57 protein-coding genes (2 of these 57 only partly in view) are annotated in these 56340 nt (G+C 59.3%); 37 read left to right on the top strand and 20 right to left on the bottom strand.

Translation table 11 applies throughout. The annotated features are described in order from the left end of the window. The 4 genes from GAO09_RS18175 to GAO09_RS18160 all read left to right on the top strand — a co-directional run. Window positions 1–1137, top strand: the 3' portion of a protein-coding gene (locus GAO09_RS18175) for an ammonium transporter (protein ID WP_153355586.1). 225 nt of this gene lie to the left of the window's left edge; the window shows 1137 of its 1362 coding nt (coding positions 226–1362); its start codon lies beyond the left edge, outside the window; its stop codon occupies window positions 1135–1137. 231 nt (window positions 1138–1368) lie between these two features. Further along, the gene (locus GAO09_RS18170; protein WP_153355584.1) at window positions 1369–4011 is read left to right on the top strand and encodes an FtsK/SpoIIIE family DNA translocase; all 2643 of its coding nucleotides are present in this window, start codon (window positions 1369–1371) and stop codon (window positions 4009–4011) included. 73 nt (window positions 4012–4084) lie between these two features. Continuing rightward, the gene (locus GAO09_RS18165; RefSeq protein WP_153355582.1) at window positions 4085–4729 is read left to right on the top strand and encodes an outer membrane lipoprotein carrier protein LolA; all 645 of its coding nucleotides are present in this window, start codon (window positions 4085–4087) and stop codon (window positions 4727–4729) included. 111 nt (window positions 4730–4840) lie between these two features. Further along, window positions 4841–5641, top strand: coding sequence for an exodeoxyribonuclease III (locus GAO09_RS18160; RefSeq protein ID WP_153355580.1), 801 nt, complete (start codon window positions 4841–4843; stop codon window positions 5639–5641). 187 nt (window positions 5642–5828) lie between these two features. On the opposite strand, the gene GAO09_RS18155 is transcribed toward GAO09_RS18160, so the two are convergent. Further along, window positions 5829–6284 (bottom strand): cyclic nucleotide-binding domain-containing protein, encoded by a 456-nt coding sequence (locus GAO09_RS18155; RefSeq protein ID WP_153355578.1) that lies wholly within the window; start codon window positions 6282–6284, stop codon window positions 5829–5831. A gap of 12 nt (window positions 6285–6296) precedes the next feature. Beyond that, window positions 6297–6980 carry a response regulator transcription factor gene (locus GAO09_RS18150; protein ID WP_153355576.1) on the bottom strand — a complete coding sequence of 228 codons (684 nt, stop codon included), beginning with the start codon at window positions 6978–6980 and terminating at the stop codon, window positions 6297–6299. 133 nt (window positions 6981–7113) lie between these two features. Between GAO09_RS18150 and GAO09_RS18145 the strand changes: the two genes are divergently transcribed. Then, on the top strand, window positions 7114–7662 hold the full coding sequence (locus GAO09_RS18145; RefSeq protein ID WP_153355574.1) for a L,D-transpeptidase family protein: 549 nt from the start codon (window positions 7114–7116) through the stop codon (window positions 7660–7662). A gap of 5 nt (window positions 7663–7667) precedes the next feature. Here the strand turns inward: GAO09_RS18145 and GAO09_RS18140 are convergent, their stop codons facing one another. Beyond that, complete coding sequence (locus GAO09_RS18140) at window positions 7668–8255, bottom strand: biliverdin-producing heme oxygenase (protein WP_153355572.1); 588 nt, start codon at window positions 8253–8255, stop codon at window positions 7668–7670. Between the two features lie 52 nt (window positions 8256–8307). Continuing rightward, a complete protein-coding gene (locus GAO09_RS18135) occupies window positions 8308–9324 on the bottom strand; it encodes an MBL fold metallo-hydrolase (RefSeq protein ID WP_235938256.1) in 1017 nt (338 codons plus the stop codon). 368 nt (window positions 9325–9692) lie between these two features. Here GAO09_RS18135 and ffh point away from each other — a divergent pair, with 368 nt between their 5' ends. The 14 genes from ffh (at window position 9693) to GAO09_RS18060 (ending at window position 24303) form a co-directional block, all read left to right on the top strand. Further along, entirely contained in the window at window positions 9693–11237 is a 1545-nt protein-coding gene (ffh, locus tag GAO09_RS18130; RefSeq protein ID WP_153355568.1) for a signal recognition particle protein, read from the top strand. Window positions 11238–11252: 15 nt separating this feature from the next. After that, window positions 11253–11570 (top strand): chorismate mutase, encoded by a 318-nt coding sequence (locus GAO09_RS18125; RefSeq protein WP_153355566.1) that lies wholly within the window; start codon window positions 11253–11255, stop codon window positions 11568–11570. Between the two features lie 54 nt (window positions 11571–11624). Further along, the gene (gene rpsP, locus GAO09_RS18120; RefSeq protein ID WP_153355564.1) at window positions 11625–12005 is read left to right on the top strand and encodes a 30S ribosomal protein S16; all 381 of its coding nucleotides are present in this window, start codon (window positions 11625–11627) and stop codon (window positions 12003–12005) included. 151 nt (window positions 12006–12156) lie between these two features. Beyond that, window positions 12157–12720: a ribosome maturation factor RimM gene (rimM, locus tag GAO09_RS18115; RefSeq protein WP_112728912.1), complete on the top strand. Its 564-nt coding sequence runs from the start codon at window positions 12157–12159 to the stop codon at window positions 12718–12720. A gap of 4 nt (window positions 12721–12724) precedes the next feature. Then, entirely contained in the window at window positions 12725–13411 is a 687-nt protein-coding gene (gene trmD / locus GAO09_RS18110) for a tRNA (guanosine(37)-N1)-methyltransferase TrmD (protein ID WP_153355562.1), read from the top strand. Window positions 13412–13670: 259 nt separating this feature from the next. Beyond that, entirely contained in the window at window positions 13671–14213 is a 543-nt protein-coding gene (rplS, locus tag GAO09_RS18105; protein WP_153355560.1) for a 50S ribosomal protein L19, read from the top strand. 158 nt (window positions 14214–14371) lie between these two features. Beyond that, the gene (locus GAO09_RS30370) at window positions 14372–15127 is read left to right on the top strand and encodes a BA14K family protein (RefSeq protein WP_153355557.1); all 756 of its coding nucleotides are present in this window, start codon (window positions 14372–14374) and stop codon (window positions 15125–15127) included. Window positions 15128–15414: 287 nt separating this feature from the next. Further along, window positions 15415–16821 carry a 3-isopropylmalate dehydratase large subunit gene (gene leuC / locus GAO09_RS18090; RefSeq protein ID WP_153355555.1) on the top strand — a complete coding sequence of 469 codons (1407 nt, stop codon included), beginning with the start codon at window positions 15415–15417 and terminating at the stop codon, window positions 16819–16821. Between the two features lie 988 nt (window positions 16822–17809). Beyond that, entirely contained in the window at window positions 17810–18712 is a 903-nt protein-coding gene (gene dapF / locus GAO09_RS18085; RefSeq protein ID WP_153355553.1) for a diaminopimelate epimerase, read from the top strand. Continuing rightward, window positions 18709–19995, top strand: a complete 1287-nt coding sequence (mtaB, locus tag GAO09_RS18080; RefSeq protein WP_153355551.1) for a tRNA (N(6)-L-threonylcarbamoyladenosine(37)-C(2))-methylthiotransferase MtaB — start codon at window positions 18709–18711, stop codon at window positions 19993–19995. Before dapF ends, mtaB begins: the two co-directional genes overlap by 4 nt. An 18-nt stretch (window positions 19996–20013) precedes the next feature. Continuing rightward, window positions 20014–21708: a signal recognition particle-docking protein FtsY gene (gene ftsY / locus GAO09_RS18075; protein ID WP_153355549.1), complete on the top strand. Its 1695-nt coding sequence runs from the start codon at window positions 20014–20016 to the stop codon at window positions 21706–21708. 72 nt (window positions 21709–21780) lie between these two features. Further along, the gene (locus GAO09_RS18070; protein WP_153355546.1) at window positions 21781–22428 is read left to right on the top strand and encodes a septation protein A; all 648 of its coding nucleotides are present in this window, start codon (window positions 21781–21783) and stop codon (window positions 22426–22428) included. Then, window positions 22425–23012, top strand: coding sequence for a DUF2585 domain-containing protein (locus GAO09_RS18065; RefSeq protein ID WP_324185494.1), 588 nt, complete (start codon window positions 22425–22427; stop codon window positions 23010–23012). The genes GAO09_RS18070 and GAO09_RS18065 overlap by 4 nt, the downstream gene beginning before the upstream one ends. 112 nt (window positions 23013–23124) lie before the next feature. Further along, window positions 23125–24303, top strand: coding sequence for a GGDEF domain-containing protein (locus tag GAO09_RS18060; RefSeq protein ID WP_153355544.1), 1179 nt, complete (start codon window positions 23125–23127; stop codon window positions 24301–24303). A gap of 21 nt (window positions 24304–24324) precedes the next feature. On the opposite strand, the gene GAO09_RS18055 is transcribed toward GAO09_RS18060, so the two are convergent. From GAO09_RS18055 to ccmA, 5 genes are read right to left on the bottom strand one after another with little or no spacing between them, the layout of a single operon-like run. Continuing rightward, window positions 24325–24939, bottom strand: coding sequence for a DsbE family thiol:disulfide interchange protein (locus GAO09_RS18055; protein WP_153355542.1), 615 nt, complete (start codon window positions 24937–24939; stop codon window positions 24325–24327). After that, window positions 24936–25109 (bottom strand): heme exporter protein CcmD, encoded by a 174-nt coding sequence (gene ccmD, locus GAO09_RS18050; RefSeq protein ID WP_153355540.1) that lies wholly within the window; start codon window positions 25107–25109, stop codon window positions 24936–24938. The genes GAO09_RS18055 and ccmD overlap by 4 nt, the downstream gene beginning before the upstream one ends. 1 nt (window position 25110) lies before the next feature. Beyond that, on the bottom strand, window positions 25111–25893 hold the full coding sequence (locus GAO09_RS18045; protein WP_153355538.1) for a heme ABC transporter permease: 783 nt from the start codon (window positions 25891–25893) through the stop codon (window positions 25111–25113). A 43-nt stretch (window positions 25894–25936) separates the two neighbouring features. Further along, a complete protein-coding gene (ccmB, locus tag GAO09_RS18040) occupies window positions 25937–26596 on the bottom strand; it encodes a heme exporter protein CcmB (protein WP_306834136.1) in 660 nt (219 codons plus the stop codon). After that, complete coding sequence (gene ccmA, locus GAO09_RS18035) at window positions 26593–27237, bottom strand: heme ABC exporter ATP-binding protein CcmA (RefSeq protein WP_153355536.1); 645 nt, start codon at window positions 27235–27237, stop codon at window positions 26593–26595. Before ccmA ends, ccmB begins: the two co-directional genes overlap by 4 nt. A gap of 269 nt (window positions 27238–27506) precedes the next feature. On the opposite strand from ccmA, the gene acnA reads away from it, so the two are divergent. The 4 genes from acnA to GAO09_RS18015 all read left to right on the top strand — a co-directional run bounded on the left by acnA (window position 27507) and on the right by GAO09_RS18015 (window position 32541). Continuing rightward, window positions 27507–30080, top strand: coding sequence for an aconitate hydratase AcnA (gene acnA, locus GAO09_RS18030; RefSeq protein WP_338015085.1), 2574 nt, complete (start codon window positions 27507–27509; stop codon window positions 30078–30080). Between the two features lie 85 nt (window positions 30081–30165). After that, window positions 30166–30903: a sulfite exporter TauE/SafE family protein gene (locus GAO09_RS18025; RefSeq protein ID WP_209018753.1), complete on the top strand. Its 738-nt coding sequence runs from the start codon at window positions 30166–30168 to the stop codon at window positions 30901–30903. A 187-nt stretch (window positions 30904–31090) separates the two neighbouring features. After that, entirely contained in the window at window positions 31091–31840 is a 750-nt protein-coding gene (locus GAO09_RS18020) for a DUF1223 domain-containing protein (protein ID WP_153355532.1), read from the top strand. 311 nt (window positions 31841–32151) lie between these two features. After that, complete coding sequence (locus tag GAO09_RS18015) at window positions 32152–32541, top strand: DUF2794 domain-containing protein (RefSeq protein ID WP_153355530.1); 390 nt, start codon at window positions 32152–32154, stop codon at window positions 32539–32541. A 15-nt stretch (window positions 32542–32556) separates the two neighbouring features. On the opposite strand, the gene GAO09_RS18010 is transcribed toward GAO09_RS18015, so the two are convergent. The 4 genes from GAO09_RS18010 to GAO09_RS17995 form a co-directional block, all read right to left on the bottom strand. After that, the gene (locus tag GAO09_RS18010) at window positions 32557–33114 is read right to left on the bottom strand and encodes a GNAT family N-acetyltransferase (protein ID WP_153355528.1); all 558 of its coding nucleotides are present in this window, start codon (window positions 33112–33114) and stop codon (window positions 32557–32559) included. Between the two features lie 109 nt (window positions 33115–33223). Beyond that, window positions 33224–33958 carry a Bax inhibitor-1/YccA family protein gene (locus GAO09_RS18005; protein WP_153355526.1) on the bottom strand — a complete coding sequence of 245 codons (735 nt, stop codon included), beginning with the start codon at window positions 33956–33958 and terminating at the stop codon, window positions 33224–33226. Window positions 33959–34155: 197 nt separating this feature from the next. Further along, entirely contained in the window at window positions 34156–36702 is a 2547-nt protein-coding gene (locus tag GAO09_RS18000; protein ID WP_153355523.1) for an ABC transporter permease, read from the bottom strand. Beyond that, the gene (locus GAO09_RS17995) at window positions 36699–37412 is read right to left on the bottom strand and encodes an ABC transporter ATP-binding protein (RefSeq protein WP_324185496.1); all 714 of its coding nucleotides are present in this window, start codon (window positions 37410–37412) and stop codon (window positions 36699–36701) included. The genes GAO09_RS18000 and GAO09_RS17995 overlap by 4 nt, the downstream gene beginning before the upstream one ends. Window positions 37413–37501: 89 nt before the next feature. Between GAO09_RS17995 and GAO09_RS17990 the strand changes: the two genes are divergently transcribed. The 4 genes from GAO09_RS17990 (at window position 37502) to GAO09_RS17975 (ending at window position 39621) form a co-directional block, all read left to right on the top strand. Next, entirely contained in the window at window positions 37502–38164 is a 663-nt protein-coding gene (locus tag GAO09_RS17990) for an arylesterase (protein WP_153355521.1), read from the top strand. A 66-nt stretch (window positions 38165–38230) separates the two neighbouring features. Continuing rightward, entirely contained in the window at window positions 38231–38818 is a 588-nt protein-coding gene (gene thpR, locus GAO09_RS17985; RefSeq protein ID WP_153355519.1) for an RNA 2',3'-cyclic phosphodiesterase, read from the top strand. A 27-nt stretch (window positions 38819–38845) separates the two neighbouring features. Continuing rightward, window positions 38846–39139 (top strand): 4a-hydroxytetrahydrobiopterin dehydratase, encoded by a 294-nt coding sequence (locus GAO09_RS17980; RefSeq protein ID WP_153355517.1) that lies wholly within the window; start codon window positions 38846–38848, stop codon window positions 39137–39139. 83 nt (window positions 39140–39222) lie between these two features. Then, a complete protein-coding gene (locus tag GAO09_RS17975) occupies window positions 39223–39621 on the top strand; it encodes a YkvA family protein (protein WP_153355515.1) in 399 nt (132 codons plus the stop codon). Window positions 39622–39629: 8 nt separating this feature from the next. Here the strand turns inward: GAO09_RS17975 and GAO09_RS17970 are convergent, their stop codons facing one another. Continuing rightward, window positions 39630–40217, bottom strand: coding sequence for a sigma-70 family RNA polymerase sigma factor (locus tag GAO09_RS17970; RefSeq protein ID WP_235938254.1), 588 nt, complete (start codon window positions 40215–40217; stop codon window positions 39630–39632). Window positions 40218–40540: 323 nt separating this feature from the next. On the opposite strand from GAO09_RS17970, the gene GAO09_RS17965 reads away from it, so the two are divergent. The 5 genes from GAO09_RS17965 (at window position 40541) to GAO09_RS17945 (ending at window position 45323) form a co-directional block, all read left to right on the top strand. Further along, window positions 40541–41044: an invasion associated locus B family protein gene (locus GAO09_RS17965; protein WP_153355513.1), complete on the top strand. Its 504-nt coding sequence runs from the start codon at window positions 40541–40543 to the stop codon at window positions 41042–41044. A 221-nt stretch (window positions 41045–41265) separates the two neighbouring features. Then, a complete protein-coding gene (rlmN, locus tag GAO09_RS17960; protein ID WP_153355511.1) occupies window positions 41266–42507 on the top strand; it encodes a dual-specificity RNA methyltransferase RlmN in 1242 nt (413 codons plus the stop codon). Between the two features lie 93 nt (window positions 42508–42600). Further along, on the top strand, window positions 42601–43554 hold the full coding sequence (locus GAO09_RS17955; RefSeq protein WP_153355503.1) for an ABC transporter substrate-binding protein: 954 nt from the start codon (window positions 42601–42603) through the stop codon (window positions 43552–43554). A 78-nt stretch (window positions 43555–43632) separates the two neighbouring features. Beyond that, window positions 43633–44532 (top strand): ABC transporter permease, encoded by a 900-nt coding sequence (locus GAO09_RS17950; RefSeq protein ID WP_153355501.1) that lies wholly within the window; start codon window positions 43633–43635, stop codon window positions 44530–44532. Next, complete coding sequence (locus tag GAO09_RS17945; protein WP_324185501.1) at window positions 44529–45323, top strand: ABC transporter ATP-binding protein; 795 nt, start codon at window positions 44529–44531, stop codon at window positions 45321–45323. The genes GAO09_RS17950 and GAO09_RS17945 overlap by 4 nt, the downstream gene beginning before the upstream one ends. A 66-nt stretch (window positions 45324–45389) precedes the next feature. Here GAO09_RS17945 and GAO09_RS17940 read toward each other — a convergent pair whose 3' ends face one another. Beyond that, complete coding sequence (locus tag GAO09_RS17940; protein ID WP_153355499.1) at window positions 45390–46031, bottom strand: LysE family translocator; 642 nt, start codon at window positions 46029–46031, stop codon at window positions 45390–45392. 66 nt (window positions 46032–46097) lie between these two features. After that, complete coding sequence (locus GAO09_RS17935) at window positions 46098–46955, bottom strand: SDR family NAD(P)-dependent oxidoreductase (protein WP_153355496.1); 858 nt, start codon at window positions 46953–46955, stop codon at window positions 46098–46100. Window positions 46956–47187: 232 nt separating this feature from the next. Between GAO09_RS17935 and GAO09_RS17930 the strand changes: the two genes are divergently transcribed. Continuing rightward, the gene (locus tag GAO09_RS17930) at window positions 47188–48405 is read left to right on the top strand and encodes an argininosuccinate synthase (protein WP_153355494.1); all 1218 of its coding nucleotides are present in this window, start codon (window positions 47188–47190) and stop codon (window positions 48403–48405) included. An 82-nt stretch (window positions 48406–48487) separates the two neighbouring features. On the opposite strand, the gene GAO09_RS17925 is transcribed toward GAO09_RS17930, so the two are convergent. After that, window positions 48488–49663, bottom strand: a complete 1176-nt coding sequence (locus tag GAO09_RS17925) for a multidrug effflux MFS transporter (RefSeq protein WP_153355492.1) — start codon at window positions 49661–49663, stop codon at window positions 48488–48490. A 66-nt stretch (window positions 49664–49729) separates the two neighbouring features. Next, complete coding sequence (locus GAO09_RS17920; protein WP_153355490.1) at window positions 49730–50173, bottom strand: MarR family winged helix-turn-helix transcriptional regulator; 444 nt, start codon at window positions 50171–50173, stop codon at window positions 49730–49732. Window positions 50174–50378: 205 nt separating this feature from the next. Between GAO09_RS17920 and GAO09_RS17915 the strand changes: the two genes are divergently transcribed. The 4 genes from GAO09_RS17915 to ppa all read left to right on the top strand — a co-directional run bounded on the left by GAO09_RS17915 (window position 50379) and on the right by ppa (window position 55806). Then, entirely contained in the window at window positions 50379–52469 is a 2091-nt protein-coding gene (locus GAO09_RS17915) for a M3 family metallopeptidase (RefSeq protein WP_153355488.1), read from the top strand. A 160-nt stretch (window positions 52470–52629) separates the two neighbouring features. Then, window positions 52630–54450, top strand: coding sequence for a translational GTPase TypA (gene typA, locus GAO09_RS17910; protein ID WP_153355486.1), 1821 nt, complete (start codon window positions 52630–52632; stop codon window positions 54448–54450). A 201-nt stretch (window positions 54451–54651) separates the two neighbouring features. Further along, on the top strand, window positions 54652–55158 hold the full coding sequence (locus tag GAO09_RS17905; protein WP_153355484.1) for a GNAT family N-acetyltransferase: 507 nt from the start codon (window positions 54652–54654) through the stop codon (window positions 55156–55158). A 114-nt stretch (window positions 55159–55272) separates the two neighbouring features. Continuing rightward, window positions 55273–55806, top strand: a complete 534-nt coding sequence (gene ppa, locus GAO09_RS17900; RefSeq protein ID WP_153355482.1) for an inorganic diphosphatase — start codon at window positions 55273–55275, stop codon at window positions 55804–55806. Here ppa and GAO09_RS17895 read toward each other — a convergent pair whose 3' ends face one another. Continuing rightward, window positions 55807–56118, bottom strand: a complete 312-nt coding sequence (locus GAO09_RS17895) for a DUF167 domain-containing protein (protein ID WP_153355480.1) — start codon at window positions 56116–56118, stop codon at window positions 55807–55809. 11 nt (window positions 56119–56129) lie between these two features. Then, a protein-coding gene (locus GAO09_RS17890) for a YggT family protein (protein WP_153355478.1) crosses the window boundary here: on the bottom strand, window positions 56130–56340 show its 3' portion. Its footprint extends 134 nt past the window's final position; the window shows 211 of its 345 coding nt (coding positions 135–345); its start codon lies beyond the right edge, outside the window — the gene reads right to left on this strand; it ends in the stop codon at window positions 56130–56132.

Raw genomic sequence — 56340 nt, 5'->3', positions numbered from 1 at the left:
CGCACCAAGAACATGCTGTCGGTGCTGATGCAGTGCACGGTCGTCGCGGCCGCTGTCATGCTGATCTGGGTGACCTACGGTTACTCCTTCGCCTTTGGTGGCAGTACCTCTGCTTTCTGGGGCGGCACGGCAAAGATGTTCCTCTCGGGCGTCACGGTCGATTCGACCGCTGCCACCTTCTCCGATGGCGTCGTCATTCCGGAATTCATCTTCGTGATGTTCCAGATGACCTTTGCAGCCCTCACGCCAGCCCTGATCGTCGGCGCCTTTGCCGAGCGCATCAAGTTCTCGGCCGCAGTTCTGTTCTGCATTCTGTGGGTCACCTTCGTCTATTTCCCGATCGCCCACATGGTCTGGGATGCAAACGGCCTGATCTTCGGCTGGGGCGCGCTTGATTTCGCAGGCGGCACGGTCGTTCACATCAATGCCGGTCTTGCAGGCCTCATCGGTGCGATCATGGTCGGCAAGCGTACCGGCTTCGGCAAGGACATGATGGCTCCGCACTCGATGACGCTGACGCTCGTCGGTGCCGCCATGCTGTGGTTCGGCTGGTTCGGCTTTAACGCCGGTTCCAACCTCGAGGCTTCCGGCGGCGCGATGCTCGCAACCGTCAACACCTTCGTTGCCACCGCCGCTGCCATCCTGTCGTGGTGCATCGTCGAAACGTTTACCCGCGGCAAGGCTTCGCTGCTCGGTGCCGTTTCGGGCATGATCGCCGGTCTCGTTGCCATTACACCGGCTGCCGGCATTGCCGGCCCGATGGGCGCCATCATCATGGGCCTCATCGTTTCGCCGCTGTGCTACTTCTTCGTGGCGGTCGTGAAGAACAAGTTTGGTTACGATGACACGGCTGACGTCTTTGGCGTCCACGGTATCGGCGGTCTTTTCGGTGCGCTTGCCACCGGCATCTTTGCCTCCTCGTCGCTCGGCGGCATCGGTTATGCCGATGGCGTCACCATGGGCGGCCAGTTCATGACCCAGCTCTACGCCGTCCTCGTCACCATCGCATGGTGCGGTATCGGCTCCTTCGTCCTTTACAAGATCGTCGATCTGATCGTCGGTCTGCGCGTCACGGTCGAAGCAGAACGCGAAGGTCTCGACCTCGCCTCGCATGGCGAAGCCGCCTACCACAATTAATCGGTTTTCGCGCGGCGGCCGCTACTGTCGCGCGAACCTGACATCTCGAAATCCTTCTGAAAGGCCCGAAACAGCCCGTTTCGGGCCTTTTTGTTGGGTAAATTTTGCCCTTACAGGCGTGGTTAAAGTTGCGTTAACCTGCTTTCGGTAGCCTCTGTCTCAACTGGGCGCATTGCGTGTCGGGCCGCCGGACCGACCGCCATGCCCAAAACTGGTTACAGGCTGGTGATAATGAGCAGAAGCAATTCGGCAGCCATGGCGCATCGTTCGACGCGCCTTGTGCTTACCGCTTTCGTCATGCGTCAGGTTCTGGCGCTTCTTGGTTTCGGGATCTTTCTCGGGCTCGCGCTTGGCATTGCCGCGCTGGCAACGTGGAACGTTGCCGATCCGAGCTTCTCCTACGCCACTGATAATCAGCCGACGAACCTTCTCGGGTCGGCCGGTGCGGCCTTTGCCGACCTGATGATGCAGTTTCTGGGCCTTGCCAGCGTGCTTGCGCTTCTGCCGGTGCTTGCCTGGGCGATGGCACTGATCACCGGTCGTCATATCGACCGCATGCCGGCCCGTATCGCGGCCTGGGCGGGTGCAGCCCTTGCCGGTGCCGCCACTCTCGGCTGTTTTCCGGCACCACTCACCTGGCCCATTCCCAATGGTATCGGCGGTGTCCTGGGCGATATGATCCTACGTTTCCCAGCTCTTTTTGTCGGCGCTTATCCCACCGGCATGCTTGCCACCGTTCTCGGTTGCATTTTTGCCGTGCCGACCGCGTGGCTGATGTTCTTTTCTTCCGGTCTGATCGGTCACCGCGAAGCAGTCGAAGTCGACGAGGATGACGTTCCGGCACCCCCACGCCGCAATGCCGCGCAGGATGACGACGACGAGGACGAAGGCGGCTTTGGCGGTTTCCTCGCCTTCGGTGCGCTCGCCCACTATTGGTATATGGGCCATGCTCAGGTCCGCCGTCTGTTCGGAATCAAGTCCCGCAGCCGTATGGGCGGTCACCACGAACAGCCTTATGATTTCAACGATGACGAATTCGGCGGCCTCAACGAACCGGTGCGTGCCAAGGCGATGAACCGTGGCGACCGTCGCGAACCGTCCATGGATGGCGGAGAGTTTGCCAACCGCACCATGGCCCGCCGTGCCGTTGCCGCGCCGTCCATGTCGCAGGATGATGGCGACGAATATGATGACGATGTCGGCATGCGCCGTCCGGCCGGTATCCTGCCGGATGACGATGAGTTCGTCTCCAGCCCGCGTGCCCGTGGCAGTTCGCGTGTCACGCCGGCAGCAGCGGCGCCAAAACCGAGTGCGCGTGTCGGTCGCGAAGCTCAGTCCTCGTTCATCGATGCTGAAGGTTTCCAGCTACCCTCCGTGCATCTGTTGACGGAGCCGAAAGCCGTTGCCCGCGATGCGTCTCTATCTGCTGACGCGCTGGAACAGAATGCCCGCATGCTCGAAGGCGTGCTGGAAGACTTTGGCGTCAAGGGCGAGATCATCCATGTCCGTCCGGGCCCCGTCGTCACGCTTTACGAACTGGAGCCGGCCCCCGGCATCAAGTCGTCGCGCGTCATCGGTCTCGCCGACGATATCGCCCGCTCGATGAGCGCGATCGCCGCTCGCGTCGCCGTCGTTCCCGGCCGCAATGCCATCGGTATCGAACTGCCCAATTCCACCCGCGAAACCGTCTACCTGCGCGAAATGATCGGCAGCCGCGATTTCGAGGGCAGCAAGGCAAAACTTGCCATGGCGCTCGGCAAGACGATCGGCGGTGAACCCGTCATCGTCGATATTGCCAAGATGCCGCATCTTCTCGTTGCTGGTACCACCGGTTCTGGTAAATCCGTTGCCATCAACACCATGATCCTGTCGCTGCTTTACCGTCACAGCCCGGAAAAATGCCGCCTGATCATGATCGATCCAAAAATGCTGGAACTGTCGATCTATGACGGCATTCCGCATCTGCTCTCACCTGTCGTCACGGATCCGAAAAAGGCGGTCGTTGCGCTCAAGTGGACCGTCCGCGAGATGGAAGAGCGTTACAAGAAGATGTCGAAGATCGGCGTCCGTAACATTGACGGCTTCAACACCCGTGTCGAACAGGCGATCGCCAAGGGTGAAGTGTTGACCCGCACCGTGCAGACAGGGTTCGATCGCCAGACCGGCGAAGCGATGTACGAGACGGAAGAATTCGATCTCAAGCCGCTGCCCTATATCGTCGTCGTCATCGACGAAATGGCCGACCTGATGATGGTGGCCGGCAAGGATATCGAAGGCGCGGTCCAGCGTCTGGCGCAGATGGCGCGTGCCGCCGGCATCCATGTCATCATGGCGACCCAGCGTCCGTCGGTCGACGTCATCACCGGCACGATCAAGGCAAACTTCCCGACGCGTATCTCCTTCCAGGTTACGTCCAAGATCGACAGCCGCACCATCCTTGGTGAGCAGGGTGCCGAACAGCTGCTGGGCATGGGCGACATGCTTTACATGGCCGGTGGTGGCCGCATCCAGCGTGTCCATGGGCCGTTCGTCTCGGATAACGAAGTCGAGGAAATCGTCTCCTACTTGAAAAGCCAGGGTGCGCCCCAATATCTCGAAGCAATTACGGCAGACGACGAGGATGACGACGAAGGCGGCCCGGCGGGCACATCCAATCTCTCGGATTCGGATGATCCTTACGATCAGGCAGTGGCAATCGTGCTGCGTGACGGCAAGGCGTCTACGTCCTACATCCAGCGTCGGCTGGGCATCGGTTACAACCGCGCTGCATCGCTGATCGAGCGAATGGAGCAGGAGGGACTGATCGGCCCGGCCAACCATGCCGGAAAACGCGAGATACTGGTGCCGACAGAGAACGATATTCTCGATCGGTAACCGCGCTGTGATAAGGCGCGGCCATCAAGCCGCCGCCTTTTATGGTGAGGAAGAGACTGAAGGAGAATACTGAATGACACTGAAGACCATGCCGCAGATCCTGACGCCCTCCCTCAGCCGCCGCGCTTTTGTCACCGGCGTCACGGCCACGGCGGTTGGAAGTCTCATCGGCCTGCCCGCACTCGCGCAAGGCACCGCCTCGGCGCAGAAGATCGCCGACCATTTTTCCTCCGTCAAAACCATGATGGGCGAATTTGTGCAGTTCGGCCCGCGCGGTGAACAGACAGGCGGAAAGTTCTTCATCGAACGTCCCGGTAAGCTGCGCTTCAATTTCGAGGATCCGTCGCCGATCCGCGTCATCGCCGACGGCAAGAACGTCGTCATTGGTAACCTGAAGCTGAAGACCTGGGATATCTATCCGCTGTCCAAGACACCGCTCAGCCTGCTTCTGTCGGACAAGATCGACCTGCAGAACCAGACGGTGCGCGACGTCAAGGAAGAGTCGGATCTGATCACCATCGTGCTCGGTAACAAGAGCATTTTTGGTGATTCCACCATCACCATGATGTTCGATCCGAAAACATACGACCTGCGTCAGTGGACCATTACCGATCTCCAGAACAAGGAAACCTCGGTAATGATCTACAATGTCCAGAACGGTACGCAGTTCGACGACAAGGTTTTCCAGATCGACTACCAGGCGGTTCACCGCCGATAAGCTGTTTACAGCCGGACAAGAATTCGAAGGGTCGCCGAAATGGCGGCCTTTCTGCTTTTCAGGGCATGTTAAATTTCATAGACCCTTGCGCAACAGCAGGGGATTTTTCGAATGTCATTTTCCGTCACCACCTGGAACATCAATTCGGTGCGGCTGCGCATGCCGATCGTCGAGCAGTTTATTGCCCGACATCAGCCGGATATTCTCTGCCTGCAGGAGATCAAGTGCCAGGAGCCGGAATTTCCGCTCGCTCCGCTGAAAGCGCTCGGTTACGAGCACATCATCATTCACGGCCAGAAGGGTTATCACGGGGTGGCGATCGCCTCGCGGGTGCCGCTCTCCGAAGATCATCGCCAGAATTACTGCAATGTCGGTGATGCCCGCCACATCTCGGCGATCTTCGAGCGCGGCTCGCGCCGCATCCGCCTGCATAATTTTTATGTCCCCGCCGGTGGCGACGAGCCGGACCGCACGATCAATCCGAAATTTGGTCACAAACTAGATTTTCTCGAAGAGATGAAGGTGCTGAAGGCGGATATGCCGGGTGTGTCCTCCATCCTCGTCGGCGATCTCAACATCGCGCCGCTGGAGCACGATGTCTGGTCGCACAAGCAGCTTCTAAAGATCGTCAGCCATACGCCGGTCGAAACCGATGGCATGAAGGAAGTCATCGCCAAGGGCGGCTGGCTCGACCTGATGCGCCAGCACACACCGGAGCCGGAAAAGATCTACACGTGGTGGAGCTACCGCGCCAAGGATTGGGAAGCCGCCAACAAGGGACGCCGCCTCGACCATATCTGGTCGTCGCCGGAGCTTGGTCCTTTCCTCGACAAGATCGAGGTTCTGAAGGAAGCGCGCGGCTGGAACCAGCCGTCAGACCACGTGCCGGTGACGGCGACGTTCAAGTTCTGATGCGTGGTATTATGCTGCTTGGGTTTGGATCCTCGGCTCGAGGCCGGGGATGACGACGGTGGGAGGGATTTTCCGCCAATGAGCCTTCTGCTGGATCCCCACTTGAGGCACCTCGCAAATTCTCTCTTTGGTCATCCTCGGGCTTGACCGGAGGATCCATTAACAAACGCGCCGAGGCCAGCGTTCCCTATTGGAACCGGCTTTCCATCGCGGCTGCCGCCTGCGCCATGCGCACCAGATTATCACGGATGCGCGCCTGCAAAATCTGTGCGGCGCGCGGATATTCTTCCAGCAGGCGGTGGAACAGGGTGCGGGTTACCTTCAGCACATCGCTGTCTTGTAGCGCCACGGCCGTGTATTTGCGCTCCACCATCGTGATCAGCGCGAGTTCGGACAAAAGTGCGCCGGAGCCCACCTCTTTCTCCACCTGCATATGGCCATCACGCCCAAGCGTCGATAGCTGGAAGCGCCCGCTTGCCACCACGAAGGCGCATTCGGCTGGCGAATGTTCGCGAAACAGCGCCTGGCCGTGAGCGACCGTTCGCCGTTCTGCACCAAAAGCGATCAGCCGCAACTGGTCGCCATCCATGTCGGAAAACAATGGCACCTGCGAGAGCAGGCGAATGTCGTCGGCAAGTGCCATTGTTAAAAGTCCTTACGGTACGATCTTGTAACCACCGTTTTCCGTCACGAGGATTTCCGCGTTGGACGGGTCGCGCTCGATCTTCTGGCGCAGGCGGTACACATGGGTTTCCAGCGTGTGGGTTGTGACGCCCGAATTATAACCCCAGACCTCTTCCAGCAACACATCGCGCGTAACAACCTTCTGGCCGGCGCGATAGAGATAACGGATGATCGCCGCTTCCTTTTCCGTCAAACGGATCTTTTTGCCGTCGTCGGTGGTCAAGAGCTTCTGGCTCGGCTTGAACACGTAAGGCCCGACGGTAAACGTCGCGTCTTCGCTCTGCTCGTACTGACGCAACTGGCCGCGGATACGCGCCAAGAGAACCGCGAAACGGAACGGCTTGGTCACATAATCGTTGGCGCCGGCTTCGAGGCCGAGAATGGTGTCGCTGTCGGTATCATGGCCGGTCAGCATGATGATCGGCGCCTTGAAGCCGCTCTTGCGCAGCAGTTTCACCGCCTCTCGTCCATCCATGTCCGGCAGGCCGACATCCATGATCAACAGGTCGATCTGGCCCGCCTTGGCAGCCTGCATCGCCTTGGTGGCGTTGCTCTCCTGCAGAATGTTGAATTCTTCATAAAAGGAAAGCTGCTCGACCAGCGTTTCGCGCAGGTCGTTATCGTCGTCGACCAGAAGGATGGTGCGTGCTGCCATGTAGAACTTGCCTCTTTGTTGTCGCGGGCCATCACGGATGGTGCGCGGCCGACTGTTTCGGGCACTTGATGTAAGTGCTAGCTTGCTATGAATTCAAATAAAATCATGAGCAAAGCAAAAACTTGTGAGGAAAATGCGAGCAAAGGCCGAAAAGAAAAGGGGTCCACCAACAATTGTGGTGCGGCAGGCGCCTGGAAAGCGTTCGCGAGCGCTTGTCCAATGCGGTCCAATCACCATTCCCGCTGCCATCGGTCGCTCCGGGCGAACCGCGCGCAAGCGGGAAGGGGACGGCGCAACGCCGATCGCCGCCATGTCCGTACTTTCCGGTTTTGTCCGTGGCGACCGCGTGCGCGCACTGCCGACGGCACTGCCCATGCGCCGCATCCGCTCTGACATGTTGTGGTGCGATGAGCCCGGCCATCCGAGCTATAACCGCCTGGTCAAGGCGCCGTTCAAGCCCAGCCACGAGGAGATGAAACGGGCAGACGGACTTTACGATGTCTGCCTCGTTCTCGACTGGAATATCTCGTCACGCCGGCGAAACCGCGGATCGGCGATCTTCTTTCACCTCATCCGGCCGGGATTTGAGCCGACTGCCGGCTGCGTCGCCGTCGAGCTGCGAGATATGCGGCGGCTGATGAAAGTCATCCAGAAAGGAACCGTGGTGAAGGTGATCGGCTAGGAGACTTACCCGAAAATCTTCTCCACCAGCCCATGCACACGCCGGAACGCGGCCTTGGCGCCCTCGGCAGCGTCGATCTCTTCTGCTTCCGAAAGCGGCAGGTCGTTATAGGCGGCCACGAAATTGCGCCAGTGAAGGCCACGGCCTTCCGGATGACCGGCAAGGTGACGCGCGCCAAAATCGTCGGACAGGTCAAGTTTCATCGCTTCCTTGCGCAGAAAGGCGGCGCCGAGGTTGGAGCCTTCGGCGACGTAAACCCAACCGAGTGCTGCAGCCGGGCTCAAAGGCCCGGTCGTGGAGGCAAGCGTTTCTGCTGTCCCGCCGAGATCGACGATATCCTGACGCAGCGCTTCCAGACGGCAACGATCGGCGAGGCCCGGGAGTTTTGCATTGAGGTCTGCCGATGCATAAAGCGGCGCGACATCGCCGTGAAAATGATGCTGGACCGCGAGAAACAGGGCGTAACGCTCGCGGCTGGCAAACGGTTCTGCCCGCATGATGCGCTTATCCAGCGTGTCGTGGGTCCCCGTGGTCAGTGCCTTCAGTCGCTGGATACGGGTGGATTCGGCCGGGCGTTCGAGTTCGATCAGCATTTCTTGTCCTTAACACTCATGTTTCGCATCAAGCAAATCGCCATGGGTGTCGTCAAGTGGGAGTGTTTGCGGAAGCGGACGCCGGCACATCGAAAACTTCGCCCGGTCGCATCGGACGGAAACGATGGCGGGAAATTTTGCGGCTGTCGAGCGCGGCATGCAGTGCTTCCACCGGCTGTTCGATGCCTTCATTGGTAAGTTTCACGGTGCCCCAATGATGGCCGGCAACGAAGGCGGCGCCGCAAAGCGCCATACCCTCCACCGCCTCTTCCGGGTTTTGATGCTGGGCTTTCATGAACCAGCGCGGCTCATAGGCGCCGAACGGCAGGTTGGCGAGGCGAAAACCGCCATGTTTTTCCTTCGCCGCGCGATAATTGATGCCGCTGTGAAAGCCGGTATCGCCGATATGATAGATCTTGCCGGCCGGCGTTTCGAACGCGAAAGCGGCCCAGAGCGCCTGCCGGCGGTCGTTCAAGCCACGTGCCGACCAGTGGTGGCAGGGCTCGCAATGGAAGATAACGCCGGGCGCAACACTTTCATTTCCGCCCCAATCCATCACCGTGATTTTCGCATCCGGCACGCGTGTGCGAATGATCGCGTCATTGCCAAGAGGGGTGATGAAATGCGGCTGGTCGCGCCCCTGCAACACCCACAGGGTTTCGAGATCGAGATGGTCGTAGTGATTGTGGGTGACGAGCACGATATCGATGGGCGGCAGATCGCCGATGCGGATGCCGGGCGGGTTGACGCGTTTCGGGCCGGTCCAGTTGAATGGGCTGGTGCGCTCCGACCAGACGGGATCGGTGAGGATGTTGAGACCGGCGACCTGGATGAGCATCGAGGCATGCCCGACCATGGTGACGACGATGCGATCGCCGCTGACGCGGGTTTCCGGCATGGCCTGCGGAAACGGGCTGGCAAATGTGTCAGGCCAGGGAATATTGCCGTTGCCGAGCTTCCAGCGCAGGAGATCAAGCGTGCCTGCCGGTTCCTCGCCATTCGGATTGAAAAAGTGGGTGCCGTCGAAATGATCCGAGACGGGACCCGTATAATACTTGTTGCCAGCCATGGCGCTCCTAGCCGTGAACCCGCCGGCAAGCGCGGCGATGGCAGCAAGACCGGTCATTTGAAAAAATTGCGACGGTTCATTCGTCATCTATAAGAAGCCGCAGCACAGGCTTCAAGCGTCGCCGAACATGGCGGACACCCGCCACACCTTGACTCTGCGCTCCATTTCCTGTTTAAGCCCCAAAATCTGCTGACAAGTCACGACTTGGAGCCGCCGACCGGGGCCGACATATTGAGCCCGGAGGTCAACATCCGACAGCGCGTTGCGCCCTCGGGTGCTTTTTGGCTTTGCGCGCGCCTTGGCGTCTTGTTTTCAGCGGTCAAAGACCCGACGTTTCCGGGCACCCGGAAACGAAGAAGGAAGTTGTGATGTTTGAGAACCTGCAGGACCGTCTTGGCTCCATTCTGAATGGGCTGACCGGCCGTGGCGCGTTGAGCGAGGCGGATGTAACCGCTGCGCTCCGCGAGGTTCGCCGTGCGCTTCTGGAAGCCGACGTAGCGCTCGAAGTGGTCCGCGCCTTCACCGACAAGGTGCGTGAAAAGGCCGTCGGCGCCGAAGTCCTGAAGTCGATCAAGCCCGGCCAGATGGTCGTCAAGATCGTTCATGACGAACTGGTCGAGATGCTCGGTTCGGAAGGCGTGGGCATCAGCCTTCATGCAGCTGCCCCCGTCGTCATCATGATGGTCGGTCTGCAGGGTTCTGGTAAAACGACCACGACCGGCAAGATCGCCAAGCGCCTGACCGAGCGCGAAAAGAAAAAAGTGCTGATGGCGTCGCTCGACACGCGTCGTCCGGCAGCCCAGGAACAGTTGCGCCAGTTGGGCGTACAGACCGGCGTCGATACGCTGCCGGTCATCGCCGGCCAGTCGCCGACCGATATCGCCGCGCGCGCCGTGCAGGCAGCAAAGCTCGGCGGCCATGACGTCGTCATCCTCGACACCGCCGGCCGCACGCATATCGACGAGCCGCTGATGGCCGAAATGGCCGAGATCAAGCGCAAGTCCAATCCGCATGAAATCCTGCTGGTGGCCGACAGCCTGACCGGTCAGGACGCCGTCAATCTGGCCCGCAATTTCGATGAACGCGTCGGCATTACCGGCCTCGTTCTGACCCGCATGGACGGCGATGGCCGTGGCGGTGCAGCACTTTCGATGCGCGCCGTTACCGGCAAGCCGATCAAGCTGATCGGTGTCGGCGAAAAGATGACGGAGATGGAGGAATTCCATCCCCGCCGTATCGCCGACCGTATTCTCGGCATGGGCGACATCGTTTCGCTGGTCGAAAAGGCTGCCGAAAACATCGATGCGGAAAAAGCCGCGGCGATGGCCAAGAAGATGCAGTCGGGCAAGTTCGACCTCAACGACCTTGCCGACCAGCTGCGCCAGATGAAATCGCTCGGCGGCATGGGTGGCATCATGGGCATGATGCCGGGCATGGCCGGCATGAAGGACAAGCTCGCCGCATCCGGCATGAGCGACAAGACCTTTGATCGCCAGATCGCCATCATCTCCTCGATGACCAAGGCCGAGCGCGCCAACCCTGACATGCTGAAACATTCCCGCAAGAAGCGTATCGCGGCCGGTTCCGGCTCGGATGCGGCGGAAATCAACAAGCTTCTGAAAATGCACCGCCAGATGGCCGACATGATGAAAATGATGGGCGGCAAGGGCAAGGGCGGCGTGATGAAGCAGATGATGGGCGGCCTTGCCTCCAAGATGGGCATGGGCGGCATGGGTGGTATGGGCGGCATGCCCGACCTTTCCAAGCTTGACCCGAAACAGCTCGAAGCCCTGCAGAAGCAGGCCGAAGCTGCCGGCTTGAAGCCGGGCGGCATGCCCGGTCTCGGTGGCGGTAGCCTGCCGGGTCTCGGTGGTTTCCCCGGCCTTCCGGGTCTGCCGGGCAAGAAGAAATAAGAGGGAGCGCGAAGAATGGTTGACCCGCAAGTGAAGGCAAAGCTTCTCAGCTACCGCCAGTCGATCGACAATATCGACGCGGCGCTGGTGCATATGCTGGCCGAACGTTTTCGCTGCACCAAGGAAGTGGGCCACCTCAAGGCTCAATACGATTTGCCGCCGGCCGACCCGGCGCGTGAAGAATTCCAGATCGAACGCCTTCGCCAGCTGGCGAAGGATGCCAATCTGGACCCGGATTTCGCGGAAAAGTTCCTGAACTTCGTCATCAAGGAAGTCATCAGGCACCATGAAGCGATTGCCGCCGAACATGGCGGCACCAAAGAGACTGCATAACCAACTATTGAGACACGGCCCGCCGGATGGCGGCCCAAACCTAGGAGAATAAAAATGTCCCTGAAGATTCGTCTGGCCCGCGGTGGTTCCAAGAAGCGTCCTTACTACACGGTTGTTCTGGCTGACGCCCGTTCGCCGCGCGACGGCCGCTTCCTGGAGAAGCTCGGTTCCTGGAACCCGATGCTGGCCAAGGACAACCCGGCCCGTATCGAACTGAACGCCGAGCGCATCCAGCATTGGATCGAAAACGGTGCACAGCCGACCGACCGCGTTCTGCGCTTCCTGGCCGACGCCAACATCGCTACCCGCGATGCCAAGAACAACCCGGAAAAGGCAAAGCCGGGCAAGAAGGCAACCGAGCGCGCTGCTGAAAAGGCACAGAAGATCGAAGACGCCAAGGCAGCTGCTGCCGAAGCCGCCGCTTCTGCTGAATAATCTTTTCCGACCGTAAGGTCTGAAAGTCACGGGTGGCATGGCAACATGCCACCCGTTTCCCTTTGCAGATCGGCACACGATAACGGCGCTTGCCCGACAATCTCTGCCGCCGTAAAAGACCGGAAACGACACTAAGGATCGGCACGCCCGTATGGCTAAGCTTGAAAACCCAATCCTGATGGCCACGATCGGCGCGGCCCAAGGCCTGCGCGGCGAAGTGCGCGTGCGCACCTTTACCGAAGATCCGATGTCGATCGGCGATTACGGCAACCTGCACAGCGCCGACGGCCGCGTGTTCGAGATCCTCGACCTGCGCGAAGCCAAGACCGTCGTGATCGTCCGTTTTCGCGGTATCAACGACCGCAATGCGGCCGAAGCACTGAACGGTCTGGAACTGTTCATCGACCGCGACAACCTGCCGGACGACGAACTGGAAGAAGACGAATTTTATTATGCCGATCTCGAGGGCCTCGAAGCCGTCGATGCCGAAGGCAAAAGCTACGGCAAGGTGACCTCGGTTCATGATTTCGGCGCCGGCGACCTTTTGGAGCTGAAGGGCCCGGGCCGTCGCCCGGCTTTGATCCCTTTCTCCGAAGCCGCCGTGCTGGAAATCGATCTCGAAAACGGTCGCCTTCTCATCGATCCGATGGCGGCCGGCCTCATCGAGGACCCCAATGAGGGCAAGGGCCAGGATGGCTTTCCCGGCGGCAACTGATTTCATGACCTTTCGCGCCACCATCCTGACGCTTTATCCCGAAATGTTTCCGGGCCATCTCTCCACGTCGCTGGCCGGCAAGGCCGCAGCACGCGGTGAATGGTCGGTTGAGGCCGTGCAGATCCGCGATTTTGCGGAGGATAGACACCGCACCGTCGATGACACGCCGGCCGGCGGTGGCGCCGGCATGGTGCTGAAACCGGATATTCTCGCCAAGGCGATCGACTCGGTCGCGGCCAAAGACAAGGGTGACAATCGCCCCCGCCTGCTGATGAGCCCGCGTGGAAAGCCGCTGACGCAGGCGCGCGTGCGCGAGCTTGCTGCCGGTGAAGGCGTGGTGATCGTCTGCGGCCGTTTCGAAGGTGTGGACCAGCGGGTCATCGATGGCCGCGAACTCGAGGAAGTGTCGATCGGCGACTACATTCTCTCCGGCGGTGAGCCGGCGGCGCTGATCCTTCTCGATGCCGTGGTGCGTATCCTGCCGGGCGTAATGGGCAATGTTCTGTCCGGCACCCATGAAAGTTTCGAGACCGGCATGCTGGAACACCCGCATTATACCCGGCCGCAGGTTTTCGAAGGGCAGGAAATCCCGGCGGTTCTGACCTCCGGCAACCATGCGGCCATCGAAAAATGGCGGCAGGAACAGGCGCGAAAGCTGACGAAGGAACGCCGGCCGGATCTTCTGGACTGACGCTGCGCTCCAGGCGGCGCAGTACGGGCCGAAAACGCGGCCTTTCCGTCATAAAAATGCAACCGACGGGATGACAAGCGGTGCCCTTTGGTGTATTGGCCCGCTCGGATATGGGCAAACGCCCGTAACCGACAAGCAAAGAATGGCGAACCCGCTCTGCCGACAAGGCTGATCCCGAGGCGATGACTTTTGAAAGTCTGGACCAGAGGATGATCATCGAGCGCTCTGGCTGTTTCAGAAAAACGAGAGAGTTACATCGATGAACATCATCCAGCAGCTTGAGGCCGAACAGGCCGCCAAGATCGAAGCAAAGCGTACGCTTCCTGAATTCGCACCGGGCGACACCGTCCGCGTCAACGTTCGCGTGACGGAAGGTACCCGTACCCGTGTACAGGCTTACGAAGGCGTCTGCATCGCTCGTTCGGGCGGCGGCATCAACGAGAGCTTCACGGTTCGCAAGATTTCTTACGGTGAAGGCGTCGAGCGCGTATTCCCGGTTTACTCGCCGCTGGTCGAAGGCGTCGAAATCGTTCGCCGCGGTAAGGTCCGTCGCGCCAAGCTGTATTACCTGCGCGATCGTCGCGGCAAGTCGGCTCGTATCGTTGAAAACACCGGTACGCGCGCTCGCAAGCTGAACGACGCTGAACGCGCCGCAGCTGCCGAGGAAAAGGCACGTCTGGAAGCTGAAAAGGTAGCAGCAGCACAGGCACTGGCCGCCGAAAAGGCAGCTCAGGAAGCCGCTGAAGCCAAGGCTGCCGAAGAAGCAGCAGCTGCAAAGGCAGCAGAAGCTTCTGCTGAATAAGATCTGCCGACAAGGCATGATGAAAAGGCGGTCTTCGGGCCGCCTTTTTTGTTGTCGTGACGACAGTTTCCGGAAAATTGCCTGGTGGATCGCCAGCGGGGGAACTCTCGGGCGCCAGCCGCATTTTATGCTCTGGATTGCAAACCGGAGCATTTCCCGTGAAGCCTATCGTCACCGTGCCCCTGAAACTCGCAACCTGCCTCACCCTGGGTGTCGCCGGCGTGATTGGCGCGGTTTACGCGGCCTCCTTCGTCATGACCGATTACACACCGCATCACTTTGCCCATATGGATGCGCCTTTGTGGACCGACAAGCCGGTTGTCGTTGATCGCAGCGCGCAGGCGCTTGAACGGCTGCCGGCGTTGGTGGCGAGCGCCGATGTGCCTGCCCAGGAAAATTCGCTCGGCGGCGAGATCGACAGTGTTGCCAATGCCGTGCCGCCGAAACGGTCGGCCGATCGGTTTGAGTTGGCCTCATCCCAAAATGACGATCCGATGTTCAATGCTTCGCAAGCGCCTATGGACACCCAGGTCAATGGCGGCATAGTCGAATTGAGCGCCGCGCATATCGACTGGTGTTTTGCCCAGTACCGATCCTACCGTATCGAGGACAACAGCTTTCAGCCATTCGATGCGCCGGAGCGTCGTGAGTGCCAGTCGCCACATGAAGGTGGTATGCCCGTCGCGGATGCATCTAGCATGGATGACGGTGCACTGCCGCTTGAGCCTGTTAATGACACCATGACCGGGCAGACGGTGGTGGCGGAAGAGCCTCAAATGGTTGCCGCCTCCGGTGGCGTGGATAGCTCCTGGTGTTTTGCGCAATACCGCTCGTATCGGGCCGAAGACAATTCGTACCAACCGTTCGATGGTGGGCCCCGTCGTCAATGTCTGCCAAGAGAACGCAGCTACTGACGCCTATCGGCAACAGCGCAAGCTCCGGTCATCACACCGTCACACAGCCGATTGCCGACATTTCATTGAACTGCTATATAAGCCGTCATGGGATCGAAATTCGGATGTCTCGCGAAACAGATTGTCGTGCTGCAGGACCACAAGCGTCTGCCGGCACGCTTCTTCGCGCGCGTCTCCGGGGCGCTTTGCAGCCGACTTAGCTGACCGGGCCGACATGCCCGGCTTGGGCGGTATTTACCGCCCGTATTCCCATCTCCAAAAAATTTACATTGAAATGGATGTCAGCCATGAGCGCACCGCGTACCCTCTATGACAAGATCTGGGACGACCATGTCGTATCGGAAGAAAACGGAACCTGTCTTCTCTATATCGACCGTCACCTTGTTCACGAAGTGACGTCGCCGCAGGCTTTTGAAGGCCTGCGTCTGGCCGGCCGCAAGGTGAGATCGCCGGAGCGTACGCTCGCCGTCGTCGACCACAACGTGCCGACCACCGCCGACCGCCATCTCGGCATCAAGAACGAGGAAAGCCGCATCCAGGTGGAGGCGCTCGCCCAGAATGCCGCCGATTTCGGCGTCGAATATTATTCGGAAAAAGATGTCCGCCAGGGCATCGTGCATATTGTCGGCCCGGAACAGGGCTTTACCCTGCCGGGCATGACCATCGTCTGCGGTGACAGCCACACGTCCACGCACGGCGCTTTCGGTGCGCTGGCACACGGCATCGGCACGTCCGAGGTCGAGCATGTCCTCGCCACCCAGACGCTGGTGCAGAAAAAGGCCAAGAACATGCTGGTGCGTGTCGATGGCAAGCTGCCGGAAGGCGTGACCGCCAAGGACGTGATCCTTGCCATCATCGGCGAAATCGGCACGGCCGGCGGCACCGGCCACGTGGTCGAATTTGCCGGCGAAGCGATCCGTTCGCTCTCCATGGAAGGCCGCATGACGGTCTGCAACATGACGATCGAAGGCGGCGCCCGCGCCGGCCTGATCGCGCCGGACGAAACCACGTTCGAATACATCAAGGGCAAGCCGCGCGCGCCAAAAGGTGCAGCGCTCGACATGGCGATCGACTACTGGAAGACGCTGCACAGCGATGAAGGCGCCCATTACGACAAGGTGATCGTGCTCGACGGCGCCAACCTGCCGCCGATCGTCTCCTGGGGGTCCTCGCCGGAAGACGTCATCTCGGTGGAAGGCATTGTGCCGAACCCGGACGACATTCAGGAAGAAAACAAGCGCACCTCGAAATGGCGTGCACTGGAATATATGGGCCTGAAGCCCGGCCAGAAGATGACCGACATCACCGTCGATCGCGTCTTCATCGGCTCCTGCACCAACGGCCGTATCGAGGATCTGCGCGCTGCAGCTGCGATGGTCGAGGGCAAGACGGTGGCCTCCACCGTCAATGCCATGATCGTGCCGGGCTCCGGTCTCGTCAAGGAACAGGCGGAAGCCGAAGGCCTCGACGTCATCTTCAAGGACGCCGGTTTCGAATGGCGTGAGCCGGGCTGTTCCATGTGCTTGGCCATGAACGACGACCGCCTGAACCCGTATGAACGTTGCGCTTCCACCTCGAACCGCAATTTCGAAGGGCGTCAGGGTTACAAGGGCCGCACGCATCTCGTCTCGCCTGCCATGGCGGCGGCGGCGGCAATTGCCGGGCATTTTGTCGATATCCGCGACTGGAAATGAGTTGCAGGCGAGGGGCGCGTTTTCGTGCCCCTCGCCAAGCGCCGGTTGGCGATTGATTGCTTTTCGTTTTATCTTGGGGCTTCCTTTCCTCCGCCAGTTCGACCCCGCTTGTGTTTGGATCCATGACTCATCCTCAGGCTGAAGCCCGAGGACTAGGATGACTCAAGCAAAGCCTTAGCGAAGGTGCCCCCATCAACGTAAAGGCCGGGCCGGACCAATTGAGCGGAAAGACCTAAAGAACTTCCGTGCAGAAAAAACAGCGCTCGTGGCACCCTTGCGCCATCCTTTCCCGGATGGTCTCCACTGCCTGGTCGCCTCCCCCTCCTTGGTCATCCTCGGGCCTGATCCGAGGATCCACACCCAAGCCCTCCACCGTCAACAGCCCCATCCGCCCAAATTCACAAAAGCCCGTGGACGTTTTGAGGCCTCGATTCAACGATATCAACATGTTGACTCCGAGTTCATCCCCGCTTTTGTAACATGTGCGATACTTCACCTGCTTCCGTTGCCGGAGTGTTTCGCGAGACGTTCGCGGGCAGGCGGGGGCCGGCGCTTGTGTCTGATCCGTAACGTGCGGAAAGGGCGCAAGGGGTGAAACTCATGGGTGAGGTGTCAAAAACCTTGCCTCATCAAGCCTTCCCCCGGCAGCCATGCCGGGTTCGGTTTAGCCGTGCAAGTGGCAAGTCCGCCCGAAAGGCGGACGCGAATGAAGCCACGCAGTGAGGCGAGAGGATCATCCGTAGAGGCCGGAAGCCTCGAAAAGACGCCGAAAGCCACGCACATGCGGAGCCATGTGTTTACATACTAGAGAGGTTCCGCATGTGCGTGCGCTTCTCCGGGTTTGAAATGCTGCAAGCCACGGGCGGATGACGTCGCGTGAACGCTGGCGCGTGTCTTCAAACACCTCGCCCCACCACTGGTAATTGCCGCCACTTTCGGCCATATACGCCACAGAACAGGCGCAAGACGCCCGAACAGGATCAGCATCATGACAGGACAGGTCGAATTCGCGCGGATGAACGGGCTTGGCAACAAGATCCTCGTTGTCGACATGCGCGGCCGTCCCGACATGGTGACGCCCGATGCCGCGATCGCGCTCAATGCCGATCCGGCCACGCAGTTCGACCAGATCATGGCCATCCATGATCCTCGCGCTGATGGCACCGATGCCTGGATCGATATCTTGAACTGCGATGGCACCAAGGCGCAAGCCTGCGGCAACGGCACCCGCTGTGTCGTGCAGGCGCTGAGCGCCGAGACCGGCCGCAAGACGTTCACCTTCCAGACGGTCGCCGGCATTCTCAATGCGCAGGAGCACGCAGACGGCACGATCTCGGTCGACATGGGCAAGCCGGTTTTCGCCTGGGACAAGATCCCGCTGGCGGAAGAGTTTTTCGACACCAGCCGCATCGAGTTGCAGATCGGCCCGATCGACGCGCCCGTCCTGCATTCGCCCTCCGCCATGTCGATCGGTAATCCGCATGCGATTTTCTGGGTCGATCAGGACCCGATGACATTCGATCTCGAACGCTTTGGCCCAATGCTGGAAAACCACCCGATGTTTCCGGAAAAGGCCAACATCACGCTGGCGCAGGTCACGTCGGGCGACGCCCTGCGCACCCGCACCTGGGAACGCGGCGCCGGACTGACGCTTGCCTGCGGTTCTGCCGCTTGTGCCGCCGGCGTATCGGCTGCCCGCACCGGCCGGACCGGCCGCACGGTCACCATCGATGTCGCCACCGCACCGACCCGCCAGCCGCTCGTCATCGAATGGCGCGAGGATGATCACGTCGTCATGACCGGCCCTGCCGAATGGGAATGGTCCGGCAAGGTCGATCCCGTCACCGGCATTTTCGATCGCGATGAAGAGCCCGAGGCGAGGGCGAATTGAGCGGCGTCGAGGTCATAACCTTCGGCTGTCGGCTGAACACCTATGAATCGGAAGTGATGCGCGCCGAAGCCGAAAAGGCTGGGCTCAACAATGCCGTTCTGGTCAATACCTGCGCCGTGACAGGTGAAGCGGTGCGCCAGGCGCGCCAGACCATCCGCCGTGTCCGCCGCGAAAATCCGCATGCCCGCATCATCGTTACCGGCTGCGCCGCCCAGACCGAAAAGCAGACCTTTGCCGATATGGCCGAAGTCGACATGGTGCTCGGCAACGAGGAAAAGCTGAAAAGCACATCCTATCGCGCCCTGCCGGATTTCGGCGTCTCGGCGGAAGAAAAGCTGCGCGTCAACGATATCATGAGCGTCAAGGCGACCGCGCCGCAGATGGTCAAACATATCGATGGCCATGTGCGCGCCTTCATCCAGGTGCAGAACGGTTGCGATCATCGCTGCACCTTCTGCATCATTCCTTATGGGCGCGGCAATTCGCGCTCGGTACCCATGGGTGCCGTGGTCGAGCAGGCGCGAAAACTCACGGAAAGCGGATATCGCGAAATCGTCCTGACCGGCGTCGATGCCACCAGTTACGGCGGCGATCTGCCGGGCAATCCGACGCTCGGTTATCTCGCCAAGACACTTTTGAAACAGGTGCCGGACATCCTGCGCCTGCGCCTGTCGTCGATCGACAGTATCGAGGCCGACAACCACCTGTGGGACCTGATCGCCGACGAACCACGCTTCATGCCGCATCTGCATCTGTCCTTGCAGCATGGCGACGACATGATCCTCAAGCGCATGAAGCGCCGCCATTCCCGCGCCGAAGCATTGGCCTTCACGGAACAGGCACGCCGCCTGCGCCCCGATATCGCCTTTGGTGCGGATATGATCGCCGGCTTCCCGACCGAGACGGAAGAGATGTTCGAAGGGGCGGCAACGCTTGCCGAAGAGGCCGGCATCTCCTTCCTGCACGTCTTTCCCTACAGCCCGCGCCCCGGCACACCGGCCGCGCGCATGCCGCAGGTCGATCGCGCCGTGGTCAAGGAGCGGGCGGCACGGCTGCGCGCGCGCGGCGCGGTGCTGCAACGTGCCCATCTCGATCGCATGGTCGGCACGCAGCAGACCATCATCGTTGAAAACAACGGCATGGCGCATACGGAAAACTTTTCGCTGGTTGCAGCTCCGACACTTATTCCCCGCGACTTCAAGCGCGTTATGATAACGGGGCATAACGGCAAACATCTCGACATGGCCGTCGTGGCCGACGCTCGCCATGAGCAGGCGGCCTGACCGGAACGGATATCTTTTATGGCATTGAGCTTCATCAAACGCGTCTTCACCTTCGGCGACAAGCCGGTCGAGGATCAGGCTACACATCCGGCCCCCGATACGGCGGCGGATGTCGCTGCCGTTCAGGCCGAGCTGGAGCCGAAATCGCGTGATGAAAATCTTCCGGTTGCCGCCGATCCGGTGGCGCAGGTGGAGATCGAGACCGCCGGTGGACCGTCTGGCGATGTGGTGGAGGTGGTTGGGGAAACTGCTGCCGAGCCGACAGAGGATGAACCTGCTGCCATCCTTCCGGGTGTTGACACGTCCGATCTTGGCGTTGTGCCGCTGTCCTTGCTGGAAGCGGAAGCCGAAGCCGTTGCGGGTGATGATCTACCCCCCTCTGCCCTGCCGGGCATCTCCCCCTCAGGGGGGCAGATCACGGATGCAGCTGTCTCGGCCCCATCTGACCAGAGCGTAACAGGCGCTGAAGTTGCCGACGATAACGCGCCTGTCGAAGGTGTGAAGCAGGCTGAGACCGAAACTAGCGCCAAGGATCGCGGTGCCGTTCACGCACTCGCGACGCCCGCCGTAGAGCAGGAGGCGAGCCCCTTGGTGATCTCCCCCCTTGAGGGGGAGATGTCCGGCAGGACAGAGGGGGGTGTTTCCGCACCCGCCGAGGCCAACGATGAACCTCCGGCTGCAGCAAACGCTCCGAGCCAAAGCGAAGGCCCGACAGCCGACGCCCCCGTCCTGCCAAAAGGCTTCTCGACCGCGAAACCCGAAGCCGAACCGGTTGCCGTCGTCGCTCCGGCAAAGCTCACATGGTTCCAGCGCCTGCGTGCCGGCCTTGCCCGCACCTCCTCGCAGCTCACCGGCCAGATTTCTGCCCTGTTCACCAAGCGCAAGCTCGATGAACAGACGCTGGAGGAACTGGAAGACCTGCTGATCCAGGCCGATCTCGGCGTCGAAACCGCGATGCGCATCACCGACACGCTGTCGTCGGAACGGTACGGCAAGGATGTCACCGGTGAAGACGTATCGCGCATCATGTCCGCGGAAATCACCAAGGTCCTGACGCCGGTCGCCAAGCCGCTGCAGCTCGATCTCGATCACAAGCCGCATGTCATCCTCGTCGTCGGCGTCAACGGCACCGGCAAGACCACCACGATCGGCAAGCTGGCAGCAAAACTTTCCGGTTCGGGCCTGAAAGTCATGCTCGCCGCCGGCGACACTTTTCGCGCAGCCGCGATCGAGCAGCTGAAGATCTGGGCGGACCGCACCGGTTCTCAATTCATCGGCACCAAGCTCGGTGCGGATGCCGCCGGTCTCGCCTATGACGCGTTCGAACAGGCGCGCGCCAACAAGTCGGACGTGCTGATCATCGATACCGCCGGCCGCCTGCAGAACCGCACGGAGCTGATGGCGGAACTGGAAAAGATCGTGCGCGTTCTGAACAAGCTCGACCCAGATGCGCCGCACACAGTGCTGCAGACGCTCGACGCCACCACCGGCCAGAACGCCATGAACCAGGTCGAGATTTTCCGCAATGTCGCGGGCGTCAGCGGCCTGATCATGACCAAGCTCGATGGCACGGCGCGTGGCGGTATTCTTGTCGCCATTGCAGCCAAGCACAAGCTGCCGGTCTATTTCATCGGTGTCGGCGAGGGTGTTGACGATCTCGAGCCGTTCGAGGCGCAGGATTTCGCGCATGCCATTGCCGGCCTGACGCATTGATGCCACGAAGAACGTGTTTGGCTTGGCCAGCACAACCCATTTGACGCTTTAAGCCTTAAGAAGTTGGATCCCATGCAGATCGAAAGCGACACCACCCCGACCAAGGAAGAGAAACAGCATCCCGGCCTCAAGCTGGCGCTGGAAATCGGGCCTTTGCTGGTATTCTTTTTCGGCAACCTGCGTGGCGAATGGCTGGCTGAAAAATTTCCGGCACTGACGGCGATCGGCGGTCCGCTGCTGATCGCAACCGCGCTGTTCATGGTCGCCACGGTCATATCGCTGATCGTCTCGAAAATCGTCTTCAAGCACCTGCCGGTTATGCCCTTTGTGTCGGGCGTCGTCGTCATGGTATTCGGCGGGTTGTCCATCTGGCTGCAGGATGAAACCTTCATCAAGATGAAGCCGACCATCGTCAACACGCTGTTCGGCGTCGTGCTCTTGGGTGGCCTTCTGTTCGGCAAGTCGCTGCTCGGCTATGTTTTCAACGCGGCCTTCCGGCTCGATGAAGAAGGCTGGAGAAAGCTGACGCTGCGCTGGGGTATCTTCTTCCTGTTCCTGGCCGTCATCAACGAAATCGTCTGGCGCAATTTCTCCGATCAGTTCTGGATCAATTTCAAGGTCTGGGGCACGATGCCGATCACTATCGCCTTCACGCTCTCGCAGATGCCGCTGATCATGCGTCACACGATCGAAGAACCGGCCACGGATAACGGCAAGTGACGACGTTTGGCGTTTCCGAACCGGGTTCGCAGTCGCCCCGCTGGCTTTTGGGCGCGCTGGTTCTGTTCATCGCGCAGATCGCCATCCTGCATTTCATGGGCCGTATCCCGATCTGCGAATGCGGCTACGTAAAACTGTTCGAACCGGGCGTGAATTCGCCCGGCAATTCGCAGCACATCGCCGACTGGTACACGCCATCCCACATCATCCACGGTTTCCTGTTTTATGGCCTTGGCTGGCTGGTGCTGCGCCGCGCGCCATTGTCGGCCCGGTTGTCGCTGGCGGTGCTGATCGAGGCGGCCTGGGAAATTCTCGAAAACTCGCCCATCATCATCGACCGTTATCGCTCCGCCACCATGGCGCTCGGTTATAACGGCGACAGCATCTTGAACTCGGCCATGGATACCGTGTCCATGGCGATCGGCTTTTTCATCGCCGCTCGTTTGCCGGTATGGATGACAGTGGCGATCGCGATATTCTTCGAGCTTCTTACCGGTTATCTGATCCGCGACAATCTGACGCTCAACGTTCTTATGCTGATTTCCCCTGTGGATGCGGTGCGCGAGTGGCAGTCAGCCCTGTAAAGGGCGTGTATCTGCTGTCTCTCAATCAGGTTTCGTTAACAGTCGGGCCATAGAACCGGAATGTCAGTTCGTGGAGGGGGATGTACCCCTTTTGCCGCGTCGCGAGGACGACATGGAATCCCAGGATAATTTTGCCTATCTGCTGCCCTTCATCTTCCTGACCTTCGGTCTGGTGTTTCTTGCGGTGGCGCGACTGGGCGACCGCAGTGCCCCTGCCTGGGGTTTTGGTTACATTGCCGCCGCACTCGGTTTTGCCACGCCCATGCTGCTTGGCTTTCTGCCGCCGCGCGGGCAGGCCGTCCTGGCGAATGCCTTCTTCTTCACCGCCTTTTATCTATATGGCGAAGCTCTCCTGCTGCGTTTCCATCGTCCCCGTTTGCGCAAGCTGCGCATGGCGCTTTGGGCTCTGGGCATGGTGACGGTCGTTTATTTCATTCTGGCCGCGGGCAGCCTGCGTGGTGAACTTCTGGCCAGCGATTTCTTTTGCGTTTTGCTGCTCGCCGTGCCGCTTGCCGCCGCCGTCCGTTATCCGCGCCGGGCCATCGATCTGCTTCTCTTCGCCATGGTGTTTCTGGTCTTTGTCGAAACGCTCATTCGTTTCGGAGCAACGGCGCTGGCGGCGTCCGATACCGATTTCGACAGGTTTCTGGCTTCGGACTACGCGTTCGCCATGCAGGTCGGTGCCAGTATCCTCGGTTTCCTGATGGCGTTGACGGCGCTTGCGGCCACTGTTCTCGATATCATCGGCGGCCATCAGGATGCCGCTCATCGTGATCCGCTGACAAATGCACTCAATCGCCGAGGTTTCGATCGTGCGATAGCCGAGCTCGGTGAAGGTGCCGAACGCGGTGTGGTCATCTGCAGCGATGTCGATCATTTCAAACGGGTCAACGACGAATACGGCCATGCCGCCGGTGATGTGGTGATCACCATCCTGGTGGAACTGTTTCGGCGCCAGTTGCCGGAAGGTGCACTGATCGCCCGGTTTGGCGGCGAGGAATTTGTTGCCTTCCTGCCCGGCATGTCGCTGACAGAAGGTGGCGTGCATGCGGAGGTCATCTGCCACGCGTTTGCGAACCGTCGGTGGGAAACGACGGGGATCCGCCGTACCGTGACGGCAAGTTTTGGCGTTTCGGTAGTGACGCGCAACGATCGTTCGGTGCATGACGCAATATCGCGCGCCGATTCCTGCCTTTATGCCGCCAAGGACAGCGGGCGAAATCGCGTGGTCATCGAAGGTCGGCAAGGGCCGGGAAAGTCGGCCACCGTTCATAGCATATCGGCGGCTTAACCCGCCTATTGGCCTGTTCGATCAGGATTTCGAGAGCGCTTTTTCCATCGCCGGCAACAGGCCGTTGGTCAGGCTTTGGCTGTCGAAAGGGCCGACCTTCTTGTAAAGGATCGTGCCGTCAGGGCCGACCAGATAACTTTCCGGAATGCCATAGACGCCCCAGTCGATTGCCGCCTTGCCGTTCGGATCGACACCGATCGCCTTATAGGGATTGCCGAGTTCGCCAAGGAAACGCAGCGCGTTGTCGTTACGGTCCTTGTAGTTGATGCCGACAATGTTCAGCTGGCCCTGTTCGGCAAGGCTTTTCAGGATCGGATGTTCCTGCCGGCAGGGCACACACCAGGAGGCAAACACGTTGACCAGCGTCAGCTTGCCCCGGATCGCATCATCAGTCAGCGCCGGCAGGTTGACGCCTTCAAGTGCGGGCATGGCCAGTGACGGGGCCCTCTGACCCAGCAGTGCGGATGGGATGGCAGACACATCTCGACCGTTGACGTCCTGATCGTAGAGCATCTTGCCAGCCACGGCAGCAAAACCGGCAAACACGGCAAGCGGGATAAGCGCCAGCGCATAACGTCCAAAACCGCGACGTTCGCCTTCCGCTCGTTTCTGTTCCGCCGGTTGCGTTTTGGTCATGCCTTTTCACCTTCCGGCTTCGGGGCTGAGCGGCGGCGAATGCCCGACGCTTCGAGCTCCGCCAGCTCCTTGCTCCGAGCCCGGCCATCCAGCCAGACCCAGGTGATAAGACAGAGGCTGATCAGCGCTGCGATGCCATAGGACATGGCGATATAGAAACCGTGGGTCATGTCACGCACCCTTCTCGACGGTATTGTCCGTTTTCTGGCCGGCCATACGAGCCGCCATCCGGCGCTGCGCGCTGACGCGGCGGCGCCAGATTTCGTTGCGCATGGCAGCGATATGCAGCGTGAAGAACAGCATGGTGAAGGCAATGGCCATCATCAGCAGCGGCCAGAGAAACGTGCTGTCGATCGTCGAGCCGCCCATGCGGATGACGCTTGCCGGCTGGTGCAGCGTGTTCCACCATTCGACCGAAAACTTGATGATCGGAATGTTGACGAAACCGACGAGGATCAGCACGGACGACACACGCGCGGCCTTGCCCGGATCGTCCATGGCGCGGTTGAGCGCGATCAGGCCGAGATACATCAGGAACAGCACGAAAACCGAGGTAAGGCGCGCATCCCACACCCACCATGTGCCCCACATTGGTTTTCCCCAAAGCGAGCCGGTGGCAAGCGCGATCAGCGTGAAGGCGGCGCCGAGCGGGGCTGCAGCCTTGTGGGAAACATCGGCCAGCGGATGGCGCCAGACCAGTGTGCCGATGGCGGAAGCCGCCATCACCGAATAGCACATCATCGACAACCATGCGGCTGGCACATGCACATACATGATGCGCACCGTCATGCCCTGCTGGTAATCGCCTTCGCCGGCAAAGCTCAAGTAAAGGCCAATCGCGAACAGGATGGCGGTGATGCCGGCCATCCAGGGAAGAATACGCGATGCCAGGCCCAAAAACCGTGTCGGGTTGGCTAGATCTGTCAACTTGGTCAAAACGGCAATCTGGGGCATGGGGCTTTCTACTTGATGGCGCGGGCCGTAGCTTTGCTTCTAGTCAATCGCCGGCGTTTCTCAATGCCAAGGCTGCACCGAGCGGGCCAAGAACGGCAAAAAACATCGTGATTGCCACCAATATCAGGAATGGCGGCATGAAGGGAGCGGGGTCCTGCACGGCGGCATAGGATGCGCTGACGCCAAAGATCAGCACGGGGATCGCCAGCGGCAGGACAAGAATGGAGACCAGAAGCCCGCCACGGGGGAGGGCGACGGCCACGGCCGCGCCGACTGCGCCGATAAAGGTCAATGCCGGTGTGCCGACCAGCAGCGTCAACATGGTCGCGCCGATCGCCACCTCGTCCATGTTCATGAACAGGCCGAGAAGCGGCGAGGCAATCACCAGCGGCAGGCCGTTGCCCAGCCAATGCGCAAGGCATTTGACCAGCACCGTCAGCGCCAGCGGATGTTCCTGCATGAGAATAAGATCGAGCGAGCCATCCTCGCGATCGGTCTGGAACATGCGGTCGAGGCCGAGCAGAGCCGAAAGCAGTGCGCCGATCCAGACGATGGCGGGGCCGATGCGCGACAAAAGGTTGAGGTCGGGTCCGACGCCAAAGGGAATGACGGCAACGACGGTGGTGAAAAACAGGACGCCGATCAGTGCGCCGCCACCGGCGCGCACGGAAAGTTTGAGGTCGCGAAGAAGGAGGGCGATCACCACATGCTCTCCGTTCCCCCGGCAAATCCTGTCATTTTCAGTTCCCGTGCATTTTCCAGACCGAGCGGCTGATGAGTCGCCGCCAGCACGATACCGCCTTGGCTAAGATGCGTCTTTATCAGCGCCGTAAAAACGCTTTCCGCACTCACATCAAGGGCCGCAGTCGGTTCGTCGAGAATCCAGACGGGTTTCCAGGCCACCAGGAGTTTGGCAAAGGCCATGCGGCGCTGCTGGCCGGCGGAAAGATAACCGAAGGGCAGGTGGGCGATATCGCCTAGACCGACAGCCTCCGCTGCTTCACCGACCGAAACGCCATGTCCGCCCGGAAAATCGCCGATGAAGCTTTTCCAGAAGCCAAGGTTCTCGCTGACCGACAGCTCGGCTTTCATGGCATTGCGGTGGCCAAGGTAATGACAGGCTTCGGCGGCGCGGATATCCGCGTCAGTTCCTTCGGAATGCCAGATCACGCGTCCGCTTTCCGGCCGAAGCAATCCTGACACTGCGCGCAGCAGGGTGGATTTTCCAGACCCGTTGCGGCCGGTCAGAACCATGCTTTGACCACCGTCTAGCGTGAAGGAGATGTCCCTGAAGATCAGGTCTTCTCCGCGTCTCGCGCTCAGGGCCTCTACCATCAGTCGCATTGCGGACCTTTGTTCAATTCCAGAATGATAGCCGCAAAAAATCTGTCCTGACCTGCGACAAAGGGTCTGGAAGCTTCTTAGAAACTATCTATATTTAAGGCAACCACGCCAGCGGTCGGCGTGACTTCCACCTGGCGCCGGACCTGAAGACCACAAATCTTCTCGTGCGGACAGCGGAAATGGCCGCACCCGCATCCTATAGTGCATTTCAAAGTGCATAGGCGTCCGCACGCGCGTGTTGGCTCTTGATATCAGCGGGGTTGTTTTCCGTGACGAAATCTATCGATAGCTTTCAATGTCGTTCCGTCCTTACCGTAGGCGGTAAGGACTACGTTTATTATAGCCTGCCCAAGGCCGAGGCGAACGGTCTTCCGGGCGTTTCCAGGCTGCCCTTCTCGATGAAGGTGCTTTTGGAAAACCTGTTGCGCTTCGAGGACGGCCAGTCCGTCACGAAGGAACAGATCCTTTCGGTCGCCGAATGGCTGAACAACAAGGGTCTCGCTGAGGCCGAAATCGCCTATCGTCCTGCCCGCGTTCTGATGCAGGACTTTACCGGTGTTCCGGCGGTCGTCGATCTTGCCGCCATGCGCGACGGCATCAAGTCGCTCGGCGGCGATCCGGAAAAGATCAATCCGCTCGTTCCCGTCGATCTCGTCATCGACCACTCGGTCATCGTTGACGAATTCGGCACGCCGACAGCCTTTGCCCGCAATGTCGAGCTTGAATACCAGCGCAATGGTGAGCGTTACCGTTTCCTGAAATGGGGCCAGCAGGCGTTCAAGAATTTTCGCGTGGTGCCGCCCGGTACGGGCATCTGCCACCAGGTGAATTTCGAATATCTCGGCCAGACCGTCTGGACCAACGAAGAAGATGGCGAAGTCACCGCTTACCCGGACACCTGCGTCGGCACAGACAGCCACACGACGATGATCAACGGTCTCGGCGTTCTCGGCTGGGGTGTGGGCGGTATCGAAGCGGAAGCTTCCATGCTCGGCCAGCCGGTTTCCATGCTCCTGCCTGAGGTCATCGGCTTCAAGCTGACCGGCAAGCTGAAAGAAGGCGTGACCGCGACCGACCTCGTGCTGACCGTCGTGCAGATGCTGCGCAAGAAGGGCGTTGTCTCCAAATTCGTCGAATTTTTCGGTCCGGGCATGGACAACATGCCGGTCGCCGACCGTGCGACCATCGGCAATATGGGTCCGGAATACGGCGCTACCTGCGGTTTCTTCCCGGTAGACGCAGAAACCGTCAACTACCTCAACATGTCCGGCCGCACCAAGGAGCGCATCGCGCTCGTTGAAGCCTATTCCAAGGCGCAGGGCATGTGGCGCGACAATGACGGTTCCGACCTCGTGTTCACCGACACGCTGGAACTCGATCTCGGCGATGTCGTGCCGTCGATGGCTGGCCCGAAACGCCCGGAAGGCCGCATTCCGCTTGAAAACATCGCGTCCGGTTTCGCCGGTTCGATGGATACCGAATACAAGAAGCCGGGCCAGCTGGAAAACCGCTATGCGGTCGAAGGCACTGATTTCGATCTCGGTCACGGCGACGTGGCGATTGCCGCCATCACGTCCTGCACCAATACCTCCAACCCCTCGGTTCTGATCGCTGCCGGTCTTCTCGCCCGCAATGCCGTTGCCAAGGGTCTGAGGACCGCACCGTGGGTAAAAACCTCACTTGCGCCTGGGTCCCAGGTTGTCGGTGAATATCTCGCCAAGTCGGGCCTGCAGGACTCGCTGGATGCGCTTGGCTTCAATCTCGTCGGTTTCGGCTGCACGACCTGCATCGGTAATTCCGGCCCACTGCCGGCGCCGATTTCGAAGACGATCAACGACAAGGGCCTGATCGTTTCAGGCGTATTGTCGGGCAACCGTAACTTCGAAGGTCGTATTTCTCCCGACGTTCAGGCCAACTACCTCGCCTCACCGCCGCTCGTCGTCGCTTATGCGCTGGCCGGCACGGTGCAGAAGGACCTGACCACGGAACCACTCGGTCTCGACCGGGACGGCAGTCCGGTCTTCCTCAAGGATGTCTGGCCGACCTCTGCCGAAGTGCAGGAATTCATCCAGAAATATGTCACCCGCGAGCTGTTCGAAACCAAATATGCGGACGTCTTCAAGGGCGACGAAAACTGGCAGGCCGTGCAGATACCGGATGGCGAGACTTATGCGTGGGACGACACGTCGACCTATGTGCAGAACCCGCCTTACTTCGTCGGTATGGGCAAGACAGGCTCCGGCCTGAAGAATATCAAGGGTGCCCGCGTTCTCGGTCTCTTCGGCGACAAGATCACCACCGACCACATTTCTCCGGCCGGTTCGATCATACGCATCCGCAATCACATGCTCGGCCCGAACGGCAAGGAAGGTGGCTACACCATCCACTACCCGTCCAAGGAAGAGATGTCGATCTACGATGCGGCCATGAAGTACAAGGATGAGGGTACGCCGCTCGTCATCTTCGCAGGCGTCGAATACGGTAACGGTTCGTCGCGTGACTGGGCCGCAAAAGGCACCAATCTCCTGGGCGTCAAGGCTGTCATCGCCCAGTCGTTCGAACGTATCCATCGCTCGAACCTGGTCGGCATGGGCGTCGTCCCCTTCACTTTCGAAGAGGGCACGACCTGGGCTTCGCTCAACCTGAAGGGTGACGAGACGGTCACCATCGAGGGGCTGGAAGGCGACATCAAGCCGCGTGAGTGGAAGATCGCCAAGATCACCTACGCCGATGGCACCGAGAAGGATGTCAAAATTCTTTGCCGTATCGATACGCTGGATGAGGTCATCTACATGAACAACGGTGGCATCCTGCAGACGGTTCTGCGGGATCTCGTCGCGTAAATCCAAACGATAAAGCGCCCGCCGGTTTATCCGGCGGGCGTTTCTCTTTCCAAAATCTCGCATCGCATTTTCAGGTTTCCCGCTCTTGTCCCTCATCATTTTCATCGGAATGGCAGTCACCGTCTTCCTGACGTCTCTGCTCTCCGGCATTTTTGGCATGGCAGGCGGGCTGATCCTGCTCTGGGTGCTGCTTTTCCTCTATCCAGTCGGCACGGCCATCGCGATCCAAGGCGTCATCCAGATGGTGTCGAACGGTTCGCGCGCATGGTTTTCACGCGCCTATATCGACTGGAAAATTCTTGCCGTGCTGTGCTCCGGGGTGGCGGTCTCGGCTCTCATCCTGTTCATCACCAGCTATACGCCCAATCTGATGGTGGTGCTGATCGGCGTCGGCCTGATGCCAATCCTTGTCTGGTTGCCGGTCAACAAATTGAAGCTCGACGCCTCACGTCCCTCTCATGCGTTTCTCGCCGGGGTACTGTCCGGTGGCATGACGATCAGCGTCGGCGTGGCCGGACCGACGGTCGATATCTTTTTCATCCGCACAGAGATGGATCGCCGCAAGGTCATCGCCACCAAGGCTTCGATCCAGACGCTCTCGCATATGGCGAAAATCGCCTTCTACTGGGACGCCGCGTCCCAGCTGCCGACGGTCGATGCCGTTGCCGTGCTGATTGCTGCTCCGATCGCCATTCTCGGCGCGCGCGCCGGTAACGGTATCCTGCAGAGGATAACCGACGCCAATTTCCGCAGCTGGACGCGTTGGGTGGTGACCGCTGTCGGTGCGGTTTACTTGACCCAGGGCCTGCTAAAACTGATTTGACGTTCTTGGAATCTTCAGCAATTCATGGCAACTCATCAGGAAACATGACAGGGTAACTGATCACGTATGTGGTCCTCACCCTGTTGTGACTTCCGTTTGACCGGATGGATTGAGTATTTTGCAGGGGAAGATGTGCGTGGCCGTTCCGTCGCCGCTGTGATGTCCGGTTCGCCAGAGGGTTTATTCGATGTTTCCGACTGTCCGTAGTGCCGCATTCCTGATCGGCCTGTTTTCTGCCGGTCTGGCAACCGCCGGCGATATTGCGGAGCCCAAAGGCGTCGTGGAACTCTTCACTTCGCAAGGCTGCGCGTCCTGCCCGCCCGCCGATGCCACGTTGAAGAAACTGGTGGAGCAGGGCGATGTCGTCGCGCTGTCCTATCATGTCGATTACTGGAATTATCTCGGCTGGACCGACACACTGAGTTCCAAGGAAAACACCGAGCGTCAGTATGGTTATGCCCATGCCTTCAATCGCAGCGGCGTCTACACGCCGCAGGCCGTCGTCAACGGTCGCGATCACCTGATCGGAACGGACCTTGCCGCTATCAATCAGAAGATGGATGGCATGAAAAGCGCAGGCCAGGGCCTGACCGTGCCGGTAAAGGCCGCCATGAATGGTGAAGAGATCGAGATCAATATCGGCGCCGGAGCCGGCAAGGCCGATATTGTGATCGCCTATTTCACCAAGAAGGAAAAGGTCGAGGTCCAGAAGGGCGAAAACACCGGCAAGCAGATGGAATACTGGCACAGCGTCTATGATGTGCAGACCGTCGGCATGTGGGATGGCAAGGACATGAAGATCACGGTGCCTGCCCGTACCATGGGCAAGGGCAAGAAGGATGGCTGCGCCATTATGCTGCAGTCCTCCAAGCCCGGCGGCGAACCGGCCGAAATCGTCGGCGCAACCGTTATTATGGCTGGTCGCAAGCGCGACTGACGTCCCCAAACAAATCGTGTAGGTGGACCAGGTATTCTCAATGCCGGGGAGGGTGTTGGTTGCCCGATCCGAGGCGTTGGGGGGCTGGGGGTAAGGGTCAGCGCTCCGGACCGGGCTTGTTTGACGCGATGGCGTCAACCAACGACGCCAATCTCGCTTCGGATTCGGGCACTGTTTTGACCGAAATGCGGCGAGAAAAATTTACATCCTTTGATTTTGCAAGGCTTTGCTACCTCAACCGTCTGCGGCTTGCATTTTATCCCTGCTGAGGCACACTGTCATATCTCTGCAATAGACGATCTGGAGCCGTGATGACTGATCAGCCGGATTTTCCGAGGGGATCAAAACCCGAAGACGGTACCGTCGTTGTCGATCTCAACCAGTACAGACAGAAAAGCGATCCGCTGCCCGTGACGTTTCACCGGCGCGAACTCGATGCCATCCTGTGGATTTACGGGCGCATGGTGGGTGAGGGCGAATGGAAGGATTACGCCATCGACCACACCAGGGAAAAAGCAGTGTTCTCTGTCTACAAGCGGTCTGGAGAAATGCCGCTTTTTCGTATCGAGAAAAATCCGAGACTGGCTGCCAAGCAGGGCGCGTTTTCGGTGGTCAACACGCATGGCATGATTTTGAAGCGTGGCCATGACCTGCAGCAGGTGCTGAAAGTGTTCGACAAGGTTTTGAAACTGGTCGACTGACAGCCTGGTCTTCACTTATTCGGTAAACAGCGTGCCAGGATAGTTTTTGGCGTCCGGCACGGTTTCCGTTCCATCTCCCAATGCAATCTGCATGAAGACGGTATCCAGCCATTTGCCGTGCTTGAAGCCGGTTCCCTTCATCGTGCCGGTCATTTCAAAGCCGAGGCTTTTGTGAACGGCGACCGAGGCCGGGCTGGCACCTCCGATGACCGCCGCCATCTGACGAAAACCAAGCGCTTCGCAGCGAATGATGAGTTCTTTCAACAGCGCCTTGCCGACACCTTTTCCGCGGGCCTGAGGTGCGAGATAGATCGAATCCTCTACCAGCCAGCGATAGGCCGGGCGGGTGCGGAAGGCCGAGGCATAGGCATAACCGAACAGTGTGCCGTCTTCCGCTTCGGCGGCAATGTATGGATAGCCCTTTTCCTTGATGCTTCGAAAACGGTCACTCATCTCCGCCTGATCCGGTGGCGTGATCTCGTAACTTGCCGTGCCGTTGAGAACGCTGTCGCGGTAGATTTCGGTAATGTCAGAAAGGTCGGCAGGAATTGCGTCGCGCAGGTGAAAAGACATGAGCAAGGCCGGATGTGAGTTGATTTGATCAAGCGTATGTCGCAGCCAAAAGTCGGGCAACAAAAAAGGCGGCCCGAAAGCCGCCTTTTCGTATCTTGTTGTTCCGCTATCAGTCGCGGTTGCCCATGAAGCGCAGCAGGAACAGGAACAGGTTGATGAAGTCCAGATAAAGGGTCAGCGCGCCCATGATGGCCATGCGGCCGGTCGTGGCGGCGTCATTGCCTTCGTAATACATTTCCTTAATCTTCTGCGTGTCGTAGGCGGTGAGACCTGCGAAGATCAGCACGCCGATCGCAGAGATTGCGAAGCCGAGTGCGGAAGAGGCCAGGAAGATGTTGACGATCGAGGCGATGATCAGGCCGAACAGACCCATGATCAGGAACGAACCCATCGCCGACAGGTCCTTCTTGGTGCTGTAGCCGTAAAGCGACAGCGCGCCAAAGGAAGCAGCCGTGACGAAGAAGGTCTGCACGATGCTCTGGCCGGTATAGACCAGGAAGATCGACGACAGCGACAGGCCCATCAGCGCCGCATAGATCCAGAATGTCGTCTGCGCCGCAGAAACGCTCATCTTGTGGATGCGGAAGCTCAGGAAGAATACAAGCGCGATCGGCGCCAGCATAACCACCCAGCGAAGCGGCGAGCCATACATGGCCTGCGCAAAGGCGGGGCTGTTGAGTGCTGCGGTATAGGTGCCGTAAGCGGCCAGGCCGGTAATCGCAAGACCGAGCGCCATCAGGTTATAAACCTTCAGCATATAGGACCGGAGGCCCTGATCGATCATCGCGCCCGACTGTACGCCGCCGCGTGCCACGCGGTCTTGGTAGTTGTACGGATCAGCCATGGTTTCCTCTCAAAAGCTCCGAGATATCTTCGGTGTGCGGGGAAAAATCCCGGGCGCCGCTGCGGAGCCTCAGCAAGCATGAGGAGAATATGCTGGTAGTTGCGTTATCATTCAAGGCTTTGAGGCCTGAATCTGGAAAGTGAAGAGAATTTAATGCACCAACCCATGTCCGGACCTGACGATCGTCAGGTCGTTCTTTAAAGTTCGCGCAATACGGGTGCCGCTTTCTGCCCCAGAATGCGCCATGTGCCTGCAAGGCCTATGCCGACGGTCAGTACCAGCGCAATGACCAGTGTCAGCACCGCGACATCCGGCATGAAGGTCGATTGCAGGCGCATGATTTTTGCGACCACGTACCAAGCGGCACCGGTGCCGGCAAACAGCGCGAAGATGGCCGTTGCCGTGCCGAGGATCATGTATTCGTAACTGAACGCGCGGATCAGCATCGAGCGTGTGCCGCCCAGCGTTTTCAAGATGACAGCATCATGGGTGCGGGCACGGTTGCCGGCAGCGAGCGCGCCGGCCAGCACCAGCACCGAGGCGATCAGTGCGACGGCAGCAGCCGCCCGGATGGCCGTTGCAAGCTGGCCGACCAGCTGATCGACGATATCGATCGCGTCCTTGACGCGGACACTGGTGATGGTCGGAAAGGCATTGGTCACGGCTTTCAGGATTGCCGCCTCGGCCTGCGGAGATGCGCCGGCATCGGTCAAAGTCGCCAGCCAGGCATGCGGTGCGCCTTTAAACGTGTTGGGCGAAAAGACCATGACAAAATTGATCGACAGCGATTCCCACTCGATCCTACGGAAATTGGCGATTTTTGCCGTGATGTTGCGGCCGAGCACATTCACAGTGACCGTATCGCCGATCTTCAGCCCCAGTTCGCCGGCTTCCTCGGCCGAGAAGGAGACGAGAGGTTCGCCGCTGTAATCTTCCGGCCACCATTCTCCTTCGACCAGTTTTGAACCAGTGGGCAGATCAGCGTCATAAGTGATGCCGCGGTCGCCGCGCAGAACCCAGCGCCCCTGTGGCGGCACGTTCATCTTGGCGACGTCTTCACCGTTGAAGGCGAGAATGCGTCCGCGAAGCATGGGCACTTCGGTGATCGTGCCCTGCGGTGACTGCTGTTTGAGAATATCGACAAAACCCTGACGCTCGCCGCTCTGGATATCGACGAAGAAGAAGTTGGGCGCGTTCTGCGTCATCGTGCCGTTCAATTGGCGACGCAAATTGCCGTCGATCAGAGTCAGGGTGACGAGCAATGCCAGGCCGAGACCGAGGGAAAGTACAACCGACGGGGTGAGTGCGCCGGGGCGATGGATGTTGCCGATGGCCAGCCGCAGAGCCGGCGAGGCGACACGCGGGCAACGGCGTGCCAGTGTGGCGATGCCGCCGGCCACAACGCGCAGCAGGATAAATGCGGCAGCAACCGCGCCCAGAAAGATGGAGGCGATAAAACGGTCTTCCGCAGCGAAAATGGCCAATGCTGCGAGGGCGGCCAATGCCACGCCTCCAGCCGCAAGATAAGGCCATGACGGAAGGCGTGCCTGTTCAAATCCCTGCTCGCGAAAAAGTGCGGTTGCCGGCACTTCGCGGGCATGGCCGAGCGGCAGGATGGCGAAAGCGAAGGTGGTCAGGAGGCCGAAGAGCGCGGCAAGACCGAGGGCTGATGGATAAAGCGTGACCTCGGCTGGAACCGGCAATGCGCCTTCAAGGAAGCTAAGAGCGACAAATGGAGCAATAGCGCCGACCGTAAGGCCGATCAGGATTCCGACGCCGCCGAGAATGAGGATCTGGAACAGATAGGTAATCGTTACGACGAAAGCCGGTGCGCCGAGGCATTTCAGCGTTGCGATCGTGGTGCGTTTCGAATCCAGGAAAGCACGAACCGCGTTTGCAACGCCGACACCACCGACAATCAGTGCCGTCAGGCCAACGAGCGTCAGGAACTGCGAAAAGCGATCCACGTTCTCCGTCAGCGAAGGTGCGGCGCGGTCGCTGCTGCGGACGGACCAGCCGGCGCTCGGAAACTGTTTGTTGGCCGTTGCGACGACCGCTGTGCTGGTGGTCGGGTCTGCCAGCTTGATACGATAGGCATGTTCGACGAGGCTGCCGGTGGTGATCAGGCCGGATGCGGTGAGCGCATCCCGGGCAATCAGCAGGCGCGGGGCGAAACCAAAGCCTTCGGAAACGGCATCCGGTTCTGTAACGATCGTGCCCTTGATCTTGATGCGAGCGTTGCCGAGCAACATCTCATCACCGACAGAAATGCCCAGGCGATCGAGAAGCAATGGAGCGGCGATCGCGCCGAAAATACCATCCTCGTGGGTCAAAAGATTGGTGATCGGCATGTCCGGTTCGGTCTTGAGCTGACCGTAGAGCGGATAGATACCGTCAACCGCCTTCACTTCCGCCAACGTTTGGTCCGAACCGTCCGGCAGGCGTGCCATGGATCGCAGATTTGTAGAGACGGATACCGTGCCCAGGCTGTTGAGGAAGGTCCGTTCTTCTTCGCTCGCCTCACGATTGTTCAACTCAAATCGCACATCGCCCGCAAGCAGGCTCTGGCCCTGTGTCGCAATAGCTCCGGTAATGGCGCGCGATACGGAGTTGACCGACGCGATGGCGCCGGTGCCGAGCGCGATACAGGCCAGAAAGATGTAAAAACCGGAAAGGCCGCCACGCATTTCACGAATGGCAAGGCGAAACGCGATCGACAGGCGGGCGGACGTGCTGTTTCTCATGCGCGGATCGCTTCTCCAACGCTACCGGGTGCCGCACCTTCGGCGACGATTTCGCCGGAACGCACGCGGATCTGGCGTGAGCAGCGGGCGGCAAGCGCATTGTCATGCGTCACCAGCAGCATGGTCATGCCGCGTTCCGCCTGTTTGGAAAACAGCAGGTCTGCAATCTGGCGGCCGGTTTCGGTGTCGAGATTGCCGGTCGGTTCGTCGGCGATCAGAACGGAAGGCGAGGGCGCAAGGGCGCGGGCGATCGCCACGCGCTGCTGCTCACCGCCGGACAACTGGCCGGGATAATGGTTGAGACGCTCGCCGAGACCGACGGCGATCAGTTCCTGACGCGCGATCTCGAACGGGTTCTCGGCATTCGCCAGCTCCAGCGGAACGGCGACGTTTTCGATCGCCGTCATGTTAGCAATCAGGTGAAAAGACTGGAAAACGATGCCGATATTGCGCCCGCGGAAATCGGCAAGCCCATCCTCGGAAAGCTGGTGAAGGGGCGTGTTGAGAATGATGATTTCGCCGCTGTCGAGGCGTTCCAGTCCGGCGAGAACCATCAGAAGGGTCGACTTGCCGGAGCCGGATGGGCCAACAATGCCAACGGCTTCGCCGCGACCGATCTGGACGTCGATGTTTTTCAATACATGCACGGATGCTGCGGCGCTGCCGAGGGTGAGATCAGCCTTCTTCAGCTCGATGATGGTTTTAGTCACGCGCAGGCGTCCTATATTGGCATGTAGCAATGGTCGTGATGGGATGCCGGTGCGACCGACGAACAGGTTGGCAATCTAGGAAGGTCTTCATGGGATTGAAAGCGCTCGCACTTCACTTCACCGTCATAACCGGTTTGTCGTTCGCGGCTTTTTCGGCAGTCGCGCAAAGCCCGGCGCAGACCGAAACGGTGCAGCTCGTCGGTTTCGGCGACAGCCTGATGGCCGGTTATCAACTGCCTCCGAACGAATCCTACACGGCGCAGCTTGAAGCCGCGCTCAAGGCTGACGGACTGAACGTCACGGTCACGAATGCCGGCGTTTCCGGTGATACGACATCGGGCGGGCTGTCGCGCATCGACTGGTCGGTGCCTGATGGAACGCAGGGCGTGATCGTCGAGCTCGGCGCCAACGATGCGCTGCGCGGCATCTCGCCGGAACAGAGTGAAAAGAACCTCGATGCCATGTTGACGCGGCTGAAGGAGCGAAACATTCCGGTCGTTCTGGCCGGCATGCTGGCGCCGCCGAACATGGGCGGCGAATATGCCGAGCGCTTCAATCCGATCTACAAGAAGCTCGCCGAAAAATACGACGTGCCGCTCTACCCGTTCTTTCTCGATGGCGTCGCTGCTCAACAATCGCTGCAATTGGCGGATGGCATGCACCCCAATGCTGAGGGCGTGAAGCTGATGGTCGAGCGCTCGCTGCCGGTTATGCAGGACTTTGTTCGCTCTATTCTAATGGAGAAGAAATAGTAGCTTGCACGGAACCGCCATGCATGTTCCGCTGTTGTCAGATCCGAGAGATTCGAGGAGGTCCCCATGCCGAGACTTTTCACCGCCCTCGAGATACCGCGCAATGTCGCGATGAGTCTGTCCTTGCTGCGGGGTGGAATACCCGGGGCCCGCTGGATCGATGTGGAGAACTACCACATCACCCTTCGCTTCATCGGTGATGTCGATAACCGGACGGCCGATGAAATCGTTGATCGGCTGGACCGCATCGACCGGCAGGAGTTCCAGGTCGGCATCAACGGCATCGGCTCCTTCGGTTCGAAGAAACCACATTCCGTCTGGGCGGGCGTTGCGCCGTCCCCGGAAATGGCGGCGCTGCAGGGCGAGATTGAACGGATTTGCCAGCGCATCGGTCTGCCGGCCGAGCCGCGAAAGTTCATGCCGCATGTCACCTTGGGGCGTTTGAAATCCTGCCGCCTGGACGATGTCGTGCATTATCTCGGCGGTCGCGGTAATTTCCACGCCATGCCGTTTACGGCCAGCCGCTTCGTTCTTCTGTCGTCCAAGGAATCGGTTGGCGGTGGACCTTACGTGACCGAAGAAGTGTTTCCGCTGAGTGAAACCTGGGGCGCTGGTCATGCGGGTGGTGAGGTCTACGAAACGAGCCTGTACTGAGGCTTTTCGCGATTCCGGAGGTGCATGATGCGACCCCAGAAACTCTCTGCTCAATCCATTCAAAGCGAGTTGGCCAAGCTTTCCGGCTGGTCATTGCGTGACGATGGCGAGGCCATCCTGAAAACCTTCAAGTTCAGGAATTTCATCGAGGCTTTTGGTTTCATGACACGATCTGCACTTCATGCGGAAAAGCTCGATCATCATCCCGAATGGTTCAACGTCTATTCGAAGGTCGACGTGACACTTTCGACACATGACGCCGGTGGTTTGACCGAACTGGACTTCAAGCTGGCGCAATTGATGGATAGCGTTGCTGCCTAAGATTGACGGTTTGGCAAGATTGAAGCCGCGACCGGTAATTGCCATATGAGAGGCACAACGGGGTTCGCTTCGGAGACGCTTTGATGGATGATGTAAAGATCGGTGAAATTCTGTTGCCCGGCGACGAGGAAACTCAGAACCGTCGCGAGACGCAGGTCAGGGCGAAATTCTGGCCGACCTTGAGAAAGGCCGCTCGTTACGTGCCGTTCTCGCGCGATCTCGTCGCTGCCTTCTATTGCGCGACCGATCAGAAAACACCGGCGCGTGCCAAGGGGGTGCTGTTGGCGGCACTCGGCTATTTTGTTCTGCCGATCGATATCATTCCTGATTTTCTCGTCGTTGCCGGTTTTACCGATGATGTCGCGGTTCTTGCTGCGGCGCTCAAAATGATCAGCGTGCATATTACTGACGAGCATTATGATGCGGCGGACCGCGCTCTTGCGGATCAGCCCGACGTGACCGCACCGTCATCTGCCAGTTAGGCGAACCTTCAAGGCGAAAGACGATCGTGGCCGTCGAGCGCCTTGCGCAGGTGTTCGAAGGCAAGTCTGATGCGTGATTTGACGGTACCGAGCGGCAAGCCTGTGCAGGCTGCAATCTCGCTGTGCGAATAACCGAGAAAAAACGAGGCGCGCACCAGTTCCATCTGTTCGCCAGGAATGCGCGTCAATGCCTCACGGACTTTGGCCTCCCGTTCCTCGCTTTCCAGCATCGTTTCCATGCCTGGAACATCATCGATCTGCAGCAGCGGCTCCTTGCCGTCTATCATGCGTGTCCTCTGTCGGCGCTGCAGGTCGATATGGCGATTTCGCGCTATACGAAACAGCCATGTGGAGAGAGACGATCGGCTGGAATCGTAGAGTCCGGCGCGGTGCCAGAGAACCGTCATGACCTCCTGAACGATTTCCTCTGCTTCCTCATTGGGAAGTCCACGACGATGCAGCCAGTAATTCAGGCGCGGCGCGAAATGATCGAACAACTGACGAAATGCAAGCTGGTCGCGGCGGTCCGCAACAGCCTTTGCCAGAGCGGCGAAGCGATCTTTTTGGTCACCGTCGCTGAGCATTTCGTCAGTCATTAATCAAAAATCCGTCTCATATTCAGGTATTCTAATGTCAAATCAGCGTATTGGAAGAGGACAAACTGTTGCCCCATTCCTTGTGTCAGTAAAATATCAGGGGCGCGCGGGCCCGCAATCGAACTTCAAATGAAACAAAGTCAAAAACGTGGTTAAGAGCGGGTTTAGGCAAGTGTTTTATGGGGCCGTAAGCGGTGCATTTCCATCCCTTTACGAACCGGTATTCACGGTTTGGTAACCAGAATTTGGTCAAAATAGAGCGATACCGACTGCGCCTCAAAGCTTTCTGGTCGGCCGTTCATAAGAAAATTGGCAGGAAACCCATGTTTGCACGACAGATTGCCATCGCGCTGAGCCTCATGCTGGCAGGCACGAGCATCGCCGCCGCACAGGCACCGAATCGTATTCAGCAATTCAAGGCATGGGGTGCCTATTCCTACAAGCAGGGTAATGGCACGGTTTGCTACGTCCTGTCGGTCCCGACAACGAAGGAACCGGCTTCGGTCGATCACGGCGATATTTTCTTCATCGTCTCGCAGCGCCCCGGCCAGAACATTTCCTACGAACCGCAGGCAATGATGGGTTATACCCTGCAGGCGAATTCGAAGGTCACCGTCACCATCGACGGCAAGAACTTTGTCATGTTCACCAAGGACAAGGCTGCCTGGGTCGAAAACGCTGCCGAAGAGCCCGCGCTCGTCGCGGCCATGAAAACCGGAACGAACATGAGCGTCAGCGCCGTGTCCGGTCGCGGCACCAAGACGTCCTATGCCTATTCGCTGGCCGGCATTTCCGCTGCGCTGAAGCAGGTCGAATCCTGCAAGTAAGAATTTGCAAACAAGCACCTGATGAAAGGCCGGTTTCACGACCGGCCTTTCATCGTTTTTTCGAAGACAGGTGACGTGACCCTGTTTTGATGATAAAGCCCGCCTCAACAAGGTCGGGCCAACAGTTGCCGCGGCCGTTACAGGTTTCACGAACAGACATGCCTTTGCCTTATCCGCCGGTTTCGCGGTGGCGCTGGTCATGTGCTCGAACGGGATAGAACATGTCAGTCACAGAGGTTTTTGCGCCCGGCGTCGTTGCCAAGAAGCCGCTTGTCGCCAATCCGGATCTTTTCGCTTCCAAGCCGTCGCTTATCGGCATGACGCGCGAAGAGATGTCGGCTGCGCTGAAAGAGAAGGGCGTTGCTGAGAAGCAGGTGCGCATGCGCGTCAACCAGCTCTGGCATTGGCTCTATATTCGCGGCGTTTCCGATTTCGACGCCATGACCAATGTTGCCAGGGATATGCGCGAAATGCTGAAGCAGCATTTCACCATCGCACGGCCGGAGGTGGTCGACGAGCAGATTTCCAATGACGGCACCCGCAAGTGGCTGCTGCGCTTTCCTCCTCGTGGTGCCGGTCGTCCGGTCGAGATCGAAACCGTTTATATCCCGGAAGAAGGTCGCGGCACGCTGTGCATTTCCAGCCAGGTCGGTTGCACGCTTACCTGTTCCTTCTGTCACACCGGTACGCAGCGTCTGGTGCGCAACCTCACGGCCGAGGAAATCCTGAGCCAGCTTCTGCTTGCGCGCGATCGGCTGGGTGATTTCCCGGGTGCCGATACCCCTCCGGGTGCTTTCGTGCCGACGGGTGAGCGCAAGGTCACCAATATCGTCATGATGGGTATGGGCGAGCCGCTCTACAATTTTGACAACGTCAAGACGGCGCTGCTGATCGCTACTGACGGTGACGGCCTGTCTCTGTCGAAGCGTCGCGTGACGCTGTCGACATCCGGCGTCGTGCCGGAAATCTTTCGCACCGGCGACGAGATCGGCGTGATGCTGGCCATCTCGTTGCATGCCGTGCGCGACGAGTTGCGCGACATGCTGGTGCCGATCAACAAGAAGTATCCGCTTAAGGAACTGATCGACGCCTGCCGCAATTATCCCGGCCTGTCGAATGCGCGTCGCATCACCTTCGAATACGTGATGCTGAAGGACGTTAACGACAGCCTGGAAGATGCCAAGGCGATGGTGCAGCTTTTGAAGGGTGTTCCGGCCAAGATCAACCTGATCCCGTTCAATCCGTGGCCGGGCACGAACTATCAGTGCTCCGACTGGGCGACGATCGAAAAATTTGCCGATTTCATCAATCAGGCCGGCTACGCCTCACCGATCCGTACGCCGCGTGGGCGTGACATTCTCGCTGCCTGTGGCCAGTTGAAATCGGAATCGGAACGCATGCGCAAGACCGACCGTCTTGCCTTCGAAGCAATGATGATCGCTGGTCACGGCGAAGACGATTAATCGATCGTCTTCGCCTGCAGCAATCAGGTCGTTGTTGATTTTGCGCGACGTGCTCCATAAGAAGCCCGACAGATAATCTGCTCGGAGGAATTTATGCGCACTCTCATTCTTGCCCTCGCTGCGGCGACGGCTCTTGTTCTGCCTGCCAAGGCAGCCGATGTCACTGTCGCGGTTACTGCGATCGTTGAGCATCCGGCACTCGATGCTGCTCGTGACGGCGTCAAGGAAGCGCTTGCCGAAGCGGGTTACAAAGAAGGCGAAAACCTCAAGTTCCTCTATGAATCCGCGCAGGGCAATCCCGGTACGGCGGCACAGATTGCGCGCCAGTTCGTTGGCGAGGAACCGACGGTTATCGTGCCTATTTCCACGCCGTCGGCTCAGGCCGTTGTTTCGGCAACCCGCGACATTCCGGTCGTCTTCACAGCAGTTTCCGATCCGGTCGGCGCGCAATTGGTGAAGGATGTGGCCAAGCCGGGCCGCAATGTTACCGGGCTTTCCGACATGTCGCCGGTTGCCGAGCATATCAAGCTGATCAAGGAAATCTCGCCAAACGCCAAGTCTATCGGGTTTCTCTATAATACCGCAGAAACCAACTCGATCTCGATCCTGGCGGCTTTGAAGGAAGAAGCTGCCAAAAACGACATGACCGTCATCGAGTCCGTTGCCACAAAATCGTCCGAAGTGCAGGGTGCTGCCCGTGCGCTGGTCGGCCGCGCCGATGTTTTCTACATTCCAACCGACAACACGATCGTTTCTGCTTTTGAAGCGGCCGTCGGTGTTGCCGAAGAAGCGAAAATCCCGCTTTACGCGGCTGATACGGGCTCGGTTGATCGCGGCGCTGTCGCGGCCCTCGGTTTCAATTATTTCGACGTGGGCAAGCAGACCGGTGCAATCGTCGTTCGTATCCTCAAGGGTGAAGCACCGGGTGATATTCCGGTCACCGTCGCCGCTGGCACCGATCTGGTTATCAACAAGGGCGCCGCAACCCGTATGGGGGTGACGCTGCCGGAAGCGATCGTGTCGCGCGCTACACGCACGGTCGAGTAAAGCCATATATCCAAGCACCGGATGGCCTTTCGCCATCCGGTGTGACCGACGAAAAACCGGTGCGGTAAGCCCGGATAAATGAGGGGAGCACGAAAGGTGCTTAGTCAGATCGCCTTCTGGGGCGCAGTGGAACTTGGGCTGGTCTTCGCCTTCGTTGCCATTGGTGTATTCCTTGCCTTCAGGGTGCTGGATTTTCCCGACCTGACGGTCGACGGCTCGTTCCCGCTCGGCGCGGCCGTCGCTGCGGTGCTGATCACGATCGGTATCAATCCCTGGATTGCGGCCGCTGCGGCGATGCTTGCCGGTGGTGCTGCCGGCACGGTGACGGCTTTCCTTAATGTCCGATTCCGTATTTTGAACCTGTTGGCTTCCATCCTGACAATGATCGCCCTCTTTTCCGTCAACCTGAGGGTCATGGGGAAGCCGAACGTGGCGCTGATCAACGCCGATACGATGCTGAGCCCCTTCTTCGGTCTGGGTCTGCGTGAGGTTTATGTGCGGCCGCTGTTCGTCGGCGTGCTGGTCGTGATCGCCGTGATTGCAGTCTGGCGGTTTCTCGAGAGCGATGCCGGGCTTGCCATGCGAGCGACGGGCGCCAATCCGCGCATGTCGCGGGCCCAAGGGATCGATACCAGCTGGCAGGTTTATCTCGGCCTAGCTCTTTCCAATGCCCTTGTCGCGCTGGGTGGCGCATTGTTCGCCCAGACCAACGGTTTTGCCGACGTGACTGCCGGTGTCGGCACAATCGTAGTTGGCTTGGCGGCTGTCATCATTGGTGAGACGCTATTTGGAGCGCGCGGTATTTTGCTGGCGCTGATCGGATGTGTCGTCGGTTCGATCCTCTACCGCATCGCCATTCAGGTGGCGTTGTCGACGGATGCGCTGGGTCTCAAGGCGTCCGATCTCAATCTCGTCACCGCCGTTCTGGTGGCCGTGGCACTGGTCCTGCCGCGTTTGCGCCGGGGGGCTTCGTCGTGATCGATCTCAACAATATCCATGTTACCTTCGGTAAGGGTACGCCACTGCAGAAGGAAGCCCTGAAGGGCGTCAACCTCACCATAGAGGAAGGCTCCTTCGTCACCGTTATCGGCTCGAACGGTGCCGGTAAGTCGACCCTGCTTGGCGTTCTGGCCGGTGATGTTCTGGCCGGCGAAGGCAGGGTGATGATCGGCAATACCGATGTGACACGCAAATCGACTTCCGCGCGTGCCGGTCTCGTTGCCCGTGTCTTTCAGGATCCACTGACCGGCAGTTGCGGTTCGCTGTCAATCGAGGAAAATCTCGCGCTTGCGGCCCGTCGGGGCGAGCGTCGCGGGCTGCGATCGGCGCTCGGTCCGCGCCGACGTGAGTTGTTTCGTGATCGGATTTCCGAACTCAATCTCGGCCTCGAAAACCGCATGAAGGACCGCATGGACCTCTTGTCCGGCGGGCAGCGTCAGGCGGTGTCTCTGGTGATGTCGACATTGTCCGGCTCTGAAGTGCTCTTGCTCGATGAACATACGGCAGCGCTTGATCCCGGCATGGCCGAATTCATCATGAAACTCACTCAGCGGGTCGTCTCCGAGCGCAAGCTCACCACGCTGATGGTGACACATTCCATGCGCCAGGCGCTGGATTTCGGCCACCGTACCATCATGCTGCATGGTGGCGAGATCATTCTCGATGTCAGCGGAGACAGCCGCAAGGACCTGCAGGTCGAGGACCTGATCGCCATGTTCCGCAAGATGCGCGGTGAAACGCTGGATGACGACGCCCTGCTGATCGGCTGACGTCAGCACGTTTTTGTCAATCTGACTTCGCCCCGAGACCGGTTCCGGTTTTCGGGGCGATCTTTTTCAGCGCGCCTGTGTCAGGAAAATCTTGGCCGCGAAGACCGAAAAGACGCCCGCGAACGTGTAGTCGATACCGCGCAGCACCTTCGGATTGGCCTGTAGCCAGTTGGCGAGTTTGTCTGCGGCGAGGATCGCGGCGATATTCACCGGCATGCAGATGATGATGAAATAGATGCCGAGGAAAATCAGCTTGCCGGTGACATGAGGATCGCCGGCGGTGACGAACTGCGGCAGGAAGGTCATGAAGAAAATGATGACCTTCGGGTTGAGAATGTTGACCCAGAAACCGACCGAGATATTGGCAAGCGCGCTGCTTTCGGCCCTATCGACCTTCTGGACCGAAAGGCTGGAACCGAAGCGGATGGCCTGGATCGCCAGCCACAGCAGATAGGCAGCTCCGCCTGTCTTGAGAATGAAGAACGCCGTAGGGGAAGCGGTAATCAGCGCAGAAATGCCGAAAGCGACGAGAAGCGTGTGGCAGACGACGCCGAGAGTGGTGCCGACGACCACATACATGGCCGGCTTGCGGCCCTGGCCGAGCGCGCGGCTGATGGAAAGGGTCATGTCCGGGCCGGGCGTCAATGCAAGAAGAAGGCCTGCGGCGGAAAAGGCAAGCAGGGTGGCAATGCTGGGCAGGAAATCCATGGGTGCACTCGAAAGCCGGATGGGTGATATGCCTGTGTATCCGGCTTTCGTAGTTCTGCCAATGGATCAGCGTCTGGTGATGAATGCCTTGGAGGACTCGGCATAATCCGGGTGCCAGCGCGACAGCGGTGGGCGATTTTCAATAATGTCGCCGATGGCCCAGGCCATACGGCGCTCATCAGTGGCACGGTCGACATCGTTGTCGGGGCAGAGGATATAAAAATCGCCGCGTTCGATACTCTGTAGCATGAACTCGGCGGTCTGTTCTGACGTCCAGGCGCCTTCCGGCTTTTCCGTGCGGCCACCGGCGGCAAGCGGCGTGAAAACGAAGCCGGGGATCAGCAGGTGGGCCCCAACTTTGCATTCCGGCGTGTTGCGCAATTCGTGCTGCAGGGCTTCGGTAAACGCCTTCACGCCGGCCTTGGAGACATTGTAGGCCGGATCACCGGGTGGGGTGGTGATGCCCTGTTTGGAGCCGGTATTGATGATCAGTGCCGGTTCCTTGTGCGCGATCATGCCGGGACCAAAAACGCGGCTGCCATTGATGATACCCATCAGATTGACGGAAAGCACGCTGTCCCAGTTCGCCTGTGGGCCAAAAATGCTGCTGCCGGGCTGGATGCCGGCATTGTTCATCAATACATGCACGCGGCCAAAACGCTGGATGACGGCGCGTTCGAGTGCTTCCAGCTGGTCAATGCGCGAAACATCGGTGGGGATTGCCACGACATCGGCCTCGCCGTCTTCTGCCAGTGCTGCGACGTCGCGTGTGGCTTCGGCCAAACGGTCGCCTTCGAGATCGACAAGCACGACGCAGAGGCCAAGGCGGGCAAATTCCTTCGCTGCGGCAAGGCCGATGCCGGAGGCGGCACCGGTGACGACGGCAACATTGTCCTTCTTCAGAGCGGGATGAGTAACGGCCATGAAAAGTCTCCTCTATGACGCTGCTGTGCAAAGGTTTGGCGGCATATGGTACGATGCCTCTAATCCGTCAACATGACGGGATGTTGAAGCGGAGGCAGCCTAACAATCAGTGTCATCACTGACTGCGTTTTGCGGGCTTTCCCTTGCGCGGCCGACGAAACTCGCTAAAAAGTTCTGCGATCCTATTCGGCGGACTTGTGTCCGCCACCACCCGCAGACGGATAATTTCGACATGGCTCTCCCCAAAGACGTAAAGAAGGTCGTTCTCGCCTATTCTGGCGGTCTCGATACCTCGATCATCCTGAAATGGCTCCAGACCGAACTGAATGCTGAAGTCGTGACCTTTACGGCCGACCTGGGCCAGGGTGAAGAGCTTGAGCCGGCCCGCAAGAAGGCCGAGATGATGGGCATCAAGGAAATCTACATCGAGGACGTCCGCGAAGAGTTCGTGCGCGATTTCGTGTTTCCGATGTTCCGCGCCAACGCCGTTTACGAAGGTGTCTATCTGCTTGGCACCTCGATCGCCCGTCCGCTGATCTCCAAGCACCTGATCGAAATCGCCAGGAAGACCGGCGCCGATGCCATCGCCCACGGCGCGACTGGCAAGGGCAATGACCAGGTTCGTTTCGAACTGTCGGCTTACGCGCTCAACCCCGATATCAAGATCATCGCTCCTTGGCGCGACTGGTCGTTCAAGAGCCGTACCGATCTCCTGAACTTTGCCGAACAGCACCAGATCCCGGTTGCCAAGGACAAGAAGGGCGAGGCGCCTTTCTCCGTCGATGCCAACCTGCTGCACTCCTCGTCCGAGGGCAAGGTTCTGGAAGATCCGGCCGTCGAGGCTCCGGAATATGTGCACATGCGCACGATTTCGCCGGAAGCCGCTCCCGACAAGGCAACCACGATCAAGGTCGGTTTCCGCAGGGGTGATGCCTGCTCGATCAACGGTGTCGAGATGTCGCCGGCAACCCTGCTCAAGACCCTCAACGAATACGGTCGTGACAACGGTATCGGTCGTCTCGACCTCGTCGAAAACCGCTTTGTCGGCATGAAGTCGCGCGGCGTCTACGAGACCCCCGGCGGCACGATCCTGCTCGCCGCTCACCGCGCGATCGAATCGATCACACTCGACCGTGGTGCTGCGCACCTCAAGGACGAGATCATGCCGCGTTACGCCGAGCTGATCTATTACGGCTTCTGGTTCTCGCCGGAGCGCGAAATGCTGCAGGCCCTGATCGACAAGAGCCAGGAGCATGTCGAAGGCGAAGTGACGCTGAAGCTCTACAAGGGCAATGTCATGGTCACTGGCCGCGAGAGCGACAAGTCGCTCTATTCCGACACGCTGGTCACCTTTGAAGACGATCAGGGCGCTTACGACCAGAAGGATGCGGCCGGCTTCATCAAACTGAACGCCCTTCGCCTTCGTACGCTCGGCAAGCGCAACAAGTGATTTTTGATGGCCTAGGCCATGCATTAAATCGATAAAAGACCCGTCCTGCATCGAGCAGGGCGGGTTTTCTTTTGTCCGGAATTCAACGCCGCCGGGTGAGCGCCAGATAACCGAAGTAACCGGCGACAGCCGTAAATTCCATGATCGGGATGATGGTGGAAAAAGCCAGGACCGGTGATCCGACCGCGGCGGCGGCAAGCCCGGCTGTAAAGCCGCAGCTCATCTGGATGAAGCCCATCAGTGCCGAGGCTGAACCGGCTATGTGCGGAAAGGGTGCAAGACCGATTGTGACGACCTGCGGTGTGAGAAAGGCGATGCCGAATGTGCAGATCGCGACAGGCCCCATGACGGACATGAGCGTCGCAGGCAGGATGAGATTCCATGACAGCATCAGCAATCCGCCAAGTCCGCAGCAGGCGAGGCCGACGCGTACAGCACCCGTGCCGCCGATACGTCGGGACACCTGCTTGAGGACGATCGATCCTGAAACATAGGCACCTGACTGCATCAGCATCGCAAGACCGAATTGCGTCGGTGTCAGGCCGACAGCGCCGATCAGCACGAATGGCAACATCGTGGCCTGGGCATATAGCGCACCGACGGAACCACCAAGGATCATCGAGGTGCACAGAAAGCGCGGTTCGCTGAGTATCTCCCGATAAGCCGAGAGCAGCCGTGCCGGACGGATCCGCGAACGATCGGGAATTGTGGTTTCCTTGAGAAGGGCGAGTACGCCCACAATGATGCAGGCGCCGAACAGCGCCATCAGGATAAACACCGATTCCCAGCCGAATGCCGAAAGTGCCAGCCCGCCGATTGTCGGTCCCATGGCAGGGCCGATCGCCACCATGATGCCGATCAGGTTCATGATGCGGGCCGCTTCCTGCCCCGTGAAAAGATCCCGGACAATGGCGCGGGCAACCGTGACGCCTACCGACGCGCCTATCCCCTGGATCAGGCGGCCGACGATCAGCGTTTCGACCGAGGAGGCGAAGATCGCAATCAATGCACCAATCAGATAGATGGCCATGAAGCCAAGAGTGGCGACGCGGCGTCCGAAGGCATCCGATGTCGGTCCCGCCAGCAGTTGCGCCACTGCAAAACCGCCGAAATAGGCCGACAGGCTGATTTTTATGGCAGCCTGGTTAGTGCTGAATGCCGTGACCATTTCCGGCATGGCCGGTGTCGAAATCGCCATCGAGATCGGGCCGATCGCCGTCAGCACGGCACCAAAAATCGCAACCCTTCGCTCGCTCATGCGAAGTTTTTCTGGCAGCGGCGCTGAAGATGTCATGAGTGGTGATGATCTCGATACGGAGTAAGTTCAGGGCGCGGCAGCGAGGTTGTCATGAACGGTTTCGAGCACGCGCATGAAAACCGCGACGTCGCTTTCTTCAAGTCCGTCTGTCGCTTGCGCAATCAACTGTTCGAGTTCGTGGCGAATGCGCTTGATCAGGTCGTGCGATTTCGGTGTCAAAACGACCTGCTTGGCGCGGCGGTCAGTGAGGTCCGGCTGTCGTTCGATCAGATCCAGCGCCTGCAATTTGTCCAGAAAAGCGCAGACCGTCATCGGCTCGATACCCATGCGGGCAGCGATATCGAGTTGGCGCGCGCCGTTCAGTATCTCGACATTCAGGAGAGTGCGTGCTTCTGCCGGTGTGACCTCCAACCCTGCCTCCAGGATACGCCGCTCGAAAGCCGCCCGCAGCACGCGTGCGCTGTCGGAGATCAGAAAGGTCAAGGTGTCGGTGTTCTGCTTTGCGTCCATCGATCCTGCTGCCGTTGTCGCGGGCACCCTTACTAAAGTTCTGCCCACAAGGAAAACCAAAAAGCCGGCGAAATAAGGGGGTATTCCAAAACCCGATGCGACGAATGTTCTCCGCATCGGGTTGGCGTGAAACCCTCCCAATCCTGAAATGTTTTTCCTATGTAGTATCCCACAGACTTAACATTGATGCAGAGGACATGCGCGCATGGCAATCGAACAGCAGATCAATCCCGCCCTCGTCGACTGGAACGGCCAGAACGGCCTGCCGAAATTCGAACTGGTGAAGGACGAGGATTTTGCCGTCGCCTTTGATGTCGCTCTTGCCGCGCACGAGGCGGAAATCGATGCGATTGCGGACAATACGCAAACCCCGACGTTTGAAAACACCATCGTCGCGCTCGAAATCGCCGGTGATGCCTTGTCTCGCGTATCGGCACTGTTCTGGAACAAGGCGGGTGCGCATACGAACGAGGTGATCCAGGGACTGGAGCGCGACGTCGCGCCAAAAATGTCGCGGCACTACTCGAAGATCGGCATGAATGCGGCGCTGTTCGCGCGTGTCGATACGCTCTGGGACGCCCGCTCGACGCTGGATCTCGATCTTGAGCAGACGCGTGTGCTCGAACGCCACTGGAAGGGTTTTGTGAAGGCCGGTGCAAAGCTCGCCAAGGAGGAGCAGGAGCGTCTTGCCAAGATCAACGAAACCCTTGCCGGTCTCGGCGCCAGTTTTGGTCAGAACGTCCTGGCCGATGAGAAGGACTGGTCGCTGATCCTGACGGACGAGGCCGATCTTGCCGGCTTGCCGGATTTTGTGCGCGATGCCATGTCGTCAGCTGCAGAGGATCGCGGTTCGCCGGGCGCCTTCGCCGTCACCCTGTCCCGTTCGATCATCGAACCGTTCCTGACGTTTTCCGAGCGCCGCGAATTGCGCGAGCGGGCTTTTGAAGCCTGGGCGGCGCGCGGCCGCAACGGTGGCGCGACCGACAATATCGGCATCGTCAAGGAAACACTGGCTCTGCGTTCCGAAAAGGCGAAACTTCTCGGCTATGCCGATTTTGCCGCTCTCAAGCTCGACAACACCATGGCCAAGACCGCCGAAGCGGTGAATGACCTGCTGCATCAGGTATGGGAAAAGGCACGTGCCAAGGCGCTGGAGGAGGAGCAAAGCCTTTCCGGTTTGATTGCCGAGGAAGGAAAGAACCACGCGGTCATGCCATGGGACTGGCGCTTTTATGCCGAAAAGCTGCGTGAGCGCATGTTCGATTTTTCGGAGTCGGAACTGAAGCCTTACCTGCAGCTGGAAAAGATCATCGAGGCTTGCTTTGATGTCGCCAAGCGCCTGTTTGGCGTCGATATCAGGGAAGTTTCCGGCATTACCGCCTATCACCCGGATGTGCGGGTTTTTGAAGTGCGTGACGAAACCGGCGCACTGAAGGCGATGTTCCTTGGTGACTATTTTGCCCGTTCCTCCAAGCGTTCGGGTGCATGGATGAGTTCTTTCCAGTCGCAGCACAAGCTGGTGCTGAAGAGCGGCGCGGAAGGCGAACTGCCGATCATTTATAACGTCTGTAATTTTGCAAAACCTGCCGCTGGCAAGCCTGCGCTGCTGTCGCTCGATGACGCGCGAACCCTGTTTCACGAGTTCGGCCACGCGCTGCACGGCATGTTGTCCAATGTCACCTATCCGTCGGTGTCGGGCACCGGCGTGTCGCGCGATTTCGTCGAATTGCCGTCGCAGCTTTACGAGCACTGGCTGACGGTGCCGGAAATTCTCGAAAAATACGCGGTGCATCACGACACCGGCAAGCCGATGCCGAAGGCGCTGCTCGACAAGGTTCTGGCGGCCCGCACCTTCAATGCCGGTTTTGCAACCGTGGAATTCACCTCTTCGGCTCTGGTCGACATGGCATTCCACACGCGTGGCCCGGTCGAGGATCCGCTGGCGGTTCAGGCTGAGGTCCTGGACGAGCTTGGCATGCCAGCCTCCATCGTCATGCGTCACGCCACGCCGCATTTCCAGCACGTCTTCTCCGGCGATGGTTATTCGGCCGGTTATTATTCCTATATGTGGTCGGAAGTGCTGGATGCCGATGCCTTTGCCGCCTTCGAGGAAAGCGGCAATGCATTCGATCCTGTCATGGCGCGCAAGCTGAAGAACAATATCTATTCGGTTGGCGGCTCGATCGATCCGGAAGACACGTACAAGGCGTTCCGTGGCAAGCTGCCGGATCCGACCGCGATGTTGAAGAAAAAGGGCCTCGCGGTCATGGCGGAGCTTTCCGGTAGCGACGGTTGATCGTTCGCGCTTGAATTGTCATTGATTCTTTGTGGGAAGCGGTTAGGGAGGTGCGAAAACCTTCGCCCCCTTTCGCAAACGGGAAAAACAGGGTAAGAGCGCGCCAACGAAATTGGCGCCTCCTCCCGATTGTCGCGCCCCAAACTCAGAGAACCCCAATATGGCACTTCGCAACATCGCGATCATCGCGCACGTTGACCATGGCAAAACGACGCTCGTTGACGAGCTCCTGAAACAGTCGGGCTCGTTCCGCGAGAACCAGCGCGTTGCAGAACGCGTCATGGACTCGAACGATCTCGAAAAGGAACGCGGCATCACCATTCTCGCGAAGGCAACTTCGGTTGAGTGGAAGGGCGTTCGCGTCAACATCGTCGACACCCCCGGCCACGCCGACTTCGGTGGCGAAGTCGAGCGCATTCTGTCGATGGTGGATGGCGCGATCGTTCTGGTCGACTCGTCGGAAGGCCCGATGCCGCAGACCAAGTTCGTGGTCGGCAAGGCGCTGAAGGTCGGTCTTCGCCCGATCGTCGCGATCAACAAGATCGACCGTCCGGACGGCCGCCACGAAGAAGTCATCAACGAAGTTTTCGACCTGTTCGCAAACCTCGACGCCACCGACGAGCAGCTCGACTTCCCGATCCTCTACGGTTCTGGTCGTGATGGCTGGATGAACGTCAACCCGGAAGGCCCGAAGGACGAAGGTCTGGCACCGTTGCTCGACCTCGTGCTCAAGCACGTTCCGGAGCCGAAGGTCGAAGAAGGCCCGTTCCGTATGATCGGTACGCTTCTCGAAGCCAACCCGTTCCTCGGCCGCATCATCACCGGTCGCGTCGCCTCCGGCTCGATCAAGCCGAACCAGGCCGTCAAGGTTCTGTCGCAGGACGGCAAGACTGTCGAAACCGGCCGTATCTCCAAGATCCTCGCATTCCGCGGCATCGAGCGTCAGCCGATCGAAGAAGCTGTTGCCGGTGACATCGTCGCCATCGCCGGTCTCTCCAAGGGCACGGTTGCCGACACGTTCTGCGACCCGTCTGTTTCGGAAGCCATGCAGGCACAGCCGATCGACCCGCCGACCGTCACCATGTCCTTCATCGTCAACGACAGCCCGCTTGCAGGCACAGAAGGCGACAAGGTCACCTCGCGCGTCATCCGTGACCGCCTGTTCAAGGAAGCCGAAGGCAACGTTGCGCTGAAGATCGAAGAAGCCGAAGGCAAGGATTCGTTCTACGTATCCGGCCGCGGCGAACTTCAGCTCGCCGTTCTGATCGAAACCATGCGCCGTGAAGGCTTTGAGCTTGCCGTGTCGCGTCCGCGCGTCGTCATGCACAAGGACGAGAACGGCCAGACCATGGAGCCGATCGAAGAAGTCGTCATCGACGTCGATGAAGAACATTCCGGCATCGTCGTTCAGAAGATGTCCGAGCGCAAGGCCGAGATGACCGAACTGCGTCCTTCGGGCGGCAGCCGCGTTCGCCTGAAGTTCCTCGCGCCGACCCGTGGCCTTATCGGTTACCAGTCTGAACTGCTGACAGACACGCGCGGCACGGCGATCATGAACCGCCTGTTCAACGACTACCAGCCGTACAAGGGTGAAATCACCGGTCGTACGAACGGCGTTCTGTTGTCCAACCAGTCCGGCGAAGCCGTCGCTTACGCGATGTTCAACCTGGAAGATCGCGGCCCGATGATCATCGAGCCGGGTGAAAAGGTCTACATGGGCATGATCATCGGTATCCATACCCGCGACAACGACCTCGAGGTCAACGTGCTCAAGGGCAAGCAGCTGACGAACATCCGTTCGGCTGGCAAGGACGAAGCCGTTCGTCTGACCCCGCCGATCCGCATGACGCTCGACCGCGCTCTGTCCTGGATCCAGGACGACGAGTTGATGGAAGTCACGCCGAAGTCGATCCGCCTTCGCAAGATCTACCTCGACGCCAACGACCGCAAGCGCTTCGACAAGTCGAAGGCCGCTCTCTGATCGAGCGTCTTAACCAAGACAGAAAAACCCGGCCTTCGTGCCGGGTTTTTTAATGTGCGCTGCATCGGCACAGGCTTGTCGGGCCCATTAAAAAAGCGTTAACCTTCACGGAAATTTAATGGCCGATTAGGCTGTGGGCAAAGCCGTCCGGAGTCACCACCGGGATTGGCGAATCAGCCCCTGCGAGACCAGAGTGGCGTTATGAAGACGTTATCCATAGATGTGCGGCGCGCCGAGCCGAATGATGCCCGGGAAATTTCCGAGGTGCATCGTGCCGCATGGGCACAGGCCTATACGGGCCTTATTCCCCACAAGCCGCTCACGCAGATGCTGGAGCGCCGCAACGAAGGCTGGTGGCGCAAGGCGGCTCGCGGGCCAGCAACGCTGCTGGTGCTCGATGTTGCCGGAACCATTGCCGGTTATGCGACTGTCGGCCTCAATCGAGCCAAGGCTCTGCCGCAGGATGGCGAAATCTATGAAATCTATCTGCGTCCCGAATATCAGGGCATTGGGCTTGGTCGTCGCCTTTTCGGCGAGACACGCCGGCTGCTGAAGTCGCTTGGCTGCAACGGCCTTGTGGTCTGGTGCCTGGAAGACAGTGAAAATGCCACGCGTTTCTTCCGCCGCCACGGAGGGCATGACCTCGCTGAAGGTGTGGAGGATTTCGGTGGTGCCAACCTGCGCAAGATCGGTTTCGTCTGGCCCTGATTTTGCCCGCGGGCGATACCCGATCCTCAGTCGGGTTTGGTAAATGGCAGGTTGCCATGTCCCTGAAATCCCGTTATCCAAATCCCCGAATGTTCAATTACTTCGAGGATCAGAATGCGTATCGACGCCATTTCCATCGGCAAAAACCCGCCTGAAGACGTCAATGTCATCGTTGAAGTTCCGGTCGGCGGCCAGCCGATCAAGTACGAGATGGACAAGGATGCCGGCGCGCTGATCGTCGACCGCTTCCTCTACACGCCGATGACCTATCCGGGTAACTACGGCTTCATTCCGCACACGCTTTCCGAAGATGGCGATCCGTGCGACGTGCTGATCTGCAACACGCGCCCGCTCATCCCGGGTTGCGTCATCAACGTCCGCCCGATCGGCGTGATGATCATGGAAGATGATGGCGGCAAGGACGAGAAGATCATCGCCGTTCCGGTTCCCAAGCTGACGCAGCGCTACGACAAGATCACGAACTATACCGATCTGCCGGAAATCACTCTGAAGCAGATCGAGCACTTCTTCGAGCACTACAAGGATCTGGAGCCCGGCAAGTGGGTAAAGATCGGCGGCTGGCAGGATGTCGACGTTGCCAAGAAACTGATCGTCGAAGCGATCGATCGCTACAACGCCCAGAAATAATCAGGCCGTCAGGCCTTCCATTTTCGCTTTCAAATCCTCCGGGTCGCCATCGATCCGGAGGATTTTTTTACGCGCGGTTTCGCCCGAGATGACGCTGATCGCGCTTTTGGGTAGGCGCAGTTTCTTGGAAAGAAGGGCGATCAATGCCTTGTTGGCCTTGCCGTCTTCCGGCACAGCCGAAACCCGCGCCTTCAGATAGGCGTGGCCCTCGGCATCCACTTCCATGCCCTCGATAGAATCGCGGCCCCCGTTCGGCGTCAGCCGGATCGAGAGCCGCAGATGATCTTCATAGAGATTGAACGGCTTTTTCAAGCCGGTTCCCCTCAGGAAACCAGCGAGAGCAGCGCCGGGGCAATCGGATTGGCTATGATCATCTGCAGGAAGTAGATGAGCAGGATCAGGATGATCGGCGAAATGTCGATGCCGCCAAGGTTCGGCATCACGCGGCGGATCGGGCGCAGGACCGGTTCGGTGACGTTATACAGGAACGAACCGATCGAATTAACGAACTGGTTGCGTGAATTGATGACGTTG

Source organism: Endobacterium cereale (assembly GCF_009617585.1).
Classification (GTDB): domain Bacteria; phylum Pseudomonadota; class Alphaproteobacteria; order Rhizobiales; family Rhizobiaceae; genus Neorhizobium; species Neorhizobium cereale.
This window is presented reverse-complemented; position numbering and strand designations above follow the sequence as displayed.

Excerpts from the sequence above, each read along its gene's own strand:
- GAO09_RS18125 (WP_153355566.1), top strand. The coding sequence starts at position 11,253 with ATGGTTGACCCGCAAGTGAAGGCAAAGCTTCTCAGCTACCGCCAGTCG.
- GAO09_RS17950 (WP_153355501.1), top strand. The coding sequence starts at position 43,633 with ATGAGGGGAGCACGAAAGGTGCTTAGTCAGATCGCCTTCTGGGGCGCA.
- dapF (WP_153355553.1), top strand. The coding sequence starts at position 17,810 with ATGACAGGACAGGTCGAATTCGCGCGGATGAACGGGCTTGGCAACAAG.
- GAO09_RS18045 (WP_153355538.1), bottom strand. The coding sequence starts at position 25,893 with ATGCCCCAGATTGCCGTTTTGACCAAGTTGACAGATCTAGCCAACCCG.
- thpR (WP_153355519.1), top strand. The coding sequence starts at position 38,231 with ATGCCGAGACTTTTCACCGCCCTCGAGATACCGCGCAATGTCGCGATG.
- rlmN (WP_153355511.1), top strand. The coding sequence starts at position 41,266 with ATGTCAGTCACAGAGGTTTTTGCGCCCGGCGTCGTTGCCAAGAAGCCG.
- GAO09_RS17970 (WP_235938254.1), bottom strand. The coding sequence starts at position 40,217 with ATGACTGACGAAATGCTCAGCGACGGTGACCAAAAAGATCGCTTCGCC.
- GAO09_RS18140 (WP_153355572.1), bottom strand. The coding sequence starts at position 8,255 with ATGCTGATCGAACTCGAACGCCCGGCCGAATCCACCCGTATCCAGCGA.
- GAO09_RS18150 (WP_153355576.1), bottom strand. The coding sequence starts at position 6,980 with ATGGCAGCACGCACCATCCTTCTGGTCGACGACGATAACGACCTGCGC.
- ppa (WP_153355482.1), top strand. The coding sequence starts at position 55,273 with ATGCGTATCGACGCCATTTCCATCGGCAAAAACCCGCCTGAAGACGTC.
- GAO09_RS17905 (WP_153355484.1), top strand. The coding sequence starts at position 54,652 with ATGAAGACGTTATCCATAGATGTGCGGCGCGCCGAGCCGAATGATGCC.
- GAO09_RS17930 (WP_153355494.1), top strand. The coding sequence starts at position 47,188 with ATGGCTCTCCCCAAAGACGTAAAGAAGGTCGTTCTCGCCTATTCTGGC.
- GAO09_RS18170 (WP_153355584.1), top strand. The coding sequence starts at position 1,369 with ATGAGCAGAAGCAATTCGGCAGCCATGGCGCATCGTTCGACGCGCCTT.
- GAO09_RS18165 (WP_153355582.1), top strand. The coding sequence starts at position 4,085 with ATGACACTGAAGACCATGCCGCAGATCCTGACGCCCTCCCTCAGCCGC.
- GAO09_RS17975 (WP_153355515.1), top strand. The coding sequence starts at position 39,223 with ATGGATGATGTAAAGATCGGTGAAATTCTGTTGCCCGGCGACGAGGAA.
- GAO09_RS18055 (WP_153355542.1), bottom strand. The coding sequence starts at position 24,939 with ATGACCAAAACGCAACCGGCGGAACAGAAACGAGCGGAAGGCGAACGT.
- GAO09_RS17925 (WP_153355492.1), bottom strand. The coding sequence starts at position 49,663 with ATGAGCGAGCGAAGGGTTGCGATTTTTGGTGCCGTGCTGACGGCGATC.
- leuC (WP_153355555.1), top strand. The coding sequence starts at position 15,415 with ATGAGCGCACCGCGTACCCTCTATGACAAGATCTGGGACGACCATGTC.
- GAO09_RS17935 (WP_153355496.1), bottom strand. The coding sequence starts at position 46,955 with ATGGCCGTTACTCATCCCGCTCTGAAGAAGGACAATGTTGCCGTCGTC.
- GAO09_RS18060 (WP_153355544.1), top strand. The coding sequence starts at position 23,125 with ATGGAATCCCAGGATAATTTTGCCTATCTGCTGCCCTTCATCTTCCTG.
- GAO09_RS18135 (WP_235938256.1), bottom strand. The coding sequence starts at position 9,324 with ATGGCTGGCAACAAGTATTATACGGGTCCCGTCTCGGATCATTTCGAC.
- ccmA (WP_153355536.1), bottom strand. The coding sequence starts at position 27,237 with ATGCGACTGATGGTAGAGGCCCTGAGCGCGAGACGCGGAGAAGACCTG.
- GAO09_RS17965 (WP_153355513.1), top strand. The coding sequence starts at position 40,541 with ATGTTTGCACGACAGATTGCCATCGCGCTGAGCCTCATGCTGGCAGGC.
- trmD (WP_153355562.1), top strand. The coding sequence starts at position 12,725 with ATGACCTTTCGCGCCACCATCCTGACGCTTTATCCCGAAATGTTTCCG.
- GAO09_RS18015 (WP_153355530.1), top strand. The coding sequence starts at position 32,152 with ATGACTGATCAGCCGGATTTTCCGAGGGGATCAAAACCCGAAGACGGT.
- GAO09_RS17915 (WP_153355488.1), top strand. The coding sequence starts at position 50,379 with ATGGCAATCGAACAGCAGATCAATCCCGCCCTCGTCGACTGGAACGGC.
- rpsP (WP_153355564.1), top strand. The coding sequence starts at position 11,625 with ATGTCCCTGAAGATTCGTCTGGCCCGCGGTGGTTCCAAGAAGCGTCCT.
- rimM (WP_112728912.1), top strand. The coding sequence starts at position 12,157 with ATGGCTAAGCTTGAAAACCCAATCCTGATGGCCACGATCGGCGCGGCC.
- GAO09_RS17990 (WP_153355521.1), top strand. The coding sequence starts at position 37,502 with ATGGGATTGAAAGCGCTCGCACTTCACTTCACCGTCATAACCGGTTTG.
- GAO09_RS18000 (WP_153355523.1), bottom strand. The coding sequence starts at position 36,702 with ATGAGAAACAGCACGTCCGCCCGCCTGTCGATCGCGTTTCGCCTTGCC.
- typA (WP_153355486.1), top strand. The coding sequence starts at position 52,630 with ATGGCACTTCGCAACATCGCGATCATCGCGCACGTTGACCATGGCAAA.
- GAO09_RS18010 (WP_153355528.1), bottom strand. The coding sequence starts at position 33,114 with ATGTCTTTTCACCTGCGCGACGCAATTCCTGCCGACCTTTCTGACATT.
- GAO09_RS18145 (WP_153355574.1), top strand. The coding sequence starts at position 7,114 with ATGCGAGCAAAGGCCGAAAAGAAAAGGGGTCCACCAACAATTGTGGTG.
- rplS (WP_153355560.1), top strand. The coding sequence starts at position 13,671 with ATGAACATCATCCAGCAGCTTGAGGCCGAACAGGCCGCCAAGATCGAA.
- ffh (WP_153355568.1), top strand. The coding sequence starts at position 9,693 with ATGTTTGAGAACCTGCAGGACCGTCTTGGCTCCATTCTGAATGGGCTG.
- GAO09_RS17955 (WP_153355503.1), top strand. The coding sequence starts at position 42,601 with ATGCGCACTCTCATTCTTGCCCTCGCTGCGGCGACGGCTCTTGTTCTG.
- GAO09_RS18160 (WP_153355580.1), top strand. The coding sequence starts at position 4,841 with ATGTCATTTTCCGTCACCACCTGGAACATCAATTCGGTGCGGCTGCGC.
- ccmD (WP_153355540.1), bottom strand. The coding sequence starts at position 25,109 with ATGACCCACGGTTTCTATATCGCCATGTCCTATGGCATCGCAGCGCTG.
- GAO09_RS18005 (WP_153355526.1), bottom strand. The coding sequence starts at position 33,958 with ATGGCTGATCCGTACAACTACCAAGACCGCGTGGCACGCGGCGGCGTA.
- GAO09_RS17980 (WP_153355517.1), top strand. The coding sequence starts at position 38,846 with ATGCGACCCCAGAAACTCTCTGCTCAATCCATTCAAAGCGAGTTGGCC.
- GAO09_RS18070 (WP_153355546.1), top strand. The coding sequence starts at position 21,781 with ATGCAGATCGAAAGCGACACCACCCCGACCAAGGAAGAGAAACAGCAT.
- ftsY (WP_153355549.1), top strand. The coding sequence starts at position 20,014 with ATGGCATTGAGCTTCATCAAACGCGTCTTCACCTTCGGCGACAAGCCG.
- GAO09_RS18020 (WP_153355532.1), top strand. The coding sequence starts at position 31,091 with ATGTTTCCGACTGTCCGTAGTGCCGCATTCCTGATCGGCCTGTTTTCT.
- GAO09_RS18155 (WP_153355578.1), bottom strand. The coding sequence starts at position 6,284 with ATGGCACTTGCCGACGACATTCGCCTGCTCTCGCAGGTGCCATTGTTT.
- GAO09_RS17940 (WP_153355499.1), bottom strand. The coding sequence starts at position 46,031 with ATGGATTTCCTGCCCAGCATTGCCACCCTGCTTGCCTTTTCCGCCGCA.
- GAO09_RS17920 (WP_153355490.1), bottom strand. The coding sequence starts at position 50,173 with ATGGACGCAAAGCAGAACACCGACACCTTGACCTTTCTGATCTCCGAC.